Source organism: Catalinimonas locisalis (assembly GCF_038039535.1).
In the GTDB taxonomy this organism is placed as follows: domain Bacteria; phylum Bacteroidota; class Bacteroidia; order Cytophagales; family Cyclobacteriaceae; genus Catalinimonas.
Genome location: NZ_JBBPHP010000015.1, coordinates 1 through 57,671 on the forward strand (window position 1 = coordinate 1; position 57,671 = coordinate 57,671).

The 57,671-nt window shown below is 39.8% G+C and carries 50 protein-coding genes; 29 read left to right on the forward strand and 21 right to left on the reverse strand.

All coding sequences use genetic code 11. The annotated features are described in order from the left end of the window. Positions 1-322 precede the first annotated feature (322 nt). The 9 genes from WJR50_RS17920 (at position 323) to WJR50_RS17960 (ending at position 11,031) form a co-directional block, all read left to right on the forward strand. Positions 323-1,120, forward strand: a complete 798-nt coding sequence (locus WJR50_RS17920; protein WP_341294681.1) for a DUF1961 family protein — start codon at positions 323-325, stop codon at positions 1,118-1,120. Between the two features lie 149 nt (positions 1,121-1,269). After that, a complete protein-coding gene (locus tag WJR50_RS17925; RefSeq protein ID WP_341294682.1) occupies positions 1,270-2,172 on the forward strand; it encodes an NAD-dependent epimerase/dehydratase family protein in 903 nt (300 codons plus the stop codon). A 125-nt stretch (positions 2,173-2,297) separates the two neighbouring features. Then, a complete protein-coding gene (locus WJR50_RS17930) occupies positions 2,298-2,699 on the forward strand; it encodes a hypothetical protein (RefSeq protein WP_341294683.1) in 402 nt (133 codons plus the stop codon). Positions 2,700-2,878: 179 nt separating this feature from the next. Then, a complete protein-coding gene (locus WJR50_RS17935) occupies positions 2,879-4,411 on the forward strand; it encodes an OmpA family protein (protein WP_341294684.1) in 1,533 nt (510 codons plus the stop codon). 342 nt (positions 4,412-4,753) lie between these two features. Next, entirely contained in the window at positions 4,754-5,353 is a 600-nt protein-coding gene (locus WJR50_RS17940) for a hypothetical protein (protein ID WP_341294685.1), read from the forward strand. Between the two features lie 295 nt (positions 5,354-5,648). Beyond that, positions 5,649-6,707 (forward strand): hypothetical protein, encoded by a 1,059-nt coding sequence (locus WJR50_RS17945; protein ID WP_341294686.1) that lies wholly within the window; start codon positions 5,649-5,651, stop codon positions 6,705-6,707. Between the two features lie 172 nt (positions 6,708-6,879). Beyond that, the gene (locus WJR50_RS17950; protein WP_341294687.1) at positions 6,880-7,953 is read left to right on the forward strand and encodes an AI-2E family transporter; all 1,074 of its coding nucleotides are present in this window, start codon (positions 6,880-6,882) and stop codon (positions 7,951-7,953) included. A 253-nt stretch (positions 7,954-8,206) separates the two neighbouring features. Then, positions 8,207-10,654 carry a penicillin acylase family protein gene (locus WJR50_RS17955; RefSeq protein WP_341294688.1) on the forward strand — a complete coding sequence of 816 codons (2,448 nt, stop codon included), beginning with the start codon at positions 8,207-8,209 and terminating at the stop codon, positions 10,652-10,654. Between the two features lie 2 nt (positions 10,655-10,656). Then, positions 10,657-11,031, forward strand: coding sequence for a hypothetical protein (locus tag WJR50_RS17960; protein ID WP_341294689.1), 375 nt, complete (start codon positions 10,657-10,659; stop codon positions 11,029-11,031). 6 nt (positions 11,032-11,037) lie between these two features. Here WJR50_RS17960 and WJR50_RS17965 read toward each other — a convergent pair whose 3' ends face one another. Continuing rightward, entirely contained in the window at positions 11,038-11,547 is a 510-nt protein-coding gene (locus WJR50_RS17965) for an inorganic diphosphatase (RefSeq protein WP_341294690.1), read from the reverse strand. A 67-nt stretch (positions 11,548-11,614) separates the two neighbouring features. Between WJR50_RS17965 and WJR50_RS17970 the strand changes: the two genes are divergently transcribed. The 3 genes from WJR50_RS17970 to WJR50_RS17980 are packed head-to-tail and all read left to right on the forward strand — an operon-like array spanning position 11,615 to position 14,547. Then, a complete protein-coding gene (locus WJR50_RS17970; RefSeq protein ID WP_341294691.1) occupies positions 11,615-12,703 on the forward strand; it encodes an o-succinylbenzoate synthase in 1,089 nt (362 codons plus the stop codon). Beyond that, positions 12,700-13,470 carry an SDR family NAD(P)-dependent oxidoreductase gene (locus tag WJR50_RS17975; RefSeq protein WP_341294692.1) on the forward strand — a complete coding sequence of 257 codons (771 nt, stop codon included), beginning with the start codon at positions 12,700-12,702 and terminating at the stop codon, positions 13,468-13,470. Before WJR50_RS17970 ends, WJR50_RS17975 begins: the two co-directional genes overlap by 4 nt. Positions 13,471-13,497: 27 nt before the next feature. Next, positions 13,498-14,547 (forward strand): hypothetical protein, encoded by a 1,050-nt coding sequence (locus WJR50_RS17980; RefSeq protein ID WP_341294693.1) that lies wholly within the window; start codon positions 13,498-13,500, stop codon positions 14,545-14,547. Positions 14,548-14,560: 13 nt separating this feature from the next. Here WJR50_RS17980 and WJR50_RS17985 read toward each other — a convergent pair whose 3' ends face one another. From WJR50_RS17985 to WJR50_RS18020, 8 genes are all read right to left on the reverse strand, one after another. Next, complete coding sequence (locus WJR50_RS17985; protein ID WP_341294694.1) at positions 14,561-16,771, reverse strand: sodium-translocating pyrophosphatase; 2,211 nt, start codon at positions 16,769-16,771, stop codon at positions 14,561-14,563. A 350-nt stretch (positions 16,772-17,121) separates the two neighbouring features. Further along, entirely contained in the window at positions 17,122-18,144 is a 1,023-nt protein-coding gene (locus WJR50_RS17990) for a ligase-associated DNA damage response exonuclease (RefSeq protein WP_341294695.1), read from the reverse strand. 9 nt (positions 18,145-18,153) lie between these two features. After that, on the reverse strand, positions 18,154-18,780 hold the full coding sequence (locus WJR50_RS17995) for a flavin reductase family protein (RefSeq protein WP_341294696.1): 627 nt from the start codon (positions 18,778-18,780) through the stop codon (positions 18,154-18,156). After that, complete coding sequence (locus tag WJR50_RS18000; protein ID WP_341294697.1) at positions 18,780-19,226, reverse strand: hypothetical protein; 447 nt, start codon at positions 19,224-19,226, stop codon at positions 18,780-18,782. Before WJR50_RS18000 ends, WJR50_RS17995 begins: the two co-directional genes overlap by 1 nt. Before the next feature lie 42 nt (positions 19,227-19,268). Beyond that, complete coding sequence (locus tag WJR50_RS18005) at positions 19,269-19,535, reverse strand: hypothetical protein (protein ID WP_341294698.1); 267 nt, start codon at positions 19,533-19,535, stop codon at positions 19,269-19,271. A 141-nt stretch (positions 19,536-19,676) separates the two neighbouring features. Beyond that, positions 19,677-20,396 carry an SDR family NAD(P)-dependent oxidoreductase gene (locus WJR50_RS18010; protein ID WP_341294699.1) on the reverse strand — a complete coding sequence of 240 codons (720 nt, stop codon included), beginning with the start codon at positions 20,394-20,396 and terminating at the stop codon, positions 19,677-19,679. Between the two features lies 1 nt (position 20,397). Continuing rightward, complete coding sequence (gene folE / locus WJR50_RS18015; RefSeq protein ID WP_341294700.1) at positions 20,398-21,093, reverse strand: GTP cyclohydrolase I FolE; 696 nt, start codon at positions 21,091-21,093, stop codon at positions 20,398-20,400. Continuing rightward, positions 21,056-21,463, reverse strand: a complete 408-nt coding sequence (locus tag WJR50_RS18020) for a 6-pyruvoyl trahydropterin synthase family protein (protein WP_341294701.1) — start codon at positions 21,461-21,463, stop codon at positions 21,056-21,058. The genes folE and WJR50_RS18020 overlap by 38 nt, the downstream gene beginning before the upstream one ends. A 262-nt stretch (positions 21,464-21,725) precedes the next feature. Here WJR50_RS18020 and WJR50_RS18025 point away from each other — a divergent pair, with 262 nt between their 5' ends. Next, positions 21,726-22,112, forward strand: coding sequence for a DUF1987 domain-containing protein (locus WJR50_RS18025; RefSeq protein ID WP_341294702.1), 387 nt, complete (start codon positions 21,726-21,728; stop codon positions 22,110-22,112). 14 nt (positions 22,113-22,126) lie between these two features. On the opposite strand, the gene eutC is transcribed toward WJR50_RS18025, so the two are convergent. Together eutC and WJR50_RS18035 are read right to left on the reverse strand one after the other, a co-directional pair. Beyond that, positions 22,127-22,885 (reverse strand): ethanolamine ammonia-lyase subunit EutC, encoded by a 759-nt coding sequence (gene eutC / locus WJR50_RS18030; RefSeq protein WP_341294703.1) that lies wholly within the window; start codon positions 22,883-22,885, stop codon positions 22,127-22,129. Between the two features lie 5 nt (positions 22,886-22,890). Beyond that, positions 22,891-24,276 carry an ethanolamine ammonia-lyase subunit EutB gene (locus tag WJR50_RS18035; RefSeq protein WP_341294704.1) on the reverse strand — a complete coding sequence of 462 codons (1,386 nt, stop codon included), beginning with the start codon at positions 24,274-24,276 and terminating at the stop codon, positions 22,891-22,893. A 491-nt stretch (positions 24,277-24,767) separates the two neighbouring features. Here WJR50_RS18035 and WJR50_RS18040 point away from each other — a divergent pair, with 491 nt between their 5' ends. Beyond that, the gene (locus tag WJR50_RS18040; protein ID WP_341294705.1) at positions 24,768-25,103 is read left to right on the forward strand and encodes a hypothetical protein; all 336 of its coding nucleotides are present in this window, start codon (positions 24,768-24,770) and stop codon (positions 25,101-25,103) included. A gap of 15 nt (positions 25,104-25,118) precedes the next feature. On the opposite strand, the gene WJR50_RS18045 is transcribed toward WJR50_RS18040, so the two are convergent. Both WJR50_RS18045 and WJR50_RS18050 read right to left on the reverse strand, forming a co-directional pair. Next, positions 25,119-25,772 carry an alpha/beta hydrolase gene (locus WJR50_RS18045; protein WP_341294706.1) on the reverse strand — a complete coding sequence of 218 codons (654 nt, stop codon included), beginning with the start codon at positions 25,770-25,772 and terminating at the stop codon, positions 25,119-25,121. A gap of 94 nt (positions 25,773-25,866) precedes the next feature. Further along, complete coding sequence (locus tag WJR50_RS18050; RefSeq protein ID WP_341294707.1) at positions 25,867-26,775, reverse strand: malate dehydrogenase; 909 nt, start codon at positions 26,773-26,775, stop codon at positions 25,867-25,869. 75 nt (positions 26,776-26,850) lie between these two features. Between WJR50_RS18050 and WJR50_RS18055 the strand changes: the two genes are divergently transcribed. From WJR50_RS18055 to WJR50_RS18085, 7 genes are all read left to right on the forward strand, one after another. Next, on the forward strand, positions 26,851-27,840 hold the full coding sequence (locus tag WJR50_RS18055; protein ID WP_341294708.1) for a Gfo/Idh/MocA family protein: 990 nt from the start codon (positions 26,851-26,853) through the stop codon (positions 27,838-27,840). Between the two features lie 82 nt (positions 27,841-27,922). After that, the gene (locus WJR50_RS18060; RefSeq protein ID WP_341294709.1) at positions 27,923-28,390 is read left to right on the forward strand and encodes a GbsR/MarR family transcriptional regulator; all 468 of its coding nucleotides are present in this window, start codon (positions 27,923-27,925) and stop codon (positions 28,388-28,390) included. A 78-nt stretch (positions 28,391-28,468) separates the two neighbouring features. Further along, complete coding sequence (locus WJR50_RS18065; protein ID WP_341294710.1) at positions 28,469-29,821, forward strand: TolC family protein; 1,353 nt, start codon at positions 28,469-28,471, stop codon at positions 29,819-29,821. A gap of 5 nt (positions 29,822-29,826) precedes the next feature. Beyond that, complete coding sequence (locus tag WJR50_RS18070; protein WP_341294711.1) at positions 29,827-30,927, forward strand: efflux RND transporter periplasmic adaptor subunit; 1,101 nt, start codon at positions 29,827-29,829, stop codon at positions 30,925-30,927. Beyond that, the gene (locus WJR50_RS18075) at positions 30,924-32,183 is read left to right on the forward strand and encodes an ABC transporter permease (protein ID WP_341294712.1); all 1,260 of its coding nucleotides are present in this window, start codon (positions 30,924-30,926) and stop codon (positions 32,181-32,183) included. The genes WJR50_RS18070 and WJR50_RS18075 overlap by 4 nt, the downstream gene beginning before the upstream one ends. Positions 32,184-32,206: 23 nt before the next feature. Next, positions 32,207-32,905 carry an ABC transporter ATP-binding protein gene (locus WJR50_RS18080; protein ID WP_341294713.1) on the forward strand — a complete coding sequence of 233 codons (699 nt, stop codon included), beginning with the start codon at positions 32,207-32,209 and terminating at the stop codon, positions 32,903-32,905. 70 nt (positions 32,906-32,975) lie between these two features. Next, positions 32,976-33,428: a BLUF domain-containing protein gene (locus WJR50_RS18085; protein WP_341294714.1), complete on the forward strand. Its 453-nt coding sequence runs from the start codon at positions 32,976-32,978 to the stop codon at positions 33,426-33,428. 24 nt (positions 33,429-33,452) lie between these two features. Here the strand turns inward: WJR50_RS18085 and WJR50_RS18090 are convergent, their stop codons facing one another. The 4 genes from WJR50_RS18090 to WJR50_RS18105 all read right to left on the reverse strand — a co-directional run bounded on the left by WJR50_RS18090 (position 33,453) and on the right by WJR50_RS18105 (position 38,831). Further along, positions 33,453-34,196, reverse strand: coding sequence for an NUDIX hydrolase (locus tag WJR50_RS18090; RefSeq protein ID WP_341294715.1), 744 nt, complete (start codon positions 34,194-34,196; stop codon positions 33,453-33,455). 209 nt (positions 34,197-34,405) lie between these two features. Beyond that, complete coding sequence (locus WJR50_RS18095; RefSeq protein WP_341294716.1) at positions 34,406-36,796, reverse strand: ATP-binding protein; 2,391 nt, start codon at positions 36,794-36,796, stop codon at positions 34,406-34,408. Next, on the reverse strand, positions 36,793-38,307 hold the full coding sequence (locus tag WJR50_RS18100; protein ID WP_341294717.1) for a toll/interleukin-1 receptor domain-containing protein: 1,515 nt from the start codon (positions 38,305-38,307) through the stop codon (positions 36,793-36,795). The genes WJR50_RS18095 and WJR50_RS18100 overlap by 4 nt, the downstream gene beginning before the upstream one ends. 50 nt (positions 38,308-38,357) lie before the next feature. After that, complete coding sequence (locus tag WJR50_RS18105) at positions 38,358-38,831, reverse strand: DUF4231 domain-containing protein (protein WP_341294718.1); 474 nt, start codon at positions 38,829-38,831, stop codon at positions 38,358-38,360. 288 nt (positions 38,832-39,119) lie between these two features. On the opposite strand from WJR50_RS18105, the gene WJR50_RS18110 reads away from it, so the two are divergent. Together WJR50_RS18110 and WJR50_RS18115 are read left to right on the forward strand one after the other, a co-directional pair. Next, complete coding sequence (locus WJR50_RS18110; RefSeq protein WP_341294719.1) at positions 39,120-39,671, forward strand: GNAT family N-acetyltransferase; 552 nt, start codon at positions 39,120-39,122, stop codon at positions 39,669-39,671. Positions 39,672-39,696: 25 nt separating this feature from the next. Next, a complete protein-coding gene (locus WJR50_RS18115) occupies positions 39,697-40,272 on the forward strand; it encodes a DNA-3-methyladenine glycosylase I (RefSeq protein WP_341294720.1) in 576 nt (191 codons plus the stop codon). A 7-nt stretch (positions 40,273-40,279) separates the two neighbouring features. On the opposite strand, the gene WJR50_RS18120 is transcribed toward WJR50_RS18115, so the two are convergent. Both WJR50_RS18120 and WJR50_RS18125 read right to left on the reverse strand, forming a co-directional pair. Then, positions 40,280-41,536, reverse strand: coding sequence for an McrC family protein (locus WJR50_RS18120; RefSeq protein WP_341294721.1), 1,257 nt, complete (start codon positions 41,534-41,536; stop codon positions 40,280-40,282). After that, entirely contained in the window at positions 41,499-43,133 is a 1,635-nt protein-coding gene (locus WJR50_RS18125) for an AAA family ATPase (protein ID WP_341294722.1), read from the reverse strand. Before WJR50_RS18125 ends, WJR50_RS18120 begins: the two co-directional genes overlap by 38 nt. A gap of 466 nt (positions 43,134-43,599) precedes the next feature. On the opposite strand from WJR50_RS18125, the gene WJR50_RS18130 reads away from it, so the two are divergent. From WJR50_RS18130 to ggt, 5 genes are all read left to right on the forward strand, one after another. After that, the gene (locus tag WJR50_RS18130) at positions 43,600-46,635 is read left to right on the forward strand and encodes a SusC/RagA family TonB-linked outer membrane protein (RefSeq protein WP_341294723.1); all 3,036 of its coding nucleotides are present in this window, start codon (positions 43,600-43,602) and stop codon (positions 46,633-46,635) included. An 18-nt stretch (positions 46,636-46,653) separates the two neighbouring features. Further along, complete coding sequence (locus WJR50_RS18135) at positions 46,654-48,147, forward strand: RagB/SusD family nutrient uptake outer membrane protein (protein WP_341294724.1); 1,494 nt, start codon at positions 46,654-46,656, stop codon at positions 48,145-48,147. Between the two features lie 31 nt (positions 48,148-48,178). Continuing rightward, entirely contained in the window at positions 48,179-49,537 is a 1,359-nt protein-coding gene (locus WJR50_RS18140) for a glucoamylase family protein (protein WP_341294725.1), read from the forward strand. Between the two features lie 92 nt (positions 49,538-49,629). Next, entirely contained in the window at positions 49,630-51,867 is a 2,238-nt protein-coding gene (bglX, locus tag WJR50_RS18145) for a beta-glucosidase BglX (protein ID WP_341294726.1), read from the forward strand. 117 nt (positions 51,868-51,984) lie between these two features. Continuing rightward, positions 51,985-53,694: a gamma-glutamyltransferase gene (gene ggt / locus WJR50_RS18150; protein ID WP_341294727.1), complete on the forward strand. Its 1,710-nt coding sequence runs from the start codon at positions 51,985-51,987 to the stop codon at positions 53,692-53,694. 117 nt (positions 53,695-53,811) lie between these two features. On the opposite strand, the gene WJR50_RS18155 is transcribed toward ggt, so the two are convergent. Continuing rightward, a complete protein-coding gene (locus WJR50_RS18155) occupies positions 53,812-54,213 on the reverse strand; it encodes a response regulator (RefSeq protein ID WP_341294728.1) in 402 nt (133 codons plus the stop codon). A 17-nt stretch (positions 54,214-54,230) separates the two neighbouring features. Continuing rightward, a complete protein-coding gene (locus tag WJR50_RS18160; RefSeq protein WP_341294729.1) occupies positions 54,231-56,648 on the reverse strand; it encodes a PAS domain-containing sensor histidine kinase in 2,418 nt (805 codons plus the stop codon). A 240-nt stretch (positions 56,649-56,888) separates the two neighbouring features. On the opposite strand from WJR50_RS18160, the gene bshB1 reads away from it, so the two are divergent. Continuing rightward, complete coding sequence (bshB1, locus tag WJR50_RS18165) at positions 56,889-57,611, forward strand: bacillithiol biosynthesis deacetylase BshB1 (RefSeq protein ID WP_341294730.1); 723 nt, start codon at positions 56,889-56,891, stop codon at positions 57,609-57,611. The last annotated feature ends 60 nt before the right edge of the window (positions 57,612-57,671 follow it).

Sequence of the window (57,671 nt, forward strand, 5' to 3'; positions counted from 1 at the left end):
TGGCTACTTTGGCAAAACTGTCAAATTATCATCAACCGACTGGCGTAAATACCAAATAGAATTTTTAAACATGATCTAAGGCAGTTATAGACTCTAAAAATTTAGCGACTAATTTGAATGCTGATTTAGTGATTGACATTTCAGAAAGTCAGTAAGGAAGCAAAAATCCTGAGCGCTAAGGTTATGAGATAAGGTGAATGACTAAAGCAAGCAATCAATAGGTTTTTTGACAATGCTAAGCTTGATAAACACAAAAATTGATAGATTGTACCTTATATTTCTTTCAATGAAACTCAATTGAATAACAAAAAAGTTTGAGCGAATGAAATACCACTTGCCTGGCATATGCTTGATTTGTTTCATCATTTGCATGATTAGCGGATGCAATCAGAAAAATAGGCCCAAAGCCTCCTGGACTAAATCAGAGCTCCTTTTTGAATATTCAGGTACTACTGACTGGAAATCAGAATGGATGCTGGATGGCTTGCGATCAAAAGTAGTGAACAATGAAGAGGGCATGGAACTGATTGCTGGTGCTGAACACGGGAATGATACCTGCCATACTGTACTATGGACAAAACAAAGTTTCCAGGGAGACATCTGTATAGAATATGATTATACCCGTACCGATACGATTACCAGATGTGTAAATATATTATACTTTCATGCTACAGGTAAAGGGAATGCCGAATATCCTAGCGATATTTCACTGTGGAATGATAAAAGAGTAGTGCCTCATATGCGGACCTATTTCAATCACATGAACGCCTACCATATCAGTTATGCTGCTTTTTCGGCAACTGAATACTCAGGTGACAACGATTATATCCGCCTGCGCAGATATAATCCTAACACAGAAGGTCTGGCAGAAACCGATGTTCCCGGAGATCACTTCAGTACCGGGTTATTTCAGCCTAATGTAAGCTATCACATTGAAGTTGTTAAATATGGAGATCAAATAGAGATGCATATTACCAACAAAGCCGATACTTCAGAAACGTTAGTTTGTAAATGGGATGTATCCATGTATCCCTCCAATGAATCCGGAAGGATTGGTTTAAGACATATGTATACCCGGAATGCCCGGTATAAGAATTTTAAAGTCTGGAGGGTGAAGTGATCAGTAGTTTGAGAAAAATATTTTGATGGTGATCTGTAAAGCCCTATACTGAGCGCATATAAAGCCAAAGCATTGTGAAATTGTACTACTAATGAAGGCACAAATGCTTAGCGGTTAATAATTAAAATCATGATTAAACAGAAGAATACATGACCAAAAAGCGAATATTTTTTACGGGAGGATCGGGCAAAGCAGGTAAGCACGTGATACCTTATCTGCTGGAACAGGGACATAGAGTGATGAATGTAGATCTGAAGCCCTTGGATCATCCGGGGGTGGATAATCTGATAGCTGATATTACGGATTCCGGACAAATGTTCAATGCCATGCGTTCCTATGCTGACTTAGATGAATTGGAACCTGGCAATGGTGTACCAAAGTTTGATGCAGTGGTACATTTTGCTGCAATCCCCAGGATATTGATCAAACCGGACAATGAAACTTTTCGGGTCAATACCATGGGCACCTACAATGTGATAGAAGCGGCTGTAAAACTGGGCATTAAAAAGATTATTATCGCATCCTCGGAGACTACCTACGGCATCTGTTTTTCTGATGGCAAAACTGATCCTAAAGTTCTGCCACTGGAAGAGGATTATGATGTTGATCCCATGGATAGCTACGGATTGTCAAAGGTAGTGAATGAGAAAACTGCCCGCAGCTTTCAGTTGAGATCAGGATTTGATATCTATGCCCTACGTATTGGCAATGTGATTGAGCCTCATGAGTATGCCGAACTTTTTCCTCATTATTTCAAGCACCCGGAAGTGCGCCGCAGGAACGCTTTCTGTTATATTGATGCACGTGATCTGGGACAGATTGTGGATTTATGTCTGCAAAAAGATGGCCTGGGTTTTCAAGTTTTTAATGCCGGAAACGACCACAATGGCGCTGTGATCCCCAGTAAAGAATTGGCAGAACGTTTTTTTCCGGGTGTGCCTATTTCACGTGAATTGGGGGAACATGAAGCATTGTATTCCAATCGTAAAATCCGTGAAGTGCTGGGATTCAAAGAGCAACATAACTGGCGCAAATATGTGCAGTGGGATTGAACACTACTTTGCTAAGACCTCCAGGCATGATGACCTAATTTTTCTGTATGAATGAGTCTTAAATATAGTGACAATGTACTTCTAACAGACAAGAGGATCATATGAAAAGAAAACATGCGATATCTTTGGTAGTCATCATAGTTATGATCGGTGGTGTCTTTACCTTTCTAGGATTAACTTTTGTAAACTCTAAAGGATGTAGTCAGATCGTCATTGACACTAATGAGCTTCATTCAGACATCAATATTCCTGAGGTTGAGTCCATTAACTGTTACTATGACGAACAAAAGAAAATACGGGTCTCAGTCTACCGGTTGAAAATGAAAAATTACTATGATAATGCTTACGTTGATAGATTCAGGCTCATAGATTCAACTTCTTTTTCAGGAATAAGTCAGTTAGCCATCGCAGAGCAACCTATAGGAAAAAAACTAAAAAAAGCCAAAGGCACTGAATGGGGAAATACATGGAAATATGTTGTAGAGCCAGAAACGGGTACTCTATGGGTTGAGATTATGTACGATTAGTGCATCAGCAAGAACTTGCAGCCCCTAATAATTATTTCCGGCATTACTTCGTGTACTCATCAGAAGGTACGTGAAAGGAAATTAATACTACATTGCAGCGCTCAGATACGTTTACTTAGTGGCTCATGGCTTGTCAAATAATCAGGGAAGAGAGGCGTTAAGTGCTAAAGCAAACTTTTATGAAGTACCCGCTGGGAACTCTGATTATGGTAATTATGCTGGCAAGCTGCAACCGCAGTATCTTTACCGTAGAGGATACCTACCCCAACGGTCAAATCAAATATAAAGGAAAGTATATTCTGTGTCTGTATAATGACCCTGCTTATCCTAAGATAGTTACGCATGAGAAAAGAAAGTTTGGAAAATGGATATCCTATTATCCTAATGGTGCGCTCAAAGAAATCCGCCAATACACTACCAAAGTAGATGATTGCGATACTGAAGTGTTGAAAGAAGGCACATGGTCTTATTATAACCAGGAAGGTGTTCTTTATTTGACGGAACAGTATCATAATGACTCATTAACCTATTCTGAACTTGAAGTGTATGAAGGAGACAGCCTGATTGGAAAAGTGATCAAAAGTGACTTCTCAGATGATTCGGTCTCGGTAAAAAAATATGAAAATTCAGGAAAATTGATCGCCAATCCTTCATTTGATCAGTATTATTTTAAACCCATTTGGTTAGTAAATGATGGACAGGATCAGATTGAGTCTCTCATTCCTGCATGGTATTCTCCCGACAAAGCTACCCCTGATTATTACAACTCTCATCGTACTGTTGAAGGAGTACCCCGCCATTTCAAAGAACCAGAAAGTCAGGACAAGAAAAATGGATATGTCGGCCTGATGCTTCAGTTAAAAGCGGAATATGCAAATATACATGGCATAAGAGATTACAGTGAAAGCCTGCAGACAAAATTGTTGAAGCCTTTGAAGCAGGACAGCACCTACTGCTTCAGGGTAGACATTCGTCTATCGGCAAATGCGGGTTTTTCCATTAATAAATTTGGCGTACTGTTTACCCAAGCACCCCTGAAGTTTGATCTAAAAGAGCTACCAAATAATCCCGGCATTTCATTTACCACCGCATTGGATAATACTGAGGATTGGATAACCTTATGTTCCTCATACATAGCGAGTGGTAATGAAAATTATATGACTATCGGTAGGTTTTCTTCCCCATCTAATTTGAATGTCAGTCGTCATCAGGTAGCCGGTAAGAGTCAACTCAACGTCAATGAATCAGCATACTATTTGGTGGATAAGGTAGAACTCTATCATGTTGCGGATAGCTCTGCATGTGGCTGTATGCTTTCCGAAGTTTGGGTCGGTAATCCTGAGACCACTGATCCCTTTGCAAATGAAATAGCAGTGGGAGATACCATCATTTTGCAGCATTTACAATTTGAATTTGATAGCCATAAGCCTGATCAAAATTCTTTGCCTGTACTTGAACGCTTGTTTCAATATCTCAAAGCTTCGCCTGACACTAAAATAGTTATCATGGGGCATACTGATAGTGTCGGGAGTGATGCTTACAATCAGCGACTTTCTGAACTAAGAGCTATTGAGGTAGGTAAATGGCTGATCAACAAAGGGATAAATACAGACAGAATCACTGCCAAAGGTTATGGTAACCGCTACCCTTTACTGGATAATTCACAGGGTGCAGCGCTTAATCGGCGAGTAGAAATTACTTTAACGAAGTAAACTTGCTTATAAGTTTTACGATGGGCATTTCAGGCTGATTGCTTCCAGGTTATTATACAATCCATGCAAAAATTACTACTCAATTGAGTCAATAAGTACTGAATCCTATAAGATGTTCAAATCAAAAGATGCAATTAACTATTTTGACAATACCACATTATTATTGCATTTAAAATTTGAGTAATAGCACATAATTTTCTTGATCACTATGTCTTAATAAAGCAAATGATTCTTTGTATAATTATTAATCACAAAGTATTTAATCATTTAGTTAAAAGAATTACATTTGTTTTGTAAGTAATTACTCGTACTCAGAAATTACTTCGTTAATACAAATCATAAATGAGGTTCATACTGATCGTTTTTTTCTTCTTTTCTACATTAATCCTTTCGTGTCAGAAAGAGGAAACATGCGGAAAAGCGCTTCCTTACTTTGAGATTCAGGCTTTACAAGCCTACAATTTAGTATTTACCAATGACGGATTGAATCCCTGGGAAGTAATAACAGATGGTAAGTCAGTAGACTGGCAGAATTACTTCATTAGGGTAGGATTTGAGATGACCTATACTGCCAATACAGTAAAAGGAGGAGCAAGTTTGTATGCGCTGGATTGTTTAGAGAATGGTTATCAGGGTTCGCTGATTGGCCTGGATACACTTTTCGTAATTGCTCAAAGTCGATACAATCAGGAATATGCCGCCGGAGACACGCTTAACCATATTATCTTACTGAGCGACTGGACTCTTGATGTAGAGGACTTCAATCAAAATATTTCTTTAAACGAATATCTGGCCATTAATGCGGATGGAGTTAGAGAGATGAACTTTGAAATTAAATTTACTGAAGCTCCGCAAGCTGAAATCAACCAGTTTGAGATCATTTACAAACTTGAAAATGGAGATGAGTTTAAAACCTGTACCGAAGCAGTTGAATTAAGGTGATACGATTTCTAACCTGTAAATCAAATGAGAAGCAAGCATATTTACACATTAGTATTCTTGAATATTTTTTTATCTGGCTGCCCATTCAATAGTGATCATTATGATTTTACTCATGCTATCCGAGTCACTGATAAGCCGGCAAATCTTCAGGAATTAAACACCCCCTATGATGATTACAATTCCGATCTGCCTTTTACAGACCAGAGATCAGATAATTTTTTATGAAACAGGCCTAATATTATGTGCAACCTTTACAATTACATTGTACAACCCCATTTAAATACTAATAAGAATTATGAAGAAGCTATTAATCTACATGACTTGCCTGTTAGCAATAGGCTGCAGTGATGAAAAGATGACGCCTGAAGCAGGGCCAGATGATGTAAAAATTGAACCTATTGTAGACTCTGATTTATTTACGGTTAAGGAGTTAAGCACTGATATTGAAATGGTAGAAGTTATAGCGTTCAATAACAACTATATATTTGGTGGTTTTGATGGTTTTTTGATAACAGACCAAAGTTTGAACAGTGTTGCTGAATACGAGCAGGATATGATAGTTGATCAACTGATTAACTTTAATGATGAATTTGCCTGTATATGTACCACAGAAGGGATTTTTAAAATTGATCAGAATCTGACAATCAGTAAAATCTTAGATCTGCCCTGCACAGATATGGAAGTAGACAGCAATGGAAGAATACTTTTCGTTTCCGGAGTAGGTGAGCTGAGTAAAGAAAGGCAGATTTCAGCGAACATACTGACCCTGAATGTGGACGATCAGCAATATGAATTTTACTCAGACCCCACCGATAGTATTGGTACTTTTCTAGGTCAATTAGAAATACTATCTAATGGTGATGTTTTTGCCTTGGGCACTGATGCAGGCGTTTATCAATATCAGGACAAAAATGTAATTGCGAAGTACTCTAAGCTCAATATTGATTTTTTTCCCGAAGATCTGTCCGGACTAGGCACAGGATATAAAATATTGGCAGTTGAAAATGAGCTTTACTTTATCGCCAGACAGTTTCCGAAGAGACTGTTGAAGTTTGAGGAGGATTGGAAGGCGGTATTTAATTTAGACATAGGAAGTTTTGCAAATTACGATGAAATACCTGCAAAGGATAGAGCGATCATCAATGGTACTTTCAATAGTTTGGATATACTTCATGACCAGGTTGTAATTAGCGCACAGGAAGGCATCATCGAGGTTGATCCTGTTAGCGATGAGTACGAATTTATCAAAGACCCCAATTTTCCCAGTGATTATGTGCGTAAGGTTTACACTGCTCCGACAGGTGAGGTAATCATTATCTTACCAGATAATACCATAGTAAAATACGAAAACTAAAAGCGGCTTTATCCTTCACTTGCAGGAGTGAATCTATTAAGCTTAGCATGTTTTGCTTGTGTATGATATGTACATCTGCAAATCCCTCATCTAAACAGTTGATATTTAAGGCGAGTGAACAATACGAGTCTTAAACGCTTCTATATTTTAGAAGATCATTTTTTCATCTTATATGCAAACTTTTACTTCGCAAAGTCGGATTATCCGCTGGGCCGCATTTTTTTTATTAGTTACCCTGATTACTCACATCCTCGTGGTTGCGCGACCGGTGCTGATACCACTGGTATTTGCCGGGTTTATTGCGATATTATTTTCTCCACTTTGTACGTGGTTAGAAAATCGTCATTTTGCCCGCTGGTTAACTGCTTTGATAAGTCTTTTGCTGGCTATTATTATTTTAGGAGGAATTGTTACCTTTTTTTATACACAGACCAAGCGCTTTGCCAGTGATTTACAGAGCCTGGGTCAAAATATGAATGACTTAATATCCAGAGTAGCTGAACGATTTAATGAGTTGACTGGAAACACAAGTTTGATGGAAATGGATACAATGCAAGAAGCGTTCGGTATGCTGTTAGAAAACAATACCGATATTCTTACAGATGGTTTAAGCCAAATGACTGCAAGTTTCATTCAGGTCATGTTGTTTATGTCACTGGTTGTATTATTTCTGATTTACCGGGATGAAATACTAAAGTTTGCCCTCAAAGCTATCAAAGGAGATGACGATCATTTGGAAACCATCATATTAAAGGTAAAACAGGTAGTAAGAAACTACATCATAGGCATTTTCCTGGTCATATTAATTCTTGCCGCCTGTAATAGCATTGCTCTCTGGGCTATGGATATTGAACATGCCATCTTTTTTGCTGTCTTTGCAGCAATCCTAAATATAGTTCCTTTTATCGGTCCTCTAGTGGGCTCTATTTTGCCAGCTTTGTTTGCTTTGGTCATGAAAGATTCATTGTGGTATCCACTGGGCGTCATTATCTATTTCATTATCATTCAATCTTTTGAAAGTTATATGATCACCCCAAACATAGTGGGGAGAAAGGTAAGTGTTAACCCGATGTTTACAATACTGGCAATTTTCGTAGGAAATCTGGTGTGGGGAATTGCCGGAATGATTCTCTTTATTCCCTTTACTGCAATGTTAAAACAGATTTTTGATGAGGTGGATATGCTAAAACCTTATGGTTATATTATGGGGGGAATGCAGGAGCGACCCTCTAAAAATGATACCTAAGCCTTATGTTGAAGTATTACTTTACATATAATTTAGCATATTACCAGATCGTCTTAAAAATGTATCTTCTTTTAGTGCAAAACATTTTGGTGTAAATAGATTATGATTAATTTCGTGAAGAAATTTAAGTGAACAACAACATTTATACTGTTTTTTCAATGCTTTGTCCACTATAATCTTAGTTTACAATCCACAGCTTTATTTTGTGGATCATTAAAATGTTTAATATGCTATATTTAAGGCTTAATTCTATATGAAGGTCGTAAAATTTCTTCTCTCATTTATCATTACGATTGCCATCACGGTAGCCTTATCTATCAAAATCCACAACATACCTCCACTTGGGAAATTTTTAGATCCCTTCCACGGCTTCTGGCAAAATGCTGAAACGAAAGTGCCTGAATCCAGTCCTACCCTTATGCTTGATATCCTGGAAGCTCCGGTAAGTGTACATTATGACTCTTTGCTTATCCCTCATATTTTTGCTGAAAATGAGACTGACCTCTACCGGGCGCAGGGCTACATTATGGCTCAGCATCGCTTATGGCAGATGGAATTTATTACGCATGTGGCGGCTGGCAGACTATCAGAAATCGTAGGTGAGCAGGCCCTACAGTTTGACCGGATGCAGAGAAGAAAAGGGCTTACCTATGGAGCTGAAAACTCACTAAAAGAACTGATGCGTACAACACTGGGTAAGAGTCAGTTGGAAGCATATGCCTCAGGAGTTAATGCATATATTAGTAGTTTGAATTATGATCACATACCTATAGAATACAAGCTTCTTGACTATTACCCTGAACCCTGGACGCCGCTCAAAACTACCTTGCTACTCTCATATATGGCTGATGACCTTTCCGGATACGACAATGATCTGGAAAATACCAATGCATTAAAGCTTTTGGGTAGGGAGAATTTTGACTTTTTATTTCCTGACTCAGCACAACATGAGGAGCCGATAATTCCACCGAGCACAGAATGGAATTTTAAAGCTGCACCATTAGATACTCCCAGTATAGCAGTAGCTGATACTACAGATTTCATCCTAGAGGTTATTGATAAGCCAGACCCTGACAATGGAAGTAACAATTGGGCAATTTCAGGAAGTATGAGCAGATCTGGTAAACCTATACTTGCCAACGATCCACATTTAGGGCTTAACCTGCCTTCCATCTGGTATGCAATGCAGCTAAATGCCCCTGGTGTAAATGTAATGGGCGTAGCACTTCCGGGTTCACCTAATATTATTATTGGTTTTAATGACTCTATTGCCTGGGGAGTAACCAATGCACGAAGAGATGTGAAAGACTGGTATAAAATTCATTTTACTGATAGCTTTCGTAATGAGTACTATTATGATGATAACCGTCTGAAGGTGCAGAATAGGGTGGAGGAGATTAAAGTAAGAGATGGAAGTACATTTTACGACACGGTTACCTATACACATTTTGGGCCGGTGGTATACGATGAGACGTTTCCTGTGGATACGGTGATTAATAACAAAAGAGGGTATGCCATGAAGTGGACTGCTCTGGACGCATCTTCCGAATTACTTACCTTTTATCAACTGAATCGTGCCGATAATTATGAGGAATATGTGCAGGCACTGAAGTCGTATCAGAGCCCTGCTCAGAACTTTGTTTTTGCCTCTGCTGCAGGAGATATTGCCATGTGGGTGCAGGGAAAATTCCCTGCCAAATGGAAAGAGCAGGGTAAATTTCTGATGGATGGTAGTACATCTGCCTTAGAATGGCAGTATAACATCCCAACCACACAGAATGCTCATGTCTTAAATCCCGAACGTGGCTTTGTCAGCTCTGCCAATCAGGTTCCCGTAGCGGATAACTATCCTTATTATGTGTACGACATTACGTATGAGCATTACAGAAACCGTCGTATCAATGATCGGCTGAGAAGGATGAGAAACGCTACCCCTAAAGACTTTATGGATCTTCAGAATGATACCTACAATCTTCTGGCAGCTGAGGCTCTGCCGATTATGTTGGATACCCTTGATCTGGCGATCTTAGGTGCGGATGAAAAAGAAGTATATGATGTGCTTCAGAAGTGGAATTACTACAATAATACCAATTATGAAGCTCCCAGTATCTTTGATCTCTGGTGGAACAATCTGAATGCACTTGTCTGGGACGAATTTAATGAGGTAGCCATGCAGCTGCGGAAACCCAATAAGGAAACTACGGTCTACATTATGCAGAATTTCCCGGATAATGAGTTTTTTGACATGCAAAGTACAAGTGTGGTTGAAACGCTTCCTGATGTTGTCAGAGAATCATTCTCAAAAACGGTAAAAGAACTTAGTGAGTGGGAAGAAGAACATGAGGAAGAGTACTACTGGGGTAATTATAAAAATACCACTCTCCGTCATTTGCTGAGAATTGATCCTTTTTCCATTGATAGGCTTATGGTAGGTGGGGGAAGAAGTATTGTAGCCGCTAACAGTGAAAACCACGGTCAGTCCTGGAAAATGGTAGTAGCTTTGGGGGATCAACCCAGAGCCTGGGCAGTATATCCGGGAGGGCAATCAGGTAATCCGGGAAGTCCATACTATGACAATATGGTGAACAACTGGACGAACGGAACTTACTATCCTCTGTTGTTTATGAAAAGCGGTGAACAGCAAACAGGGGGTATTATGTATAAACAATCCCTTTATCCAAATTCAGACACAGAAGAATAGCTATGAGGTTTTTATTCAAAATCATATTAATTATTGCTTTTAGTTATCTTTTAGAACTATTCCTTCCCTGGTGGTCAGTGGTAATTGCTGCTTTTCTGGTCAATTTATGGTTACCCTCTAAAGGGTTTATTGACTTTTTAGGTGGTTTTTTAGGAGTAGGTCTTCTTTGGCTGATTTATGCCTGGTTGATTGACGCTGAAACTTCTAGTATACTTTCCGAAAGGATTGCTGCCCTATTCAGCATGCCCAATGGCACATTCATGATTGCTTTGAGTGGTCTGGTGGGTGGTATAGCAGGTGGTTTTGCCGCTTTAAGTGGAAGCCAGTTTAGGCGTATCTTTATGAGGGATGCACCTAAACCGGGATATTATTCCTAGAATCAATTAGCTTCTTCTATTTTCCTGAAATCTTTTTTGCGATTCCTGTATTGCATTTAAAGCAGCGGCCTTGTTCTCCCAGCCTTCAACGCCTACCTTCTTCTTTTCCAGATCTTTATAAACCTGGAAGAAGTGTTCAATCTCCATCTTAAGGTGAGGGTTGACTTCTTCTAAGGTGTTTACCTTGTTCCATATAGGGTCACTGACAGGCACACAAAGGATTTTATCATCCGTGCCCTTTTCGTCGTACATCTTGAATAAACCAATAGGTTTTACCTCCATCAGACAACCAGGAAAGGTTGGCTCAGTTACCAATACAAGTACGTCTATTTCGTCGCCATCTTCAGCCAGAGTTTCCGGAATAAAACCATAGTCACTCGGATAAAACATGGATGAGAAAATCATTCTGTCATAGCGAATCATTTTCTTTTTGCGGTCATATTCATACTTGTTTCGGCTTCCTTTAGGGATCTCAATGATCGCATCTATTGTGAATTCATCGTTAGAGTTGGCCATAATCTTTGTTTAATTAATTTTGGTATATCTTTTTATATAAAAAAATTGGAATCTAACTCTGACAAAAATGATAAGCACCTTTCAAAAGTACACACTTAATTTTAAGTTTTTAGCAGGTACATCTCGTGGTGTTCTCAGGCACAAAGATTCTTTTTTTATCAAAGTTTCCCAAGCATATTCAGCAAAGGTTTATGGAGTGGGTGAATGTGCCCCTCTGAAAGGATTAAGCCCGGATGACCGTGATGATATAGAAAACCAGCTTTCAAAGACATGTCAAAAGCTCAGCGAAAGCAATTTGAGTTTAGGATCTGAAGCAGAAATATTCCGCTGGGTTGACGAAAATATTGAAGCTCACCTTCCTTCGGTACGTTTTGCTGTAGAAACCGCACTGCTTGACCTATTTTTTGGAGGAAATAGAAAAGTGCTCAGTAATTCCTGGTCTCAAGCTCCTTTTCAGCCCATTGAAATTAATGGTTTGGTATGGATGGGTGATAAAGACTGGATGATAGATCAGGTAAAAGCCAAAATTGAAAATGGTTTTACATGTATCAAAATCAAGATAGGAGCTATAGATTTTGACAAAGAGATGGAATTACTGTCTTACATTAGGAGACAATATGATGCAGAAAAGATAAACATCAGGGTGGATGCAAATGGAGCATTCACTGAGGATGATGTATATCAAAAACTCCTTAGACTGGCAGATTTTGACGTACACTCCATTGAACAGCCTATAAAGCCTGGTCAAACTGCCTTAATGAGTCAATTGTGTATCCAGAGCCCGGTTGATATCGCATTAGATGAAGAGTTGATTGGGATAACTTCACAAAAGGAAAAAGTTGATTTATTGGATGAGATTAATCCTGCCTATATAATATTGAAACCTACATTGGTAGGAGGGATATCGGCAACTAGGCAGTGGATCAAACTGGCAGAAGAAAGAAATATAGGCTGGTGGATCACTTCTGCCCTGGAATCTAATATAGGCTTGAATGCTATTGCACAGCTTTGTGCAACCTATGACCCCAAAATTCCCCAGGGGCTTGGCACTGGTCAGTTGTATCACAATAATATTCCTTCCCCGCTGCACATCCAGAAAGGACATCTGTATTATGATCAGAAGAAGGCATGGGATTTGAAGTCACTAGAAGCATGAACTACACGCTTATTACAGGAGCCAGCAGTGGAATAGGAGCCGCTTTGGCGCGCAGATGTGCTCAGGAAGGTTTTAACCTAATATTAGTAGCCAGGTCAACCGAAGCACTGGAGAAATTAGCTAAAGAGATTCAGGAAAAACACAAAGTAATCGTCAAAGTGCATACTGCTGACCTCTTATCACCAGATGCCGCCTACGACTTGTATACGTACTGCCAAAAGAACAACTGGCCGGTAAGAATTTTAATTAATAATGCAGGAGTTGGGTTGTGGGGTAAATTCCAGGATATGTCACTTGAACATATCGTTGAAATGATACAACTCAATCAAAAGGTTTTGGTTGAGTTATGTCATTTTTTTCTGCCAATGCTGAGAGAAGTACCATATGCACACGTTATGAATGTTTCCAGCACTGCTGCTTTCCAACCGATACCTTATTTTAGCGTTTATGCTGCCAGTAAAAACTTTGTGCTGAGTTTTTCAAGAGGTTTACGTCAGGAACTCAAAACGCATAAAATCAATGTTTCCTGTTTATGTCCGGGGCCCACTGCATCTGAATTCTTTCAAAGAGCTGGCTTTGATAAAATTAAACATGCTAAGGGAGCAGTAATGAGTGCGGATGAGGTAGCAGATACAGCTGTACAGGGAATGATGGATAAGAAAGCCGTTATTATTCCTGGCTTTTCTAACCGTATAGGTTACTTTTTAGGTAAACATTTACCAACTGGTATGATGGCAAGATTGGTCGGTAAATACTTTCAACCTTAGTGATTGATTTAATGAAGAGATAACAGAATGAATTTAAGTGCTACTGAAAAAGAAAAATTTAAAAAACTACTTCAAAAGTGGAATAAAGAAGGCGTATTAAGCGCTGATAAGACTGATGAATTGATCAATAGTAAAGTGTTTTCCGAGACCTCCTCAGGGAGCTTTGACTGGAAGAATCTCTCTTTTCTGGCTTTCTTCTTTGCCGTGATGTGCATTATTCTGGCCACTACCTTGATGATCACTGATGACTGGCTTGAGAAAATCGTTAACCTTATGTTTGACGTCCACGATGGAATAAAGAGTATGCTTTTTTTCATCTTATCGGCTTTCCTTTATTTTTTGGCCATGAAAAGGAGAGAGGCTTATCCCCAGAAAGTATTCAGCAATGAATCTCTTTTTTTGTTTGGAGCAATTATCTCAGCATTTGCCATCACTTACATTGGCTTTAGCCTGGGTATGTACGATGGCTATTATCCTGTTCTGATACTGCTATCTGCTCTGATATATGGATTTGTGGGGGTTTACTTGAAATCCAGTATTAACTGGTATCTCGCTATTGCTGCTTTTGCGCTGTGGTTTGGTACAGCTACAACATACTGGTCAGGAGGGGATGAGTTATTTATAGGAATGAATTATCCTATGCGTTACATTTTTTTTGGAATTATTCTTCTGAGTTTGTACCAGCTCTTTAAGTTTTTGAAGTGGCCAGAACAGTTTTTGAAGAGTACCTATATGGTGGGCTTGATTTCTTTATTTTCCTCTTTGTGGTTGCTTTCTATCTTTGGGAACTATGTAGATCTATCGGCTTGGAGCGAAGTCTCTCAGCTTAAGTTTATTTTCTGGGCAATAGTTTTGGCTTTATCCGCCTTAGGTGCCGTAGTTTATGGTCTTAAGTACGATAAGAAGATGACCAGGGACATTGGCATTATATTTTTACTGCTTGATATCTATACCCGATATTTTGAATATTTCTGGGATAGCCTTCACAAGGTAATATTCTTTACTATCCTAGCGGTATCATTCTGGCTCATAGGAAGGAAAGCTGAAAAAATCTGGAATCTGGCAGATAAGCTATAATAAAAGGTTGAAGCTATTCTGCTTCAACCTCTTTAGCGGTTAAGGTAATTTCTTTTGCTGGTTCATCAGGTAATTTGTCACCCATATGCGCAGTTTCATTTACCGAGATGTGTGGTGCAATAATCAATGCTACAATAGATGTTAACTTAATCAGGATGTTCATTGAAGGGCCTGAAGTATCTTTAAAAGGATCTCCTACGGTATCACCAGTTACAGAAGCTTTATGCGCTTCTGAACCTTTATACTCCATTTTACCATCAATTTCTACCCCTTTCTCAAATGATTTTTTAGCATTATCCCAGGCACCTCCTGCATTGTTCTGAAACATACCCATAAGTACCCCGGATACAGTGATTCCCGCCAACATACCTCCCAGAATTTCAGCAGAAGAAGCATCTGCGAATACACCCTTAAGGCCAAATCCTACGATTATTGGAGAAAGAAGCGCAATAGCTCCGGGAGCGATCATTTCACGAATAGAGGCACGTGTTGAAATTTCCACACATTTTGCATATTCAGGAGTAGCTTTATGTTCCATAATTCCCGGTATCTCACGAAACTGTCTTCTTACTTCCTGTACCATATCCATCGCAGCTTTTCCAACTGCAGCAATGGCAAGAGAAGAAAAGATAAAAGGAATCATAGCTCCTACAAACAAAGCACCAAGAACTGGAGCTTTATACAGGTCAATGCTATCAATACCGGCAACTCCTACAAAGGCTGCAAATAAAGCAAGGGCGGTCAACGCTGCTGAGGCTATAGCAAATCCTTTACCGGTAGCGGCAGTCGTATTTCCTACAGCATCCAGGTTATCAGTACGACCTCTTACTTCTTCAGGGAGGCCGCTCATTTCTGCGATACCACCTGCATTATCAGCAATAGGCCCGAAGGCGTCAATGGCCAATTGCATAGCTGTAGTAGCCATCATACCAGCGGCAGCAATAGCCACACCATAAAGTCCAGCACAACTGTAAGAGGTAATGATACCACCCGCTAGCACTAGAATTGGCAATACAGTAGATTCCATACCTACCGCTAGTCCACCAATGATATTGGTGGCATGTCCTGTTGAAGATTGTTTTACTATAGAGTTTACCGGACGGCGGCCCATTGCTGTATAGTATTCTGTAATGATACTCATCAAAGCACCTACAACCAATCCGACGAAAATGGCTAGAAATACATCAATAGATGAAAAGCTAAAACCACGAATTACCATGTTTGCAGGAAGCAATGCATCTACGATAAAATAAGAAGCAATAACGGTTAATATAATGGAAGACCAGTTTCCTAAGTTTAATGCACGCTGAACGCTATCTGTTTCTTTTGTAACTCTGACAAATAGAGTACCTACGATAGAAAAAACTAAACCAACGCCTGCGATTAACATCGGCAGTATTACCGGACCTATTCCTCCAAAATTGTCTTCAGATACAATTTCTCTTCCCAGTACCATTGTAGCCAGGATGGTAGCTACATAAGAACCAAAAAGGTCAGCACCCATTCCGGCTACGTCACCCACATTGTCTCCCACATTATCAGCTATAGTTGCGGGGTTACGTACATCATCTTCAGGGATGCCAGCTTCTACTTTTCCCACCAGATCAGCACCCACATCTGCTGCTTTGGTATAAATACCACCACCCACACGAGCAAAAAGAGCAATACTTTCAGCACCCAATGAAAATCCAGCCAAAACTTCAAGGGCTTTTTCCATTTCAATTCCATTGACGGATGCTCCAGTGCTTACTACATAAAGTTGGAAAAAGAAGATGAATAACCCACCTAATCCAAGGACTGCAAGACCCGCTACTCCAAGTCCCATGACAGTGCCCCCAGCAAATGAAACTTTCAAGGCTTTTGATAAGCTGGTTCGGGCTGCCTGAGCGGTACGTACATTAGCTTTGGTCGCTATGTTCATACCGATATAACCTGCCAGGGCAGAGAAAAAAGCTCCAATAAGAAATGAAATCGCAATGACCGGGCTTGATGTCTCAACCAGTGTACCCGACCATGCTAAAACGATAGAAGCAATGATGGCAAAGTAGGTAAGCACTTTCCATTCTGCTTTGAGAAATGCCATAGCACCATTGGCAATATATGCTGCTAACTCCTTCATTGTTTGATCTCCGGCATCTTGGCGCTTGATCCAGGCTGAGCGAACAGCGGTGTAAATTAAAGCAAGGACTCCAAGAGCAGGTACAACGTATACAATGCTATGCATAAATATGAATTAATTTAAGTACAATATTGACCTTTAACGAATAGCGGTGCAAATATAGGATAACCCAACCTTTTTAAAAATGATTTTTAGAATTCTTCTTGCTTATATATATTGAGGCTTTATTAAAGAATAAGCTATTTATTCAATCACTTTCTAACAATTGGTAATTTTTAGGGTTAGGACAATAAAGATTTTTAAAATATGAATGGATTAATGAGATTATTAGTAGGTCTGGGAACTGGATACCTTTTTCTAAAAGTTGTTCAACAGCGACCTGTCAGAAATTATATAATTGGCGCCTTAATAGATGGTGCATACTATATGATCAAAAGAAAGCTCAAAAGCTAATGCTAATCATTGCTGTTTTCCCTATCATTCATTTCAGCTAATTCGCCTTCGTAGAGCGTCTCAACTTCATGGGCATTGATTCCTTTTTCTCTTAGCCAACGTGCAAAAGATGCAGTGTAACCGTGGGTGACGTATACATTTTCTGCACCACTGGCTTCAACTGCCTGATTAAGGTCATTCCAGTCAGCATGATCAGATACTACAAACCCTCTGTCAGCAGCTCTTCTTCTTTTCATTCCACGAATAAGCATCCAGCCCGATGCTATTCCTGTACTAAATGGTTTGAGCTTTCTTACCCAACTACTATTTAAAGCTGAAGGGGGAGCAATTACTAAGGCTTTAGCAATTGTTGATTTGTCAGTTTCTGCAATCAGTTTGGGTAGGTAGGGGAGGTCTGCTCCACCATTAATTAATGCTTGATTGGTGTTATAAACCGCTCCATGTAGTAGAATAGGACCAATACTTCGGTCAATACTTTGTATAATACGCTGAGCTTTTCCCAAAGAATAAGCACCGATTACTGAGCATTTTCCTTCCTGCTGGTTTTTAGACCACCAACCATTAATTTCCTGGGCAACCTCATGCTGAGGTCTCCAGTGGTAAATTGGTAAACCAAAAGTAGATTCAGTGATGAAGTTATGACACTTTACAGTTTCAAAAGCGGTTGAAAAACCATCATTTTCCAGTTTATAATCCCCTGAAACTACCCATATTTCACCTTGATATTCTAGTCTGACCTGCGCAGAGCCGTAGATATGCCCGGCGGGATGAAGACTCAGTTTGACTCCATTAATTTGGATAGACTGATGATAGGCCAATGTTTCCAATTGTATATCTGCTCCCAACCTGTATTTCAGTATTGAAGCAGAGTCTTTATGAGACAGATAGTGCTGATGACCCCATCTGGCATGGTCGGCATGGGCGTGGGTGATTACAGCTTTTTTAACAGGCTTCCAGGGATCAATAAAAAAATCTCCCTGAGGACAAAAAAGCCCTTCAGCTGTGAATTCAATAAGTTGAGACATATCAAAAAATTATAACTCTTCAGGCTCTTGATCTGGCTTGGCATAGGTATACCTGGCGATTTTATTAGTAGTATGGTAACTGTCCAAGCCTGAACAGGTAATAGAACCAGCCGTTTCCAAATCTACAAATCCATCATCCTTGATAATACTATCTACCATTGTAATCTCTTTGATTTCACCAATAATAAAAACCGTATCGTTCGTCTGAATGTTTTGTCTCTCCACAAAAGTACATCCCAGCCGCACATTTGATTCTTTTACATAGGGAGCTTTGATTACTTTGCTGTACTCCGGAGTGAAATGACAAGTTTCAAATTCAGATTTGTCCCACCTTGCACTCGTATGATGAGCATTTTTAACGTGAGCGGCAGGAATATGATTGATTGTGAAGTCTTTGGTATTCAGAATATTTTCAAGCGTATGGCGCTCCACGATATGAGGACGAAAAAGTATACCAATTAGCGGTGGATTGGCTCCAACATGAATGATCTGACTAAAAATTGCCAGATTGGTAAGTCCTTCGTCATTAATGCTACCTACCAATGAAACACTCTTAAAACCAGTTAATGAGTTGATAAGATTAGTCCGATATCTTTTATCGTACTGCGCTATATCTTTATCGCTGATATGTATCATCAAATTTCCACTGCCTGTTCTAAAGAATCACAATATTTAATATCCAGTTGATCTACAATCAGGTCCTCGTGATCTTTATTGATTTGTAGTTTGGCGATCTCTACTGATTTTTTAAACCAGGGTTCTGGGGGAAGAATTTTACGATGAACTTTAAGTCCTTTTTCAAACATATCCTTTTTCCAAACTACAAAATACCACTCCATAGATGGCTGATGAAATGCTTTCAGTGATCTTTTATCAAAAATAAATTTCTGGTTGTAACCTTTATCAACCAATTCGCTTATTTTGAAAAAAGTCTCTTTGAAGTGTTCAATAGGAACATAATCAGACCTTAAAGAACAAAGGACTATTCTTTTTTCTTCGTTATAAGAAACTTGAGCAAATCTGGAGGTGAAGAAAATTTCAAACTTGTATTGTGTAATTTGATTATCAGCAATGTTTTCCATGATTCATTAGGGCTAAATAGTTAAAAAGCTATTCACGAAATATCAATGAAAGCTTTGATTGCTATTCAAACGGTCGTTATTAATCTGCTTTTTTAAATTAGTGAGTTCATTTTCCAAACGGGTAGCATATTCTACCGTAGTTTTCATCATGTCTTGTTGTGAAGTGATTTGCTCCTTAAGAAAACCAAGCTCGTCTTTCATTTCGCTTAGTTTTTTCTCATAATTTTCTTTAAGCTTAGCTTTCTCAATCTCAGCTTTTTTAAGCTCTTCTTTGAAAATCAAATAAGCTTCGGGTGGGGTCCTCATCATAAAATATCGTTAAACAACATTCATTTAAAACAAATGCAGGTAGGCACTGATAGATTTTCAAGACAATAACTATGCGATAATACAAAAAGTTTAACTCTTTTTTTCAAAAGTTAAACTCTGCTTACAAAAAAATAATTTAAGTTAAAGTGTTTTAAGTGTGGATAGCCCTCCATCAACATGTAAGACCTGACCGGTAATCCAACTACTCTGGTCGGATAGCAGATACTGCGCCATATTAGCAATATCACCGGGTTGCCCATATCTGCCAATTGGATGTCTTTGATCAGATGCTTCCTTCTTTTCTTCGGAGGATAATAGGTTTTTTGCCAAAGGGGTATCTGTAAGTGATGGAGCTATAAGATTTACTCTTACCTTTTTAGAGGCAAACTCAGCAGCTAAAGAACGTCCAAAGCCTTCTAAAGCACCTTTTGCGGCTGCAACGGATGTGTGATAGTTTAGTCCCAATTGAGCTGCTACCGTACTGAACAGAACAATACTCGCCCCCTCAGCATTCTTAAGTTTCTTAATACATTTTTCTATCACCTTGATCGCTCCCAAAACATTGATTTCATAATCTCGCATGAAATCATCTGCTTTCAGTCCCTGAAAAGGTTTCAAAGTAATGGTTCCAGGTAAATAAACCAGGCCATGTAATTCGTCTGGGAGCTCATCCAATTCATCAGAAATATCTAACACATCCAAAGAGATATGTGTAACTTTCTTGGCGATTTGCTCATCAGGTTCTTTACGAGAAGCCATATAAATATGCGCTTCTGTTTCTACAAGCCTATTGATAAGCGCAGCTCCAATTCCCGAAGTGCCGCCAATAATTAATATATTTTTATCTCTAAAATCAGCCATCTCAATCAAGATTTAAGTAATTCAAAAATTCTCTTTTCTTGTTTTCTTCTTCAAATTTGCCTCCGTAGTAAGAGGTTATGGTTTTGCTGGTTACATCCTGTACACCGCGAGAAGAAACACACATATGTGCTGCGTCCACAACTATGGCTATATCCTCGGTCTGAAGCGTTTCTTTTAGCTCCTGAGCAATTTGTACAGTCATTCGTTCCTGTACCTGAGGTCTTTTTGCGTAATATTGTACAATTCTGTTTATTTTAGATAGGCCAATTACATATCCATTAGAGATATATGCTACATGCGCCTTACCGGTGATAGGTACAAAGTGATGCTCACAACTTGAGAAGAAGGTGATATCTTTTTCCACCAGCATCTCATTGTACTTGTATTTATTCTCAAATAAAGTGGCAATTGGCTTGTTTTCAGGTTTTATTCCACTAAAAATTTCTTCCACATACATTTTTGCAACGCGCATGGGAGTACCTTTCAGACTGTCATCATTGAGGTCAAGCCCCAATATGTTCATGATTTCACGAAAGTGTTTTGCAATTAACTCAATTTTAAGATTGTCATCTTTCTCAAAAGCATCAGCTCTTAAAGGAGTATCAGTAGAAGTAGAAATATGATTATCGCCAATTTCTTCGGCGTTATTGTATTGTTCGTCAGGATGGGTATTCAACAAAGTTTCTTTCAGTTTCATATAATATTACTTTTAAATCTAACTCTTCATCAATTTGAGGTCTCAACTTATTCCAGATTACTATGGCTATATGCTCAGCTGTAGGATTAAGTTTTTTAAATTCCTCAACATCCAAATTTAAGTTTTTATGGTCAAAATGATTGGTTACCTCTGCTTTGATCAAATCGCTGAGCCACTTCATATCACAAACATAGCCAGTTTGAGGGTCAGGATACCCGCTTACTCTGACGATTAATTCATAATTGTGTCCGTGATAATTTGGGTTATTACACTTTCCAAAAACAGCTCTGTTCTTTTCTTCAGACCACTCAGGATTATGTAAGCGATGTGCAGCATTGAAATGCTCTTTTCTAAATACACTAACTTTCATGATTTGCTAACTGCATACGAATTAATGTTGTTTAACTTTTATTCAAATAAACATGAACAAACTACCGTGGTAAGCTTACGTTCATTTATCAAAATAGTTGGATATTATTTAACAATATCTCCATACATAAACTATTTCCTGAAGATATGGATACGTTTTAGTGAGAAAAGCTTAAATTTTTACATTTATTTGCTTACCTGATTTAATTTTTGAAGAATCAAGTATTCACTAGAACTTTTCTATTTGCCATAATTATTAATGCATGAATAGCCTGTACCAATCCAAGACTCCCCGAACACCAGAAATCATACTGGACCCAAAAAATGGTGTTTTTGAAATAGAAGGTCGTTCAATTCCTGAAAATTCTGTTGAATTTTACCAAAAGGTAATGCAATGGATGGATGCATATCGTCAAGAACCTAATCCACATACCAAATTTGTTGTAAAACTAGAATATTTTAATACGAGTTCCTCTAAGTGCCTGGTAGATATACTAAGGAAACTTGAAAAAATATATACCGATGGCAATGATGTGGTGTTAGAGTGGTATTATGATGAAGAAGATGATGACATGCGGGAATCAGGGGAAGATTTTGAAGAAATCCTGAAAATTCCGGTTCGTATGATTCCTTTCCGGGATGAAGAATAACAGTAGCATAAGTATTAACCTTTCAGACTGATTTGTAAACCATCTTTAAGCTTTACACCCGACAGTTTTCTTCTGAATGACTCTTGGATCAAATAAGTCAGTTTTTCGGCGGCTACCACGTAAGGCATTCCTTCTGGTCTGACATTGGATATACAATTTCTTTTTTCATCAGTGTTGCCTTTTTCAGGATTGTAGGTCAGGTAAATGCCCAGGCTATCCGCAGCGCTTAGCCCTGGCCTCTCTCCAATAAAAATAACAGCTAATTTACTTCTCATCAAGGCTCCGATCTCATCACTCACAGCCACCCTGGCATGCCGTACGATACTTATTGGTGCCAGACTAAAACCTGATTCTTTAAGCTTTGGAATCAAAATTTTGAACAAAGGAGGGATGTGCCTATGTATGGCCTGGGCCGACAGTCCGTCTCCAATGATGAGTGATAGGTCAGATTCTACTTCTGGTGATGGTAAATCCTTCCGACTTTCATCACTAAGCTGTTTACCCCAATCCGGACGGAGCAGATAAGTCTGTCTGTCTTCTGCCTGCGTATGCAGTGTGATGATCTCCTGTTGAAGAGGTTGAAGTGCTTCAGTCAATGCTTTCTCATCCAGAGGCGTATGCACAGCATCCCTGGCAAGTGCATGGGCCTGTTGAAACTTAAGCAGTTCCTGAGTAGTGATACTGCTGCCTGCTTTTCCCAAAGCGATTCGTGCGGCAGTATGTTTTCTAAGGCTTTGCCAAAAATCCTTTTTATATGTGGGGCTGTCTGACATACTGTTTAGGTGAATAAAGGGTTTTCATTGAGTAATTGCTGGGTATTTTGAGTAGATGACAACTTAAGATGACCATCCATGATGCTCCATTTTTGAAGCCAGGCATCAAATTCCGGAGCCGGTTTTAGGTTAAGTAACTGACGTACATATAGAGCATCGTGAAATGATGTACTTTGATAATTAAGCATAATATCGTCAGCACCAGGTACTCCCATAATGTAGTTACACCCAGCATTGGCTAAAAGGGTCAGGAGGTTATCCATATCGTCCTGATCTGCTTCAGCATGGTTAGTGTAGCACACATCGCAGCCCATAGGTAGCCCCAGTAATTTTCCACAGAAATGATCTTCCAATCCGGCACGAATGATTTGCTTACCATCAAATAGGTACTCTGGTCCTATAAATCCAACCACTGTATTCACCAGCAGAGGACTAAAGTGACGTGCTACTGCATATGCCCGGGCTTCGCAGGTTTGCTGGTCTACTCCATGATGTGCATTGGCAGAAAGTGAACTTCCTTGCCCGGTCTCAAAATACATAACATTCTGGCCTAAAGTACCTCTACCCAGGGAAAGGGCCGCCTCATACGCTTCCTGAAGTAGTGATAGGTTAATACCAAAGCTTTGATTAGTCTTTTCTGTTCCGCCAATAGATTGGAATACGAGGTCAACCGGACACCCCTTTTGTATAGCCTCAATTGTTGTGGTTACATGGGAGAGTACACAGGCCTGGGTCGGAATCTCAAATTTGCTAATCACTGCTTCCAGCATTTCATATAACTGAATGACAGTTTGTACATTATCTGTGGCAGGATTTATACCGATCACCGCGTCGCCACTTCCATAAAAGAGCCCATCTAACAGACTGGCTGCAATTCCTTTCAAATCGTCAGTAGGGTGGTTGGGCTGAAGGCGTGTAGAAAAATGGCCTTTCAGACCGATTGTATTTCTGAATTTTGTTACTACTTCACATTTATTGGCTACCAGGATCAGATCCTGAATTCTCATGATCTTGCTTACTGCGGCTACCATCTCAGGAGTTAGTCCTGAACTCAATGCTGACAGTACATTTATGTCAGTTTCATAAGATAATAGCCAGTTTCTGAAATCGCCTACAGTAAGATGGCTGATAGGAGAAAAGGCAGCTTTGTCGTGCTGATCAATGATCAAGCGGGTAACTTCATCTTTTTCGTAAGGAATGACAACATCTTCAAGAAATGTTTTAAGAGGTAATTCTGCCAAAGTCATTTGTGCAGCTACTCTTTCTTCGGCATTCTCTGCTACTATTTCTGCCATCTGATCTCCTGATCGGAGGGGACTAGCTTTGGCCAAAAGCGTTTTCAGATCAGCAAAGTGAAAGCTATGTTGACCAATGGTATGTTTATAAGTCATTATAGACACCTAAGTTTCTTAAAAATAAAGAATCACTGAGATATGAAAAACTTTAAACACTAACAATTTTAAGCTTAACACTTCAGCACTTTTAATGGTTGTAAAAATAGATCAAGCCTAACTTCAATGAACATTCAGAAAGTATTTGGAATTTTTTTTACACTATTAGGAACAGCCATATTGATGTTATCCGTGTACGCAATGATATCAGGACCGATTGTGGTTTTTGAAACAGAGGTAACTGCAATGAAAGCTATCATACCTGCCATACTCGGCATAATATTTTTCTCGGCAGGGGTTAAATTTTTTCGCTAAATGAGACTCAAAATGTCATTGATTTACAAGTAAATGCAAAAAAAAAGTGTTAGCTTATATGTCTGCTTAAGATTACTTATTCTGACTGATACTTTATAAACATGAGGGTATCATTGAGATAGTGTTCAGGATTTAGTTTTTCGCTGTTCAGCAAATCATATCAACCTTATAAACCTATGAAGAAATCACCTAATTCTGATGAGAACACAAAATTAGTCATGTATTCAGAAGAGGCATATATAATGCATCTGGGTAAGGAGTACGAGGAGAAAATTCTGAATGCTCAAAAAACCATGAATCCTGTGATTACGGTTAAAAATATCAACGGATGTAATTCTTCTATACCTCTGGAAAGGGCGCTCAACCTTCTTGAAAAATATTACAAACTGACTAAACAGTCTTCTGGTATCAAGGATGACAGTACAAAAACTAATGTAGCCCCTATTGATAAAAAGACGAAAATTAAGGATAGAAAAGTTGCTGAAAAGCTCATGCTGGCCGGCACATTTTAGTGCATTTTTGGCTGATTATTTCACTTGGTTTGCCAGCCATTCTTTGACATCATTGAAGCAATCCATATTTACCTCGTGGGCCATATCGTATTCCTTGTAGGTATAGTCCAGATGCAATGTCCTTAGATAGTCATTCGTAGCCCTTCCCAAGAAGATGGGTAACACCTGATCGCGCGTGCCATGTGTTGCAAAAACTTTCAATTTTCTAAGTTTTGGTTTGAAGTTAAGCTGAGGGGTTATCTCTTTCAGTATGTATCCGCTCATAGCCACTACACCGCTCACCCGGGATGTTTCGCTGAAAGCCGTCGCATAACTCATAATTGCTCCCTGACTGAATCCACAAAGGTAGATTTTATCCATATCAGGTTGGTATGTTTCAATTGCCTCATTCATAAAACTATTTAACAGTCGGCGGGCATGCATAACCTGCTGAATATTAGCGCTTGGAATGCCGCTGGTTAGATCAATATTGAACCAGGCATAACCACCAAAACCGTAGGATATGGGAGCCTGTACACTTAAAATCAGGTATTTGGGATCTAATAATGGGGCGAAAGAAAACAAATCCTGTTCATTACTACCTAAACCATGCAGTAGTATCAGCAATGGGGGTTTGCTATCAGACTTTGTCTGGGGATCTCTTTTGATATGTTTTAGTGAAAAGGGCATATTACTTATTCTAATGATGAGGCAAGATAGTTATGAACTTTAGAAAATACTTATTTTTTAGCAATTTACCGAATCGTATTTTTCTACTTTAATCTTAAGGATTTACCTTTTGAACTACATCTCTGATCACCTGGGCAGAATATTTAAATGCTTTCACTTCTTCTTCAGAAAGGTTAGGTTGAAAAACCCTTGTGAAACCTTTTCTTCCTGTGGTAGCAGGTAATGATAAACATACATCTGTTTCTTTTAGATAACCGTTGATCAACGTACTTACCGGAATCGTGCGGTGGTTATCCAGGTAAATGCTTTCTATCACCAGGGTAGTAGCCATTGCAATTGCAAAATTGGAGTATCCTTTTCCTCTTACAATTTCGTAACCTGAGCTGGCGGACTCTTTTATCAGCTTAGCAGATTCTTCCGCATCAGTGATAATTTCACCACCTGCAAAAGCAATGCTCAGCGCGTGAAACTGGGTGTCGCCATGTTCACCTAAAATATATGCCCTGATATCATCGGGGTGAATCCCTTTTTGTTCTGAAAGCCTCTTTCTGAGACGAGCACTGTCAATTAGTGTACCGACACCCATGACTTGCTGGGGCTTTAACTTACTCAGTTTAAGGGTAAAATAGGTCATAACATCAACCGGATTGCTCACAATTAGAAAAATTGCTTTTTGATTTTTGGCCTTAAGCTTAGGGACAATTTCTTTGAACAGCTGATAGTTTCCGGGAGCCATTTCAAAACGACTGCTAAAATGTTTTTCATAAGGAACTGATAAGCATAGCACATAAACATCAGCTGCTGGTGGATTTTCAAGAGGTGCTGCACCAATCTTCATTGATTTTTCCGTAAAAGCCTGACTATGCCTCAGATCAATAGCATCGCTTTCTGCTTTTTTGAGGTTACGGTTGACCAGTATCAGTTCATCACCTACTTCTTTGATGATTAGTGTATAGGCTATTGTGCTTCCTACGTGTCCCATACCGATGATCGCTATCTTCATATTTGCTTATTGTACATGATTGTCTAATTTCACCATATATCAATTTTTAACAATTTTTTATCTAATACCAAACCTATGAAAGCTTTACAATTGGGAATACTGAGTGTATCAGGATTCTTTCAGAAGAAAATAGCTATTCCGGTAGCCAAGTCACCCCTGATAGATATTGCCGCCATTGCTTCACGTTCGGAAGAGAAAGCAAAAAAAGCAGCCCAGGAATACGATATTCCTAAGGCTTATGGCAGCTATGAAGCGCTGCTCTCTGATGATTCAATAGAAGCCGTGTATATCCCATTGCCTAATCATCTGCACGCTCAGTTTATCAGACAGGCTGCTGATGCGGGCAAACATATTATTTGTGAAAAGCCTATCGCTTTAAATGCTAAGGAAGCTGAAGAAAGCATCGCCTATGCTAATCAAAAAGGAGTTAAAGTAATGGAAGCATTTATGTATCGCTTTCATCCCCAGTGGCAACATGCCAGAGAGTTAATTCGGATGAAGGAAATAGGAAAGGTGCAACTAGTGCAATGCTTTTTTGCATACAACAATACTGACCCTTCTAATATCCGCAATCAGGCGGATGCCGGTGGGGGAGCCATACTGGATATTGGATGTTATGCGGTTTCATCCAGCAGATTCCTGATTGGTGCAGAACCCAAAAGGGTAGTTAGCCTGACTCACTTTGATCCAGCATTAGGCACGGATATCTTGTCTACTGGCATTCTTGATTTTGGAGATAGCAGGGCAGAATATACGATTGGTACCCAGACTTTTCCTTACCAGCGGGTAAATGTGCATGGTTCAAGTGGAGTGATCTCTATTGAGATCCCTTTCAATACACCTGCTGATGTAGAGACACGTATAATAGTAACCAATAGTGTGGGTACCAGAGAAGTTTTGCTTGCCCCTGAAGATCAATACATTCTGGAATTTGAAGCTTTTGCCAAAGCCATTAAAGAAGATACAGAAGTACCTACCCCGCCGAATGATGCTATCGCGAATATGAAAGTACTGGACGCTTTGTTTAAATCATCAAAAGAGAATCAATGGGTAAGTATTAAATAAATAATTTGTTCAAAAATAATTGAACTAATAAAACCAAACTCGTTCATTGCCGTTATAACGATATTAAATAGCTAGTTTGATTATGACGGAAGAAGAACTGAAGCATGAAACGGAAGATTTGGGGCTTGCATTTGATAAGCTTGGATTAACACCTATGGCAGGGAGGGTTTTGGCCTATCTTATGTTGTCAGATCCTCCTTATCGTTCATTTGATGAAATTGTTGAGCATTTGCAGGCGAGTAAAAGTTCTATCAGCAATACCCTGAAGTATTTGGATCAGGTGGAAATGGTGAACTATAAAACCTTTCCAGGTGACAGGAGAAGATATTTCAGAGTAGCCCCAGAAAGATGGATTGCACAAATCAACATCCACGAAAAATTTCGCTCAATGGTCAATATCCTTAATCATGTGTTGGAAATTCGTAGTCAGGAAGGTGATGAATTAACCCCCGGCCTCAAAGATGTGAGAGATATGTATCTATACTTTGAAACTGAAATACCCCGCATGTTTGAGCGATGGGAAGCCATTAAGAAAAAAAGGGAAGCGTAAAAAATTTTATATTTTTAGTTCTTTTACTACAGAACTAATCAAATACATTGAATTAAATGTAATGAAATCTAATTTATCATGAAATACATGATCGTTGTCATTTCGCTACTGTTACTCTCAAATTATCTCTATGCTCAGGAAAAAGGTGAGAACATCAGTAGCTATAAGGAGGAAAAAGTATATGACCTTGAAAGTTGCATTTCCTATGGTTTAGCGAATAAAGCTACTCTCCAGGCTAAATCATTGGAAAAAGAAGCTGCTCATGAGCTAAGACAGAATGCAGTAAAGCAGCTTTTGCCAGATATTTCTTTCATTGCTAACCTTGACCATTACTGGCAAATCCCTGTGCAGGCTTTTCCCGCCGAGCTAGCCGGAGGACCCGAAGGAGAATTTATTCCGGTTAGGGTGGGTACTCCCTGGAATCTCAATGCGGGAATAAGTACAGAAATAGATTTGATCAATGCTTCAAAATGGAAGGAGATCAGGGTTGCAAACCTCAGGCAGCAAATGAATACCTATGAGTTTGAAAATGAGGAGGCATTGCTGAAGCAATATATTGCATTGGCTTACTATAATACCCAGCTCGCTAGTCAACAGTCATATTTTTCAGAACAAAACTTTGAAGTCCAGCAAGCAGTCTTTGTGTATGTTAAGTCAAGATTTGATGAAGGAGTAGTAGAACAAATTGACTACAATAAGGCTGAGTCAGCTATGCTTAATGCTAGAAATCAATGGAGGTTATCACAAAAAAATGCTCATAATCAAGAGCTGGAGCTTAAGTTTTGGATGGGAATGCCTATTGATGAAGCTCTTCAGCTGGTAAAAGTGAGCTGGAAGGCTGATTGGATAGGAGCTAATAAATTTGATAGTCTTTACCTGCAAACTCACCCTGCTTATCAGGCATTGCAAAGCCAGGTACTTCTTTCCGAAAATCAAATGCAACAAATAGGAGTGAGCAGATTACCGAAATTAACTGCCTACGCTGGCTATTCACAATTAGCTTTCAGAAATGATTTTGATTTCTTTGATGGTAGTCGTGAATGGTACAGTACCGGCCAGCTGGGGCTCCGGCTCAATATTCCAATCTTCAGTCGGGGTCAGATTTCCGGAGATGTCAAGATTAATCGTTTGCAGCTAGACCAGGCACAAAAAAAGCTAAGTGATTTTGAGCTTGAAAAAAGGATGGAGTATCAACAGTTAATCAATGATCTTCAAACAAGTCAGGAAAGTATTGAAAGCCAGGAAAGACAGCTTAAGCTTGCTCAGGAAAACCAAAAAATTGCCCGGGTAAAGTATGAAAACGGAGTCTACACATTCTCAGATTATCTGGAAGTTCAAAAGGAAGTATTGCAAGCACAAAAAAATTATCTGGAATCCTTTGCCAGATATTATTCTGCTCAAGCTGAACTGAACTACTTACTTCAAAAGTAAACCTCATGAGAGTTTCATTCAAGTTATTATTAATTCTAGGAATCGGTTTCCTAAATGCCTGCCAGTCTGAGCAGGAAACGATTAGCCCTGAATATAAAAAATTGACCAGTGCGGTCTATGCTTCAGGCAATATAGAGCCGCTAAATGGATATCAATTATTTGCACCTTCTGCTGGAATTTTACAGCAGAAATTAGTCAATGCCGGAGATAAGGTAATACAAGGACAGCCCTTGTTTATCATTAGTCAGGAATCTTCTTCTTTACAGTTAGAGAACGCCAGAGAGAAACTGTCTACCGCCAAAAGAAATGCTGCTGATAATTCATCAATGTTAAGAGACTTACAATTCAAGCTTGAACAGGCAAAAGAACAGTATTTACAGGATTCGGTGAATTACGAACGGCAGCAAAGTCTGATGAGTCAGAATGCTACCTCAAAAACTGCGGTAGAACAGGCAAGGTTAGCTTTTCTAAATTCAAAAAGTACTTTTCAATCATCAAAAGTAAACTTAGCGCAAAATCGTCAGGATTTAAAAGACAGGTTGAAGGAAGCTGAGATTCAGTATCAGCTTGCAGCAGAAGAGCAAGGGAACACAGTGATGAAAAGTCGCATCAACGGCAGAGTTTATCAAACTTATCTGAAGGAAGGGGAGATGGTCAGTACTAATCAACCACTGGCTAGTATTGGTGATGATGATGAATTCTATTTGCAATTAATTGTAGATGAAAGAGATATTGCGAAAGTAGAACCTGGCATGAAGGTGCTTTTTTCTACCGAAATTCTTACAGACAGTGTCCTGGAAGCTGAAGTTACAAAAATCTATCCTTATATGAATGAGGAAAATCGTTCTTTCAGAGTAGACGCCATCATACCTAATACCAGTATATCTCTCTACGATGGTGCATCCGTTGAAGCAAACATCATTATTGAGCAGAAAGATCGTGCATTAGTGATTCCCCGTGCTGCGCTTATTGGTGAAGATAGCGTGCTGGTAGAAAGGGATGGTGAGGCAGTTAAGGTAAAAATCGTTAAAGGAATACAGAATCTTGAAATGGTTGAGATCTTAAGTGGGATTGAAGAAGACGCAAAACTGATTACACAAAGATGAAAAACTTTAAGCTAAGTTATCAAATTGCTAAAACACATCTGCGAGCAAGGTTGAAACAAACCATTGTGGCTACCCTGGGCGTAACTTTCGGCATTGCGGTATTTATTTATATGATAAGCTTTATCACCGGTAGCAATGATTTTTTCATTGATATCATGATGACGAATTCTTCTCATGTACATATTTACAAAGAGATCAAAGCCAAAGAAAACACCTTAGTGGATAAAGTTTTTAGCGGCGATGAGTATGTGAATCAAGTTACCCATGTCAAGCCAGAAAGTTCGGGCGTTAATATCAAAGATGGATTTGAGATCGTAAAGATTCTGCGTGAGGACCCACGAGTATTTGGTGTTTCCCCTACGGTTACTTCACAGGTATTTTATCGTTATGGTTCTGCTAATCTTACCGGTACAATCACCGGCATTGAACCTGAGCAGGAAGATAAACTTTTTAGGCTGGGAGAGAAAATTACTACTGGTGAACTGGAAGGTTTATATACTACTTATAATGGAATCATTATGGGAAAAGGCCTGGCAGAAAAACTAAATGTAGAAACCGGTGACCGAATCAATGCTACTACCCCCGAGGGAAATACGCTGATGTTGCAGATTGTAGCTATTTTCCGTACGGGATTGGTTGAAATTGATAACTCGCTAAGTTATGCTACTATCAAAACTGTACAGAAAATACTAGGTGAAAATGGTAACTACCTCACCGATATTAAGCTTAAGCTTCATGACTTGAATACTGCTGATGTGGTGGCCAGAGAATACGAAAAGCAATTCGGATACAAAGCAGACGACTGGATGACAGTGAATGCTGCCATGATGGCCAATGTGGATCTTAATAATATCATTGTATACGGCGTAGTCATTGCCATACTATTCGTTGCCGGTTTTGGTATTTACAATATACTGACCATGATGATCTATGAAAAAATGAAAGACATCGCTATTCTGAAGGCAATGGGATTCTCCGGAAAAGATGTGAGGCAAATCTTCATGACCGAAGCCTTGGTGGTTGGTCTCATTGGAGGCGTTTTGGGTTTAATATTAGGGTTCTTGCTTGCTTATGCCATGACATTTGTTCCTTTTGAAAGTGATATCATGATTGAGATGGATCATCTTCCAGTCAATTTCAAACTGTCATACTATATCGCTGGTATTGCTTTTGGCTTGATTACCACAACCTTTGCCGGCTATTTTCCCGCTCGCAAAGCTGCTAATGTTGATCCAATCGCCATTTTAAGAGGTTAATTTTCTTTGCAAATTTATTAATTATGGCTACGCTCTTATCTGCAAGAAATATTAACAAATATTTCTACGAACCTACCAAATTTCATGTGCTAAAAGATATCAACTTTGACATAGAAAGGGGAAAATTCGTTTCTATCATTGGTAAATCCGGGAGTGGCAAATCTACCCTCATGTATCTTTTATCCACAATGGATACCGATTATGAAGGAAAAATTACAGTTAACGGAGAACTTCTTACCGGTAGAAAGCCCGAAGAACTTGCTCGTTTTCGCAACGAAAATATTGGCTTCGTTTTTCAATTTCACTATTTACTTCCTGAGTTTAGCGTCTTACAAAATGTTATGCTCCCCGCCTTGAAACAGGGTAAGTATTCCGAAGCAGAAATACGCCAAAGAGCACTTGATAAGCTATCTCTACTGGATATTAAAGATCAGGCGGATAAGAATGCTAACAAATTATCAGGTGGGCAGCAGCAACGCGTTGCTATCGCCAGAGCACTTATCAATGATCCCCTCATCATTATGGGTGATGAACCAACCGGTAACCTGGATTCTCACAATTCTGAAATTGTATTTGAGATATTAAAAGAACTTACCCAAAAACAACATCAAACCATTATTGTAGTCACCCATGATGAGGATTTTGCCAAACGTACTGATCAGGTGATTGAAATGGTAGATGGAGAAATCGTCGGTAGCCATCTGATTGATGCTGCTCAATAAAACATTATGCTGGTTTTATATTGAGATTTATGAGGTTTTGCTATATTCATGAAGCTAATCTATAATTTAAATGTTACATGACCTCTACGCCCTGGCATACATCAGTATCGCTTTAGAGGAGTTCGACAAACCTAAACTCGTTGCACTTGCAAACCACGCCAATCAAAAAAACAAGAGATTGGATGTTAGTGGATACCTATGCTTTAAGCACAATATGTTTTTTCAATATTTGGAAGGTAGTAAAATCAATGTAATTGGTCTCATGAATGAAATAGAATTGGACAGCAGGCATCAGGTGATCAACGAGATACATTTTGGACATATCACTGAGCGAAAATTTTTAGGATGGTCTATGCGTTATCTTGATGATGAGCAACTCCGAAATGTGAATCTGGAAGATATGCTAAAATGGATCTTTTCCAGCATGAAAACAGAAAGTTCGTCAGTTGATTTACTTAAAAATAAAGTGCAGAGTATGATTGATCAGATCAAAGTACTGCGTGGTAAAAATGTAATTTCCTGAATTTGTAATTTGCAGGCTTAAAATTTACCAATCTGAAGTTAAACCTTCTTTGAGCGCTTTTTCATAGTTTTTGGTATCAAAAATGTAAAGATAAGGTGCTTTGTGTGCGCCTCCCATTCTTCTTTCATCCAGCCTTTTGAGGATACCATAACTTAATATTTTACGCTGGAAATTTCTTCGGTCTAAACTTTTGTCAAGTAAAGTTTCGTACAAAGCCTGTAGCTCAGGCATAGTGAATTTTTCTGCGAGTAGGTTTTTACCAATGGGCTGATATTTCAATTGCCTTCTTAATGTTAAAAGAGCTTTTGAAATGATTTCTGCATGATCTAAAATTAAGGTGGGTATTTCTTCAAGAGAAAACCACTCGCAGGCTTCAGATATCCGGTCAGGTTGCGGAATAACCTTGGAGTAATCTACCAGCGCGTAATAACCAATGGTAATGAAACGCTGCATGAACCATTCTTCAAGAGCCGGATCAATCACTCTCTTACTAAAAAGCTCTTCATTATGGTTTTGATCATTTCTCTTGACCTCACCAAAGAGGTGAAACTGTTGCAGGAAAATATGGTCTAAACCAGTTCTTTCTTTTAATACCCGAATGGCTGCATGATCTACGTCTTCATCTTTATCAATAAATCCCCCTGGTAAGGCCCACTTGTCCATGTTTTTCATTCTTAGAAGTAATACTTTAAGCTGGTTTTCATGAAAACCAAAAATTACACAGTCCAGGGAGATTGAGGGGAGAAGTTGATTTATGTTTTGATTCACAGTTTATCGCTCGGTTACTTCGCTAAATATGAAAGAATGAAGTGAAAATTAAAAAAAAATAAAAGATCAGATGGTAATGAAGTATGAACATACTGGCGAATCTTCATTTTAATACTTGACGATAACAGTAATCATATTCATATGATACTGAGAATGTTAAAATATATTACTCAAGCATCCTACTGATACCAAAAATTACAAAGCCAAAGCTAAGGGTTTAAGGTCAATGATTTCCTTCCTATCAAATCACCTCTACCATTGAAAAGTCGTACTTCAGCGGGTTTAGCTGCCTGACTTGGATTGAAATACTGTACTGTCCAGGTCGGAAAATTATCTCTGGGTTTTTCTGAAAATGGTATTTTTACCCCATCAGAGTAGAATGCTAATTTCACATTCTTGTTCTCAGATGCGGTAGCGTTGATCCAGAGGTAAACGGGTACACCATTTCCAACATTAAATGTATCCTGCGAAGGAGGAGGGTTAGTAATTTCGTCTCTGGTAGGCTCTTTGGTTAAAAAACGTATGTCGTCCTCGTTCTCAATATTTGCATACTGATTAACGATATTAGAATATTCTATGTATTTATTATTGGCTGTTTGAAACTCGCTTGTTCCTCTCCGCAATGATGCAGCTTTTTTCCAGGCATCAAGATGTTGGGATACTGTCACCATACCTGCTTCATTCAAAGCTTGTGCTTCATTAAAACTGTTCAGAATATCTATTTTCTTTTCAATTGACTGTTGGCTATCCTCATTCAGAAATTTTTTGTTTTGATCAGATAGTAACCTTTCATATTCTGATAGCAGGACATCATCACTGCTATTCATAACTCCACTTTCAATCATTTTGATGGTATCCTGAATATCTTTTACTCTGAACACCTGTTCAACGTCATTGAGAGAAATAGACTTGTCGGTAAATCCCATTCTCCGGAGAATTTCGGCTTTCAAAGAATCTGATTCTCTACGGGCGTTTTCAGCTGTTTGCAAGCTTCCATCAGCAATATGGTAGAAGTACAGTGTAGCTAAAAAGAGTAAAAAACAGATACCGCCCGCAATACCTACGATGAGGTTTATTTTTTTTGCTCGCTTCGCTTTTTGCCTTTGCTCTTCTTCTTTTCTCTTGTATTCTGCTTCTATCGCTGCTTTTTCTTCTGTTTCTTTAAGTTGTTGTTCTCTCCGACTTTTTCTAAGGTAACTTTGTACTTCTTCAAAATTATCGTCATAACGTTCTGCCCATGCCTGGTTGGTATTCTGCTCTTCTCTCCAGTTGAGGGCAAACAGTAGGTAGGGATCAGTAAGCAGCGATGTCTTTTCTTCTTTATACAATATAGCCGCATCAGATAAGCGCTGATACGTGCGGACAGATTCCTGCTCCTCACTGGTCCAACGAATCAAACGTTTCCAGATGCGCATAAAACTTTCGTGCGAAATGTCTATGATGGTATTGGGTTCCAGGGGCTGGCCTGCTGGGGGCATTAAAAAGGAACGACTGGGCTTACGAAAGACTTCTATCACATCTTTAACCTCATCCTCGCTGGCTTCGGCAATATCGCAGAGGGTACTGAGCTTGGTAGGTCTTCTCACCCCTCTGCTATCTGAACCAACATCGGTGAGCGCTTTGAAGATTTTTTGACAAACGATCTTAGACCTTCCGGAAGGCAATTCCTTGTAAGCTCTTTCTGCGTGTTGGTCCAGCGCTTCCGACATGGTACCAATTCTTTGGTAATGTTCTAAGTCCAAAGGTTGGTCTGGCTTTTCTTCTTGTTCCCAGGCTGCCCAGGTGCGGTTGAGTGCATGTTGCAAAATGGACAATTGATCAGGATTGTCTCCCACATCATTGATCAACCTCATAAGCAGGCGATCGGTGATTTTACCCCCCGCTACTTCTATTGGTCCCGTAATTGCGCTTTTGCGTTCTCTACGCTTCATCCTGGGGACCAGATACTGCCCTTCGTTGATCATTTCGGGCAGCCCCCTGAATTTTGAGCAATCTCCCAAAAAGTCTGAACGCATGGTAATGACTACGTAAATGGGGAGCTCATTTTGCTTCGCTGCTTCTAATAGCAGGTTAACGAACGCAATGGCACTATCTTCGTTTTCACGGCCCTGAGTACGTAAATTCTGAAAGCGAAATAGTTCTTCAAACTGGTCTACTACGATGAGTAAATTGCTATCACGGGGTAGCCGAGCCTGTTTGTAGCTTTCAATTAAGCCCAGTTTGCTTCTCTGTAAATTTGTGGTAAGCACTGCCGAAAGAGGAAGTTTACCCACCTTATCAGTAGGAAATAGAATGCCCGGCTTTGCCAAAGCCAAAGCCATTTCCCTGATAGGATCATTGCCGGGACGAAACTTGGCAATACGCCAACTGCTACCTGCTTTGGGCATATACCCCCCATGTAAGGCAGGAAAAAGGCCGCAGTTGACCAAAGAAGATTTTCCACTACCCGATGTGCCTACCACTGCCAGAAAACGACGTATACTGAGCTTGTTGATCAGTTCATCAACCTGCGTTTCTCTGCCAAAAAAAAGATAGTTCTCTTCTTCATTAAATGGACGTAGGCCAGGAAAAGGATTGGTATTGACAGAAGTTAATATCATAATACAGAGACTTGTTCTATTTTTTTCAGAAACTCATTCATTAGTTCAGGTGAGAAGCCTCCCATGCCATTAATGACATTTTCCATTCCCAGCTCTATCATCTCAATTTTGTCTACTGTATCAGGATCAGCCAGATAAGTATAGGTAGCAAGCAAAGGTTTTTCTCTTTGATAGCTGTTAATTTTCTTGATCTCACTCATCTTACTTCGCTTCCAGTATTCATCTCCATTTCCATAAAAAAGCAGTATAGCATCACAGCTTTTCAGATTTTCTTCCAGGTCATTACGGATACTACTACTATCACCTTCAAAGAGAGGGATGTTAACTTCCAGCTGTTTGGAGATCAGGAATTTACGTATTGGGAGAGTTTCCGCTCTGTCTTTTGCATCACAGATCAGAAAGATTTTTTTCTCTGAGCTTTCTTGGTCGGATAAGACAGTTTGATTTGGATTTTCTAGCTGCCTTAGTTTATCAAAAATGGTGGATTTGAAAACTTCAAGGCTACCTTCAATAACATCAGCGCCTCTTTGAGCATCTTCGTTTTCGTTAATATTTTGAATAAATTCTCTTTGCCTTTCATCTTGAACACCAGTACGATTGGCAATCCAAATCATACGGCTTAATGTATTTGTTTTACACTTTTCGGCAGCTATTTCATTCTGCAAAATGATAGCGGACTTTTCTTCAGGGCCATCAGGTATTCCCCCATAGAGTTTTCCTACCAGATGTATGGCAAGCTGTGATTTATCCAGTGCATCACTAACTTCCTGCTTAAACTGATCAGCATAGATGGATAAACTTGTATCCGGTAATACCTCATAGCCATGACCTTTCAGTTCTCTAACGAGCTGGTCTCTGGCTTCTAATAGTTCATAGCTGGTTTGAGCTACATAGATTGTACTCAGTTTCTTCTTACCAGTAGATATATCTTTTGCTGGATTATCGGGAACAGTTTCATCACGGGCTTCATTCAACATGTTGATAATTTCCTGTATGTCGTAAGCCAGGTCATCCACCCGATTGAGGTATGCCTGCTCTGCTTCGCCTCCAAAAATTTTATTGAATTCTTTGGGACGACCATTTTCATCAAGCTTAAAAAACTCATAACCCAGCGATTCTGCTATTTCCTCAGGCATCTTTTCTCTATTGACAGGAGTTTTGATCACCTTCAGTATGCGAGACTTGTTTTCAACCCTGATACCCAGATTTTGTGTAGCCGCTTTGTAAAACTCTTTAATTTCTTTAGTACACCATTCAGAATTTATGTAACGAGGAGAAATCACAGAGATAAAGAGGGCTGTTTTTGGAAATTGCTGCACGATTTCATCGCTAAAGATATCCAGACCCTTTAGTTTGTTGTCTCTCCAGATCTTGACGTTTTCACCCAGTTTCATACTAACCAGAGACTCCAGTGAGGCATGAAAGTCTGATATCCAGCCTTCATCTTCATCACTTATCGGTTTATTGTCTATGTGTGCATAACTAATGAATGCATGTTTCTCAAATTTCATGGTAATAAGGATGATAATGGGGTAAAATAATATTGGCTACTTCTGTATTATTAAATGACACTTTTTTCCATAGAAGGAGTAGTAGCAATAGGTTTTTTATCTACCGATTTCTCCATTTGTTTGGACCAGGTAGCGTTCTCTTTGGAAATGATCATTTCAACATTTTGTACAAGAAGGTTGAAGGCTCCTTCTTCATGATAAGGGTCAGTATTAGTGAGGTACAAGAACTTCTGGAGTTTGAGTGATTCACTTGTACTTCGGTAAGAAATCCAGTTCTCCTGATATTTGTATAAGCTATTAACTGCGGTGATAGCAGCTACAGTAACGCCTATCACTCCGACGATAATTGCAATAAAATTATACTCAGAGGTATAAGCCGAAAGAAATGGAATGGAAGATGAAGAAACAACTGTAATAAGTTGCAAACGCTTGTACATGCGTTGGTTGGAAGAACTCTTGCGGCCATACCATACAATCTGGTCTTCCAGCCTAGTTTCAACGTATTCTTCAGGCGTAACACTCATACTTAGGTAGTTTAAGGTTATGTAGGCAAGCATAAACGGTTAGGCACGTTTACTGGTCGGTTCTGCTTTGCTGAAACTAAGCATTTGTGACTATTTTTCCTAATAAAAAGGCTTTTTGAGAAATTTCTATATAAAAAAAAGCTGAGCGTATAAGCTTCTTTGAATATTTTTGGTGCTAGTAGTAATAATTAATATTGCATTAGTATTAAATGTGTTCTTTGATGTAGATATAATATGCGGGAAAAGCTAAATTTACCACCCTGACATTTGAACTGAATCATCACTTTTATGATAGCCTACGAACTGAGTAATTCTGAAGACACACTGCATCAGATACTGGAGCTACAGTTTAAAAATCTGGAATCACAGATCAGCATAAATGAGCTAAAAAAAGAAGGATTTGTAACAGTTCACCACACTTTGGAATTACTATCTACCATAGGAGGAAATTTTGGTCACATGGTGGCAAAAGCTAATGGTGATGTAGTCGCTTATGCACTTGTCATGCTCAAAGAGTTTGGGAACAGTATACCTGTGTTGGTTCCCATGTTTGAAAAGATCAATACGCTGCAATTCAAAAATAAGGCGTTATCAAATACGAATTATCTGGTGATGGGACAGGTTTGTGTAGATAAAGCCTTTAGAGGAAAAGGTTTGTTTTATGAACTCTACACCCAGATGAAACTACATTTATCCCATGAATTTGATTACCTGATCACTGAAGTGGCTACCCGTAATCCCCGCTCAATTCGTGCGCATCAAAAGCTGGGATTTGAATGCATCTACAATTATCAGGCTGATGGTGAAGACTGGGATATACTACTGTGGGACTGGAAATAATATTAATGATTCAATTTCAGAAATTATGCAAGAACCTGTACGCTGTGACTGGTGCCTGAAAGACCAGCTTTACAAAGACTATCACGACTTTGAGTGGGGTATACCCGTTCATGATGATCAAAAATGGTTTGAGAAAATCATACTTGACGGTGCTCAGGCCGGATTGAGCTGGTATACGATTTTGGTGAAAAGGGAAAATTACCGGAAAGCTTACGAAAACTGGGATATCGCTAAAATTGCTACTTATGGAGAGGAAGACTATAACAGGTTGATTAACAATGCAGGAATCGTACGGAACAAATTAAAAGTAAAAGCATCCATCCTGAACGCGCAGGCTTTTCTCAGAATACAGGAAGAATACGGGAGTTTTGATCAGTATATCTGGCAGTTTACCGGCAACAAAACCATCATCAACTATCCTGAAAAACTAAGTGATGTTCCCGCAATCAGTCCTGAATCAGACGCGCTTAGCAAAGACCTCAAGAAGAGAGGATTCAAATTTGTAGGCTCTACAATCTGTTATGCCTTTATGCAGGCGGCCGGTATGGTAGACGATCATCTGGTAAGTTGCTGGAGAAAAACTGATACATTAAGATTGTAATGTAAAGTTAAATATTCTGTGCTTTTGTCAGTTTTTTGTTCAATATCTGCTCCAAAAGCTCGTTCGGCCACATAGGAGAAAGTCTGTCATTCGTTCCAAATAAGTCAACATACGCTATTTCACAGCTCATTGAAGATTCCTCCCAATGCTGAAAGTTGGCCGAATATCCAACTGATTTGTTCTGTAAAGGATAAAGAAGAATGCCTCTGTGCGCATTGAAAAAACGATTGTAAATGTAAATCTGCTTGAGGTCAGCATCTTCCGGTTCATTGTTTTTAAGCAGCTTCCATTTGGTATCCAGAATGATATTTTCTCCATTGGCAGTAGTAAGAAGCATATCAGGTCTGATGCTTCTTCGCCTCCAGAATTTGCTGAGAGTCTGTGATTTAATTTTACAACCGTAGGAGGGGGCAAGTTCACAAAGCTTCTTGTTTACATATTCCTCAAAAAGCTGTTGCATGTTTATTAAAAAACAATGACATCTAAGATCCCCAAAACTTACTTTAGGTTTAAGTTCAAAAAGAATCATTCTTGCCCATTGAATTGCCTTTTCATAATGCACCTCATTTCTGGAAAGCTTTATCCGATTAATTTTTTGTATATCAATACTGGAAGTTGAACTGGGGAAGTAGGCTAGTAACTTCTGGGTTTTTGAGATGATTTCCTGATTTGACGTCAGAGACAACACTTTTTCCAGTGCTTCTTTAATATAATCGTTCAGCAAATGTTGGGTGTCAAAAACCTGATGCTCAGCGTAAACTTTTTCCTTATGAACACAATTCTTACGAATCTGCTCGCTGAACAATATTCTGCCACTGAACTTGTGTTCATTCTTTTGCTCTTTACGGTAATGCTTAACCATACCCTTAGCTGCCAGTGCTTCTACTTCTTTGATAAACTGCAATAGGAAAAGATCAAATAATTTTCCCTTTCCCTGAGCCAGACTACTGGGTAAATGCATGGAAGGTAATCTTCCGGTAGTTTTTAACATGTCCAGCAATAACAGTTGGGCCTGAGCGCTACCTTGCTGAGATGTCTTAGGCAGAATTTCAATAGTCAAATGATCTAAGGCGATCACCCCCACATAATGAAGAGCACGGATTCCCTGATGTATGATCTGAAAATAGGGAGGGTATTGGGTTTCATTAAGGCGCAACAGTTGTTCCCAATGATGGGCGGTAAACACCACACCCTCTTTCACATCACCTATACGTAATGTCTGATGCTCAAATATCTGAATATGATGATGGCTGCTCTTTCTCATAAATCTTCCTTACTGCCTCTAAAAATGCTTCATTGGACAAAGGACGCAAAACATACGATTTTTTATCGTAATTATCATCGAGTACCGGATATTCGGTGTCATACTTTGGAAAGAAAAAATTCTTTTCGTCATGAGTGTCCGCAAAAAAAGCCTGCCCGATCACCCATTGTATTTTGCTGTAATCGTCAAAAAAATATTCCTGCAAGAGAGGAATAATCTGTTGATAAAATACTTCTTTTAGCTTATTTAAAGGATCTGGGTCATGTAATACCGGCAAAAAATAGGCATGGCCAAGCGTATGTTCTCTGTCCAGCAGGCGTACTAAACGAGCGTTCATCATGCGCAGCATTTTCTCAAGATCAACCTTTTTGGAGATATCGTTCGTTTTTGTGGTATATTTTTCCGTTTCTTCAGCAGCCATTGAGGAATCTGATAATTTTGCATCATTATCAGTTTTCAGTAAGTATGCTTCAGAGCGAACTTCCTGAAAATCAAAACGACGTCTTAATGCAGTATCCAGATTGCTGATGCTTTTGTCCGCAGTGTTCATACTGGCCAGAATATATAGATTAGGCGGCACACTGAACCTTTCTCTTGAATAGGGTAAAATCGTACTAAGACCCAGAGTATTTCCTGCTCTTTTATCTTTTTCTAGCAAGGTGATCAATTCTCCCAGTATGGCCGCCACATTTCCGCGGTTGATCTCATCAATGATCAGTACAAAATTTCCGGCTTTGTTAAAGTCATCTTCTTTAAGATGTTGGTATTCAAAGTTACTGATTTCCCGCTTCATGTTCTGGTACAGTTCATCATTGACTGGCCTGCCCATGAGCCGGTGATTACTAAGCAGGTAATTGTAAGTGGTGTTTCGTGTATTTTCAAAAATTTTGAGACGGTTAAAGACCGACCAGTAAAGACTTGCGTTACTTTTTCCTGTCACTTTCTGAATATCTTCATTTACATGTTCAATGTCGTCTACAGTATTAAAATGACGATACATCATAGCCATGCTAACCTTAGTGACACCGTAAGTGCGGCTCCCTCTGCCATAGCGGAACTGCAGCGTGTCATTCTTATTGATATCTACCAGATAAAGCGGCTTTTCAGATTTGGTCTCAAAGACCACTTCCTGATTGTCATCCTGCATACTTCTTTTAAGATAGTCAAGAAACTCATAATAGATCGCGTCAAAGTTACGTTTATACTGACCTTCACTGTCTTGCAGTAATCTTTTCTGCTGGTTCTGGTACAGTGAATAGGCAGCATTTAAGCATATTTGCTTAAAAATTCCATCCTCAATATCATAGTAAAGGTCGTCTTTTTCATTTTTAAAAGGCTTTAATCCTTCTACAAAATCTTCGTAAGAAAAAGAAGGGTGAAATGTGATCAGTGCTATTTTACCTTCTCTCTGGTATTTTTCAAATTTTGCCTGAAGCAGATGGGCTTGATTTAAGGGGTAGGCTTTCTCAAAAGTTTGCTCATCAGATTTTTCCACAATGCGCACTGCCTGCCGGATGCATTGCAATGTCTTACCTGTACCGGGTGGACCATAAAAAATCACATTGAGTGGGTAGGAAAAAAAGTCATTTTTCATCATCCAAATTTACATAACGAACTTATTGAAGCAAAATTGATAAGTTGCTGATTTGTAATGCTTTAAAAATTACTAACAAACATATGCTTAGGAAACATGATCATCAAAACTAAAGTCAATACCAAACAGATTATCTTCTAAAAAAGAACAGCAGAGGAAAGCTTCCGATATATTAAGCGTAAGTTCTTACAGAAGAAAAATCAGATAAACCTGATCAATTATAATTTTTACAAATCCATCAATAATTAACGGACTTGTTACTGATTTTTGTATTAATGGGAGAAGTTTGCTTCTATTCCTGATAAAATACTATTGCTTGATTGAAAATAAAATAAAGGCTCAAGCATAATTTTTTAATAATTAATAAAAAAATAGCATCCTTTTTTAAACTTATTCTCTTTTGATTTTTTCTTAGGTAAGCATCACTATGCTTTTTTTTACTATTATGTGATTTTTTAAATATTTTTTTATGAACATTTCTATTGTGTTTTCTCAGTTTTTTCGGCTTGTCGCTTCTGGGATGATGTGCTTAGTAATTTCTATAATTCCGGCAGTATCCCAAGATCTTAGCATAAGCGGTCAGGTTTTAGCGCCCGACGAGACCCCTATTCCAGGGGTAAACGTGGTCGTTAAAGGCTCTAATCAAGGAACAGTCACTGATATTGATGGTAATTATAATATTGGCGTCCCCAGTGAAAATGACACCTTGATTTTTTCTTTTGTAGGGTATGCCAATCAGGAAATACCTATTAGCGGACGTTCTACAATTGATGTAACCCTTCAGGAAGATGTGGAAGAACTTTCCGAAGTTGTTGTAGTGGGTTATGGTACCCAGCGGAAAAGCGATCTGACAGGTTCTGTTGCCCAATTAGATGGTGAAGAAATTAATTCTGTTCCTTCTCAGTCTCCTTTACAGGGGCTTCAGGGTAAAGTAGCAGGAGTACAGGTCACCAGCAGTTCCGGTGCACCTGGTGCTGCACCTTCCATCCGTATTCGCGGTACGGGTACGCTGAACGATGCATCTCCACTGTTTGTAGTAGATGGTGTGCTTTTAAGAGAAGCAGAAGATATTAATTACCTGAATTCTGATGACATCGCTTCTATGGAAATCCTGAAGGATGCATCGGCCACTGCCATTTATGGTGCCAGAGGAGCCAATGGAGTGGTAATTATTACGACCAAGCAGGGGGAAGAAGGTGAGGCCAGAATCAATGCTGATGTATCCTATGGTTTTCAGACAATCCCTGATAAAATTGACATGCTCAATGGCCCGCAATGGAGAGCATTAGCCAATGATATTGATCCCTCAGCATATCCGATAGAAGATGTGCCCAATACAGATTGGCAGGATTTGATTTTTGATGAACCGGCAGGTCTGTTGGATGCCAACCTATCCATATCGGGGGGAAGTGAAAAAGTACAATATTATGTAGCTGGAGGGTATTTTAATCAGGAAGGTGTAGTACCTTCATCTGACTTTGAACGTATTTCTCTGCGCTTAAATAATACGTATGTACTTTCGGATTTTTTCAAGGTAGGTCATAATATTTCTATAGCACGTACCAGGCGTAACAATGAGCCGGGAGGAATCATAGCAGCAGCTTATCGCGCTCGCCCTGATATTGCACCCTATACTTCTGAAGGAGATTTTGCTGAAGTACCTTCTCTCTCCAATCCCCTGGCGGCTATTGAGTACAACAACAGCAACTCAACCGGGCTTAGCGCTGTAGGTAATATATTTGCTGAAGTCACTTTTCTGGAAAATTTCAGATTACGCAGTAGCTTCGGGATAAGCGCTGATTTCAACAAATCAACCAATTTTACCCCTGAATATTTCGTATCATCCGTCCAGCAAAATCAGCTTAGTGACTTAAGCGTAAGACGTGAGGAAGATACACGTTGGTTTTGGGAAAGTACCCTTAATTATGAAAAGGAATTTGGGCTGAACCGTTTTGATGGTCTGGTAGGCTTTACCCTTCAGGAAGAGAGATTTGAATTCCTGGAAAGTCGTACCGAAGGGCTGCTAAGACCCGATGAATCGCTTCGTTTTATTGATGCAGGCCAGATTGATGAAGAGCAAACCGATGGAAACGGTAATCAGCAGGCGATTCAGTCTTTCTTATTTCGTGCAAACTATGCCTACGACAGCCGTTATCTTTTAACGGTTACCGGTCGTTTGGATGCGTCATCTGTTTTTGGTGCAAATTACCAATATGGCTTTTTCCCTTCAGTAGGTGTGGGTTGGAATATTGCGCAGGAAGCTTTTCTGGAAAACAGTAATTTCTTCACTACCTTAAAACTACGGGGTAGCTGGGGGATAACTGGTAATGACAGGATAGGAGCAGAGGCACGCTTCCCCTTAATCAATACCGGGCTGGATGCGGTATTTGGACCTGGAGAAAACCTCTCACCTGGTGCTACAGTGGGTGTAGCTGCCAATGAAGATCTTCGCTGGGAAGAAACCACCCAATATGATGTGGGACTGGAAATCGGTGTTTTGGATGGAAGACTTAATATTGAAGCTGACTACTATGACCGGATTACCAATGATATATTGATTCCCATCTTTGTTCCCGGTTATTATGGAAACGGGCCATTTGTCAGTGTGGTATTCAACACTGCTGAAGTGCAGAATCGCGGCTTTGAGTTTAATGTAAACTGGAGAGAACAAATCGGTGACTTCAGCTATAGCATTGGAGCAAACGGAACCACTGTGAATAATGAATTATTGGAAATAGGTTCTGAATCCGGTGTCAACTCATTCATCACAGGAGGTAGCTTGAATAATGGTCAATTGGTAACCAGAACTGAAGTAGGGCAACCAGTAGGATCATTTTATGGATACCAGATTGCAGGAGTATTTCAAGACCAGGACGAAGTGGATTCTTATCCTACTATTGGCGGTCAGAGTGTTGGTGACTTCCGGTATGTAGATAACAATGGCCTAAATGAAGAAGGTGAACTGATAGGAGAGGCTGATGGAAATCTAACTGAAGCTGATCGTAATTATATAGGTTCACCCATACCCGATTTTATCTATGGATTTAATTTTAACCTGGGTTATAAAGGCTTTGATCTGGCTATGGATTTTCAGGGTCAGGTAGGTAATGAAATCTATAATGGTAAACGTGCACAGCGTTTTGCATTGGCTAACTATCAGTCTTTATGGCTTGACCGCTGGACAGGACCAGGTACAAGCAACAGCGTACCACGAGCCAGTGCAGGGGGAGTTAACTTTTTACCCTCTGAGTTCTTTGTAGAAGACGGAAGCTATCTCAGACTGCGTACTATCACTTTAGGTTACGAGCTTCCGGCAGCAATGTCTGAAAATCTAAACCTTACCCAGGCAAGAGTTTATTTGAGAGGGACTAACGTATTTACCCTTACTGACTATTCAGGATACACGCCTGAAATCGGGGTAGGAAATCCTACTGCTGCGGGAATTGATCTGGGCGAATATCCTGTCACATCTATTTATTCTGTAGGAATCAACATCACATTGTAATTTAGAAATTAAGGTATTATGCATACTATAAAATCATATATCATACTATTTATCGTAGGAGGCTTGTTGCTTTTGAGCAGTTGCGAAGATTTTCTTGAGAAAGAACCTCTGGGAGATTTAACTACTGAAGCTTTTTATGAGAGTCAGGACGATGCGGTATTGGCTACCAACGCCATCTATAATGCTTACCGTGCCTGGTTTGTTACCGGTGGTTTCCCTATTGCAGATATCATGTCGGATGATATGGTGAAAGGGAGTAGCCCGGCAGATGCTGCCTTTTTATCAGATATCAACAACTTCAATTTTACCCCTGGTGAAGGTACGTTTTCCAACATATGGTCGGCACTTTTTGTAGGTGTTCGCCGTGCTAATATTGTACTGGAAGAAGTACCTGATATTGAAATGGATGAAAATTTGAAAAGCCGTTTATTAGCGGAAGCCCGTTTTCTTAGGGCAGCATTCTACTTTGAACTGGCTCGCTCTTTCGGTGATTTACCCAAGGTAACCACTTCTAATCCTGAGAGAAATTTGTCTCGGGTGCCGAGAGAAGAGATTTATAATGATATCATCATTCCAGATTTACAGTTTGCCATAGGAAATTTACCTAACAAATCTGAGTATGATGACGCGGACCTCGGCCGGGCAACCCAGGGTGCTGCGCAGGGCTTACTTGCCAAAGTATATCTGTATCGCGAAAATTTCACCGAAGCACTGACACAGGCACAGGCGGTAATCAACTCCGGTGAATATACTTTAAATTCATCTTTCGCTGATGTATTTGCACCAGAAGTCATTCATGGTCCCGGCTCTGTATTTGAGATAGGTGCTATCAGAGATAATTTTGAGAATGGAGGTAATCAGTATGGACAAACACAAGGGGTTAGAGGTTCAGTGATTGTTGACGGCGAACCTGTTGGAAAAGGCTGGGGATTTGGTCGTCCTACGGTTGACCTTATTAACTTTTATGATGAAAATGATCCTCGCATGGACGCCTCAGTCATATTTTTAGGCGATACGATCTATGGTGAAATTATAGTAGGGGATGGTGGTACTCCAGATACAACTTATACTGAAGGTGGAGAAATTGAACAGCTGGAAACTTATAACCAGAAAGTTTTTATGCCTGGAATTCAGTTCGCGCAGTGGGGGTATAACAGAAAAATCATTCGTTATGCTGAAGTACTGTTAATAGCTGCTGAGGCTGCCAATGAGGTTGGAAATAATGCTTTGGCTTTGGAGTACCTTAATCAGGTCCGTACCCGGGCTTTCGGAGATGCATCCGCTGCAATTACTGAAACAGAGCAGGCGGCATTGCGTCAGCTTATCTATGACGAACGTCGTGCAGAACTGGCCCTGGAAGGAGAGCGTTTTTACGATCTGGTACGTACCGGCCTGGCTGCGGAAGTATTAGGTCCGCTGGGCTTTGATGCGGGAAGAAATGAGCTGTTTCCTGTTCCACAAAGTGAAATAGATATTACCGAAGGGGCCATGAGTCAGAATCCTGGATACTAACCGAATAGATATAACTTAAAATCATTTTTTCATGAAAAAACCAACATTAGCCCTTTTAATAGGGCTTTTTTTGCTCTTCTTTTCCTGCACCAGCAGTGAGCAGTTTGGTAACAGTGTAGATATCCCCGTGGATGTAAATGACCTTAGAACACTCACTGATTCCTCCTTATTAAATCAGGTGCAGTACCAGACCTTTAACTACTTTTGGGAAGGGGCAGAACCCACTTCCGGTATGGCGAGAGAGCGCTTTCATACCGATGATGTATATCCGCAAAACGATAAGCACATTGTAACCCTAGGGGGCACCGGCTTCGGAGTTATGGCTATACTTGTGGGAATAGAAAGAGGATTCATCAGTAGGGAAGAGGGCTTTGAAAGATTGGATAAGATTGTCAATTTTCTGGATACTGCCGATCGTTTTCATGGTGCCTGGCCCCACTGGCTTAATGGAGAGACCGCTAAAACAAAACCGTTCAGTCAAAAAGATGATGGAGGAGATCTGGTTGAAACTGCCTTTATGGTTCAAGGACTTATTACCGTAAGGCAGTACTTCAGAGATGGAAATGAAGAGGAAAGGGCGCTGGCTGCTAAAATTGATGAACTCTGGAAATCTGTAGAATGGGACTGGTATACCCAGGGCAAAGATGTATTGTATTGGCATTGGTCGCCCAATTACGCCTGGGACATGAACTTTCCAGTAGGGGGATATAATGAATGTCTGATCATGTACATATTGGCAGCTGCATCTCCCACGCATGGAATAGAAGCGGAGGTGTATCATCAAGGATGGGCCAGGTCAGGAAATATAGAAACTGACAGAGAATATTATGACTATGACTTAGTACTAGATCATTTTGAACATGATGATGCTCCGGTAGGTCCATTGTTTTGGGCTCATTATTCGTATCTGGGCCTGGATCCCAGAAATCTGGAAGACCGCTATGGTAATTATTGGGAACTTAACCAGCATCACGCACTTAGCAATTATGCTTATGCTTTGGAAAATCCCGAAAACTACGAAGGCTATGGAGAAAAATGCTGGGGCTTAACTTCCAGCTATTCTATCAATGGCTATGCCGGACACCGGCCCGGGCATGATCTGGGTGTAATTTCTCCAACAGCAGCTTTATCTTCTTTTCCCTACACTCCGGAAAAAAGCATGCAGATGCTTAAATTCATCTATCATGAAGCTGATTCTTTGGTGGGGCAGTATGGTCCTTTTGACGCATTCAGCTTTGAATTTGACTGGTATACGCCTCGCTATCTGGCGATTGACCAGGGCCCAATTCCTGTCATGATAGAAAACCATCGGACGGGTTTACTTTGGGACTTATTCATGTCAGCTCCTGAAATCCAGGAGGGCTTAGACAAACTGGGCTTTCAATATTAAGACTTTATAGAATACTCTAAACGTATTAATACTGTTAGTCGCTTGTTTGAGTGAATTGAATGAATGATTGAGTATCTTTAAATTTTTTCAGCATGTCCACACTACGTAATACTACTTTGATCAGTATTTTTTTGATGTTTCTTTTCTTACAGAAAACCGAAGGACAAGGACTTGAGTCAATTCCTGATGAAGCAGCACAAATGATTGATTCAATAATCAATGAAATGACGCTGCAAGAAAAAGTAGGGCAGCTAACTCTTTTCACCAGTGATATAGATGTGACCGGTCCGACCATGCGGGAAGGGTATAAGGAAGATATACAGGCAGGAAGGGTAGGGGCAATTTTCAACGCCTATGGAGCTGCATTTACCCGGCAATTACAAGAATTAGCCGTGGAAGAAACCCGCTTAGGAATTCCTCTCCTTTTAGGTTACGACGTAATTCACGGCTTCAAAACAATTTTTCCTATTCCACTTGCAGAAGCTGCTAGCTGGGATCTTGAAGCAATGGAAAAGTCGGCTAGAATTGCTGCGGTTGAAGCTTCTGCCGAAGGTTTGCACTGGACTTATGCGCCCATGGTTGACGTAGCAAGAGACCCCCGATGGGGAAGAATCGCTGAAGGTGCCGGTGAGGATACTTATCTGAATACTCAGGCTGCTTTGGCGCGCATCAAGGGTTTTCAGGGAGATGATCTTTCAGCGGTAAATACCATACTCGCATGTGCTAAACATTATGCAGCTTATGGTGCAGCCCAGGCAGGTAGAGATTATAATACGGTGGATATTTCTGAATTGGAACTACGTGATACTTACCTGCCTCCTTTCAAAGCAGCAGTAGATGCCGGAGTAGCTACTTTTATGACTTCCTTTAACGAAATATTTGGCGTACCCGCCAGTGGTAGTGAGTTTCTACTTTCTGATATTTTACGAGAAGAATGGGGGTTTCAGGGATTTGTCGTATCAGATTATACTTCTATCAATGAAATGGTTGCGCATGGTGTAGTGGCTGATCTCAAAGAAGCAGGTGAAATGGCCATTAGTGCGGGACTGGACATGGATATGCAGGGAGCAGTTTATTATGAATATTTGCCAGATTTGGTGAAAGAAGGTAAAGTTGATATAACGATTGTAAATCAGTCAGTAAGGAGAATTCTGGAGGCAAAATACAGACTTGGCCTGTTTGAAAATCCTTACCGTTATGTTGATGAAGAGCGAGAGCAGGAAGAAGTAATGACCGAGGAACATATGCAGGCAGCCAGGGATGTGGCACGAAAGTCCATTGTATTGCTCAAAAATGAGGATGATGTTTTACCGCTGAATAAAGAGGGGCAAAGCATAGCGGTAATTGGCCCTCTTGCTGATAACAAAAGAGAGCTTATCGGATCATGGTCGGCAGCAGGTGACTGGCAGCAGGCAATTTCCCTTCTTGAAGGAATGCAACAGGCAGAGGGTAATCAGAATGAAATCATTTATGCCAAAGGCGCTAACATCAATGATGACTCTACCCAATCCTTTCAAGAAGCCATAGAGACAGCGAAAAAGGCAGATGTGGTAATTCTAGCCTTGGGTGAAGCAGCTTTGATGAGTGGTGAGGCAGCCAGCCGTTCTATGATTGACTTTCCCGGAGTTCAACTGGATTTGGCTAAAGAAATCCATGAGCTGGGAAAACCTATTATTGTGGTGTTAATGAATGGCAGACCTTTGGCCATTCCCTGGCTGGAAGAAAATGTTAATGGTATATTAGAAACATGGTTTCTCGGTCATCAGGCCGGGCCTGCGATTGCAGATGTTATTTTCGGTAATTACAATCCCTCCGGTAAGCTGCCCGTAACTTTTCCCCGCAATGTAGGACAGATACCTTTGTACTATGATCAGAAAATGACCGGACGTCCCATAAGCGAGAATAAGTATACCAGCAAATATTTGGATGTGCCTAATACTCCTCTGTATCCTTTTGGCTACGGACTCAGTTATACTGACTTCACTTACAGTGACTTAAGCCTGAGCAGTGAAGTATTGCATGAGGAGGATTCTCTTACTATTACTGTGCAGTTAGAAAATAGTGGAACTGTCTCCGGACATGAAGTGGTTCAGCTCTATGTCAGAGATTTGGTAGGTAATGTGACTCGTCCGGTGAAAGAACTGAAAGCTTTTAAAAAGGTCCATTTAGAAGCAGGTGAATCGCAAGAAATTACATTTTCTTTAAATCCGGAAGATCTGGCTTTTTATCAACGTGATTTGAGCTACGGAGCTGAAGCTGGTCAGTTTAAAGTTTTTGTTGGTGGAAATTCAGTAGATGTACTTGAAGAAAATTTTGAATATCAGCCTTGATTCAAAATAAATAACTGATTTATAAGTGTTAATCAGGGTAAAACTAGGATGACTACTTTCAAATCATTTGAATTTAAAGTTTTTACTGTCATATTTACCAGCTAAAATTAATTAGATATGATTGGTAAATACCTACTTCTCTTTTACACTAGTCTGACATTTGTCTTTTTTGCCTGTTCCCCGGAAATTCCTACTGAAGAACCTGCACCACTGGGCTTAATCGCTGATAGTGCGATGGTGGTAAGTGCACACCCTCTGGCATCAAAAGTAGGCGCAGATATCATGAAAAAAGGAGGAAACGCTGTGGATGCCGCCATTGCCACTCAGTTTGCCCTGGCGGTGGTTTATCCTGCCGCTGGAAATATCGGAGGCGGGGGCTTTATGGTCATCCGCAATGCTGATGGCTCTACGGACGCACTGGATTTTAGAGAAAAAGCTCCCCTTAACGGAGGGCGTGATATGTATCTGGATGAAGATAAAAATGTAATAGAAGGCTTGAGCACCAAAGGACATCTGGCAGCAGGAGTTCCTGGTTCGGTGGATGGTATGGTAAAAGCCCATGAAAAGTATGGTTCTTTGCCCTGGAATGAATTGCTACAACCCGCTATTGATCTGGCAGCTGACGGTTTTGAACTGACAGAAAAAGAAGCGAGTGGCCTCAATCGTTATCAGGAAACTCATATGGATGCTAATACGGTTACGCCAGAATTCCTGGTAAAAGAAGGAGGTTGGAAAGCAGGAGATATCATTTATATGAAAGATCTGGCCCACACGCTTGAATTAGTAAGAGATCAGGGAAGAGAAGGCTTCTACGCTGGTGAGACTGCTGAAGAGATAGTGGCTGAAATGGAAAGAGGTGGAGGCATCATCAATTTAGAAGATCTGGCCAAATATAAAGCTAAATTCCGTACACCTGTAGAGTCTATGTACGATAACTACAGAGTAATTTCCATGCCACCGCCGTCCAGCGGGGGCATTGCCCTGGTACAGCTCTTGCAGAGTGTGGAAGATTTTGCTATTGATGGCATGGGCCATAATACAGCGCCTACCGTCCATCTGATGGTGGAAGCAGAAAGAAGAGTCTATGCTGATCGTGCAGCCCATCTGGGTGATATGGATTTTTATCCGGTACCCCTGAATGAACTGCTAACTAAATCTTACAATGTTGGCAGGATGAGCAATTTCAATCCTGATCAGGCTACTCCTACTGCTGAAATCTCTGAAGGTCAGCCTGCAGTGGCAGAATCTATGGAGACCACTCACTTTTCTGTAGTAGATCCGGAAGGTAATGCAGTATCCGTCACCACCACGCTTAACGGAGGCTATGGTAACAAAGTAGTGGTTGCCGGTGCCGGCTTCTTTCTAAATAATGAAATGGATGATTTTAGCATTAAGCCAGGTTATCCCAACATGTTTGGTTTGGTAGGGGGCGAAGCCAATGCCATCCAACCTGAAAAAAGGATGTTGAGTTCAATGACACCAACGATCGTTGAGAAAGACGGAAAACTATTTATGGTAGTAGGTACTCCTGGTGGATCTACCATCATTACTTCTGTCTACCAGACTATTTTGAATGTAGTTGAACATGGTTTTGGCATGCAGGCAGCCGTAGATGCTAAGCGTTTTCATCACCAGTGGAAACCTGATACTGTATTTCATGAAAGCAATGCGTTTGACAGCCTCACCATTCAATCATTGGTAGAGATGGGCCATACGCTTGTTGACAGAGGAGATATTGGTAGAGTAGATGCTATTCTGGTTTTACCCGATGGCAGACTGGAAGGAGGTGCTGACCCTCGGGGAGACGATATGGCTGTAGGTTTTTAAGATCGGCATTAGGATTTCAAAATGAGTGAAGCCGTCATTAGACGGCTTTTTTTATTGGAATTTTAATTCAAAGCCTGCCAGATTATTCATTATTGAATTTGCCTAGACGCTGAATGATCAGGAAAGGTGTTTTTCCAGAATCTGCTTGATACTATTTTCTTTCAGAGGCTTATTGATATAGTCGGTAATCCCTGCATTTTTGGTACGTTCCATATCAGTGGGATGAAGAGATGTGGTAAGCATTACGATAACCACTGATGATTTACCTGGTATATCTAACTTCTGGTATTCTTCAAGAAATTCAAAGCCATCCATCACTGGCATATTGATATCAAGTAGAATGATTTCCGGCAGGCACTGTTTATTTTCTACCTGTGAGAGAAGCAAATCAATCCCTTCTTTGCCATTCTGAGCCTGAAGGATCTGATCTGTAATATCCATCTCACTGATCATAAGTTCATTGATAAAGTTTGTGGTTTCATCATCATCAATGAGCAATATACATTTTACTTTCTTCATACGATTGCTTTGAAATTTTACTGAATCTGTGGATTCTGCCTGAAATATACCCTGAAAATAGAACCCTGATGCAATGTGCTCTGCACTTCTATTTTTCCACCGGCATTCTCAATAATTTTTTTGACGATATAAAGGCCTACTCCCGTGCCCTCTACATGATCATGTAAGCGCTTGAACATTGCAAATATTTTATTTTCTTCACTGGGACCCATGCCCAATCCATTATCCTCTATTGTCAGGATTAGGTGTTCTTCCTGCTGAAAACTACTGATTTTAATGAGCGGTTTTCTATGTTCTGAGCGGTATTTTATAGCATTTGACACTAAGTTATATACTATACTGCGCGCATTTTTAGCTGAAAAATGAAGTAGTGTATCTTCTTTGATGTTAATGTCAAACACTGCACCAGCTTCTTCTATTTTTGAAGACAAATCAAGCATCACCTCATGAATTAACCTTGAAATACTAACTTCACTGATGTCAGTATGTTCTTCTCTTTGTATTCGTGAGATTTGGGTAAGGTCGTCCAGCGTATTTTTGAAACGGTTTATAGAGTCAGTGATCATGCCCAGGAGCTTATTGATCAGCGGGGCTTGCCTGCTTTCAGAAGAAAGATTTTTTTCCATTGCATCCATTAGTCCTTCAATGTTGGATATTGGTGCCCTAAGGTCATGAGAGGCGGTGTAGATAAAATTATCCATGTCAGCATTGATATAACTAAGTTGCTGATTGCTTAATGCCAATTCTTCGTTGCTTGCCAAAATTTGCTCATTAGCAAAGCTCAGATCGTCATTAGTTTTAGCCAGTTTGAGAGACAATTTTTGCATAGCTTCCTCCGAAAGCTGGCGTTCGTGTATATCAATCACACAACCCACAAAGCCTTCAAACTTTCCTTCTTCGTTAAATTTAGGAAGCCCGGAATCAATCGCCCAACGATATTCACCGTTTTTACTTTTAAGCCGGTAGATAAACTCAAAGGATTTTTGTTCCTCGTTGGCTTGTAGAAAAAGCCTCTCAGACCTGGCTACATCATCAGGATGAACAGTACTTAACCAACCATATCCCAGACTAGATTCCTTGGATTGACCGGTAAAATCATACCATCTTTTGTTAAGGTATGTACAACTACCATCAGGTTGAGTTACCCAGATCATTACCGGTACATTATCGGCCATCATCCTAAAATAATTTTCCCGTAATTCCAACTGATGTCTGGCCTCAACATGATCTGTGATATCAGTGACTAAAGTGAAAAAACCAAGCACTTTAGCGTCTTGAATATCTGGTATATAACTGGTTTTGATGTGCTTCACAAAGTCATCTCTGTAGGGCATTTTAGCTTCAAAATCTACTTTTTCACCCTTCTTTGCCCTGTCAATATATTTTTTGACCCTCTCATAAGCTTTATTACCTATCACATCACGTACAGGGAGTCCAATAAGGTCTTCTGGATTTTGATTGAACCAACTTTTGTAGGTCTGGTTGGCAAAACGATATTTTTCTTCCTGATCAAGATATCCAATGAGCACAGGCATAGCATTAGTAATTAGCCGAAGTTGCCTCTCGCTGTCTTCTATTTTCTTTCTCGCCTCAACTTGCTTGGTTACATTGGTGACGATATTTATAATTCCGATCACATTACCCCTAGTGTTTTTTACGGGTTGATATACAGTGTGATAAAATCCCTGGATTAGCTTATGATCTAGCATTAGAGTTGCCGGAGATTCTTTGAACTCAATAGCTTCTCCGGTTTTATAGACTTCGGCTAGTACATTCTCATAGCCTTGCCCGACCAGTTCAGGGAGTGCATCAAACAAAGGCTTTTCAACGATATCATCAGCTTCTCGCCCCATTATATTACACATTAAAGGGTTCACCAGTTTTATGATGTGATCTTTGCCCATGAAAAAAGATATGGCAATCGGGGCCTGCATAATAAAATCAGTATACCTTTTATGATGCCATTTTGCTTCATCCAGAGCCTCTTTTTCCCTTTCAGAAAGCTCCTGAATGTATTCCTGATCATTCACCTGTTTGGTAATATCTACAGTTTTGTGAATGATATACATGATTTCATTATCATCATTCAGCACTGGAAAGTTAAAAGGCTGCCAGTATTTTCTTTCCAACTTTCCTGAAGGTGAGCTTATATCGTAACGTTGCACATCCATATGATGAGGTTTCCGTGTAGCCAAAACATTTTCCAAAGATTTTAATAGATTGTCTATAGTCCTGGCTTGAGGAGCATCCGGATGATTGGGAAAAATTTCTAACAAATGTTTATGCACAATCTCATCCCTTTCAACATTAAAAACAGAAAGATAGGCGTTACTGGCAGTTAAGATCTGCAAATCAGGTGAAAGAACAATATAGAGGTCGGGAATATTTTCAAAAGCTTTAAGTGTATTTGAGTCTGTATTAATTTGCCTTTTCATGAGTATGCTAACAAAAAAGAAATAGTTTAGCTTTAAATTATGCCGAAGTTATGATTAAAAAAGTGGATACGATGTATCCGTAAAATTATCCATAACATCTGGATCAGGTGTACGTAAGAAAATGGATAGTACAAAAATGTCACTTTCTCATAAAATATAATATTCTTAATTATTTTTCACGGTTCATAATGATGTTTAATATTATCATCGTTAAGAACGATTCATCACAATAGAATTTGAATGAAACTAGATATTTTAGTTATCACCGTTCATCCGGATGATGCAGAGTTGGGGTGTGGTGGTACCATAGCTTCTCATGTGGCAATGGGCAAAAAAGTAGGTATCGTAGACATGACAGCTGGAGAATTGGGTACCCGAGGAACAGTTGAAATCAGAGCAAAAGAATCGGCTGCTTCCAGTAAAGTGTTAGGAGTTTCTGTCAGAATGAATCTTGGGTTTGCAGATGGCTTTTTTGCGAATGATCGTAAGCATCAATTAGAGTTGATAAGAATGATTCGGAGATATCAGCCTGAATTAGTAATTGCCAATGCCATCAAAGACCGTCATCCTGATCACGGCAGGGCTGCTCAGCTTACGTGTGATGCCTGCTTTCTATCGGGACTTAGAATGATAGAAACTTTTGACAATGATCAAGCACAGCAGAGCTGGAGACCTGCTCAAGTCTGGCATATGGTGCAGAGTGTATATATTGCTCCCGATATTGTTGTTGATGTGAGCAAACATTGGGAGACAAAAATGGAGGCCATCAGGTGTTTTAAATCACAGTTTGATGCCACCGAAGGTGATGAGCCGGGTACTTTTCTTACTACTCCTTTATTTATGAAGTTTGTTGAAGCCAGAGGCCAGGAATATGGTCATGCGATAGGAGCAGCTTATGGAGAAGGTTTTACCAATGACAAACAGATGGGAGTTGACTCTCTTTTTGATTTAAAGCTTTCTTAGCCATGCACCAAAAAAAAATCCTGCTAAAGAGTAATCAGCAGGATTAATTAGGATTATGTT

Bases quoted from the DNA above. Each gene is read 5' to 3' on its own strand.
- WJR50_RS17955 (WP_341294688.1), top strand. From the start codon at position 8,207: ATGAAGGTCGTAAAATTTCTTCTCTCATTTATCATTACGATTGCCATC.
- WJR50_RS18020 (WP_341294701.1), bottom strand. From the start codon at position 21,463: ATGAAAGTTAGTGTATTTAGAAAAGAGCATTTCAATGCTGCACATCGC.
- WJR50_RS18070 (WP_341294711.1), top strand. From the start codon at position 29,827: ATGAGAGTTTCATTCAAGTTATTATTAATTCTAGGAATCGGTTTCCTA.
- bglX (WP_341294726.1), top strand. From the start codon at position 49,630: ATGTCCACACTACGTAATACTACTTTGATCAGTATTTTTTTGATGTTT.
- WJR50_RS18045 (WP_341294706.1), bottom strand. From the start codon at position 25,772: ATGCCCTTTTCACTAAAACATATCAAAAGAGATCCCCAGACAAAGTCT.
- WJR50_RS18075 (WP_341294712.1), top strand. From the start codon at position 30,924: ATGAAAAACTTTAAGCTAAGTTATCAAATTGCTAAAACACATCTGCGA.
- WJR50_RS18140 (WP_341294725.1), top strand. From the start codon at position 48,179: ATGAAAAAACCAACATTAGCCCTTTTAATAGGGCTTTTTTTGCTCTTC.
- WJR50_RS18010 (WP_341294699.1), bottom strand. From the start codon at position 20,396: ATGGCTGATTTTAGAGATAAAAATATATTAATTATTGGCGGCACTTCG.
- WJR50_RS18085 (WP_341294714.1), top strand. From the start codon at position 32,976: ATGTTACATGACCTCTACGCCCTGGCATACATCAGTATCGCTTTAGAG.
- WJR50_RS17980 (WP_341294693.1), top strand. From the start codon at position 13,498: ATGAATTTAAGTGCTACTGAAAAAGAAAAATTTAAAAAACTACTTCAA.
- WJR50_RS18115 (WP_341294720.1), top strand. From the start codon at position 39,697: ATGCAAGAACCTGTACGCTGTGACTGGTGCCTGAAAGACCAGCTTTAC.
- WJR50_RS18130 (WP_341294723.1), top strand. From the start codon at position 43,600: ATGAACATTTCTATTGTGTTTTCTCAGTTTTTTCGGCTTGTCGCTTCT.
- WJR50_RS18000 (WP_341294697.1), bottom strand. From the start codon at position 19,226: ATGGAAAACATTGCTGATAATCAAATTACACAATACAAGTTTGAAATT.
- eutC (WP_341294703.1), bottom strand. From the start codon at position 22,885: ATGTCAGACAGCCCCACATATAAAAAGGATTTTTGGCAAAGCCTTAGA.
- WJR50_RS18055 (WP_341294708.1), top strand. From the start codon at position 26,851: ATGAAAGCTTTACAATTGGGAATACTGAGTGTATCAGGATTCTTTCAG.
- bshB1 (WP_341294730.1), top strand. From the start codon at position 56,889: ATGAAACTAGATATTTTAGTTATCACCGTTCATCCGGATGATGCAGAG.
- WJR50_RS17940 (WP_341294685.1), top strand. From the start codon at position 4,754: ATGAGGTTCATACTGATCGTTTTTTTCTTCTTTTCTACATTAATCCTT.
- WJR50_RS17965 (WP_341294690.1), bottom strand. From the start codon at position 11,547: ATGGCCAACTCTAACGATGAATTCACAATAGATGCGATCATTGAGATC.
- WJR50_RS17935 (WP_341294684.1), top strand. From the start codon at position 2,879: ATGAAGTACCCGCTGGGAACTCTGATTATGGTAATTATGCTGGCAAGC.
- WJR50_RS18080 (WP_341294713.1), top strand. From the start codon at position 32,207: ATGGCTACGCTCTTATCTGCAAGAAATATTAACAAATATTTCTACGAA.
- WJR50_RS18100 (WP_341294717.1), bottom strand. From the start codon at position 38,307: ATGAAATTTGAGAAACATGCATTCATTAGTTATGCACACATAGACAAT.
- WJR50_RS17995 (WP_341294696.1), bottom strand. From the start codon at position 18,780: ATGATACATATCAGCGATAAAGATATAGCGCAGTACGATAAAAGATAT.
- WJR50_RS18065 (WP_341294710.1), top strand. From the start codon at position 28,469: ATGAAATACATGATCGTTGTCATTTCGCTACTGTTACTCTCAAATTAT.
- WJR50_RS18155 (WP_341294728.1), bottom strand. From the start codon at position 54,213: ATGAAGAAAGTAAAATGTATATTGCTCATTGATGATGATGAAACCACA.
- WJR50_RS18160 (WP_341294729.1), bottom strand. From the start codon at position 56,648: ATGAAAAGGCAAATTAATACAGACTCAAATACACTTAAAGCTTTTGAA.
- WJR50_RS17960 (WP_341294689.1), top strand. From the start codon at position 10,657: ATGAGGTTTTTATTCAAAATCATATTAATTATTGCTTTTAGTTATCTT.
- WJR50_RS17920 (WP_341294681.1), top strand. From the start codon at position 323: ATGAAATACCACTTGCCTGGCATATGCTTGATTTGTTTCATCATTTGC.
- WJR50_RS18105 (WP_341294718.1), bottom strand. From the start codon at position 38,831: ATGAGTGTTACGCCTGAAGAATACGTTGAAACTAGGCTGGAAGACCAG.
- WJR50_RS17975 (WP_341294692.1), top strand. From the start codon at position 12,700: ATGAACTACACGCTTATTACAGGAGCCAGCAGTGGAATAGGAGCCGCT.
- WJR50_RS18120 (WP_341294721.1), bottom strand. From the start codon at position 41,536: ATGAGAAAGAGCAGCCATCATCATATTCAGATATTTGAGCATCAGACA.
- WJR50_RS17925 (WP_341294682.1), top strand. From the start codon at position 1,270: ATGACCAAAAAGCGAATATTTTTTACGGGAGGATCGGGCAAAGCAGGT.
- WJR50_RS18035 (WP_341294704.1), bottom strand. From the start codon at position 24,276: ATGACTTATAAACATACCATTGGTCAACATAGCTTTCACTTTGCTGAT.
- WJR50_RS17970 (WP_341294691.1), top strand. From the start codon at position 11,615: ATGATAAGCACCTTTCAAAAGTACACACTTAATTTTAAGTTTTTAGCA.
- WJR50_RS18135 (WP_341294724.1), top strand. From the start codon at position 46,654: ATGCATACTATAAAATCATATATCATACTATTTATCGTAGGAGGCTTG.
- WJR50_RS17985 (WP_341294694.1), bottom strand. From the start codon at position 16,771: ATGCATAGCATTGTATACGTTGTACCTGCTCTTGGAGTCCTTGCTTTA.
- WJR50_RS18005 (WP_341294698.1), bottom strand. From the start codon at position 19,535: ATGATGAGGACCCCACCCGAAGCTTATTTGATTTTCAAAGAAGAGCTT.
- ggt (WP_341294727.1), top strand. From the start codon at position 51,985: ATGATTGGTAAATACCTACTTCTCTTTTACACTAGTCTGACATTTGTC.
- folE (WP_341294700.1), bottom strand. From the start codon at position 21,093: ATGAAACTGAAAGAAACTTTGTTGAATACCCATCCTGACGAACAATAC.
- WJR50_RS17950 (WP_341294687.1), top strand. From the start codon at position 6,880: ATGCAAACTTTTACTTCGCAAAGTCGGATTATCCGCTGGGCCGCATTT.
- WJR50_RS18040 (WP_341294705.1), top strand. From the start codon at position 24,768: ATGAAGAAATCACCTAATTCTGATGAGAACACAAAATTAGTCATGTAT.
- WJR50_RS18125 (WP_341294722.1), bottom strand. From the start codon at position 43,133: ATGATGAAAAATGACTTTTTTTCCTACCCACTCAATGTGATTTTTTAT.
- WJR50_RS18060 (WP_341294709.1), top strand. From the start codon at position 27,923: ATGACGGAAGAAGAACTGAAGCATGAAACGGAAGATTTGGGGCTTGCA.
- WJR50_RS18095 (WP_341294716.1), bottom strand. From the start codon at position 36,796: ATGATATTAACTTCTGTCAATACCAATCCTTTTCCTGGCCTACGTCCA.
- WJR50_RS17945 (WP_341294686.1), top strand. From the start codon at position 5,649: ATGAAGAAGCTATTAATCTACATGACTTGCCTGTTAGCAATAGGCTGC.
- WJR50_RS18110 (WP_341294719.1), top strand. From the start codon at position 39,120: ATGATAGCCTACGAACTGAGTAATTCTGAAGACACACTGCATCAGATA.
- WJR50_RS18025 (WP_341294702.1), top strand. From the start codon at position 21,726: ATGAATAGCCTGTACCAATCCAAGACTCCCCGAACACCAGAAATCATA.
- WJR50_RS17990 (WP_341294695.1), bottom strand. From the start codon at position 18,144: ATGTCTCAACTTATTGAATTCACAGCTGAAGGGCTTTTTTGTCCTCAG.
- WJR50_RS18050 (WP_341294707.1), bottom strand. From the start codon at position 26,775: ATGAAGATAGCGATCATCGGTATGGGACACGTAGGAAGCACAATAGCC.